Genomic DNA, 50817 nt, shown 5'->3' with positions numbered 1-50817 from the left:
GACATACTCGGCCGTAAGGCGTACAAGAGCGTGATGGATGTTCCGGGCGAGCCCGATGTGGCGGTCTTCGCAATCCCCGCCAAGTTCGTCGCGTCCGCGCTGGAGGAGGTCGGCCGCAAGGGCATTCCCAACGCGGTGCTGATCCCGTCCGGGTTCTCCGAGACCGGCGAGCACGAACTGCAGGCGGAGATCGTGGCGATCGCCGAGCGGTACGGGGTGCGGCTGCTGGGGCCGAACATCTACGGCTACTACTCCACCTGGCAGGACCTGTGCGCCACCTTCTGCACGCCGTACGACGTCAAGGGCGGGGTGGCGCTCACCTCGCAGTCCGGCGGCATCGGCATGGCGATTCTCGGCTTCGCACGGACCACGCGCACGGGAGTGTCCGCGATCGTCGGGCTCGGCAACAAGTCGGACCTGGACGAGGACGATCTGCTGACCTGGTTCGGCGAGGATCCCAACACCGACTGCATCGCGATGCACTTGGAGGACCTGAAGGACGGGCGGGCCTTCGTCGAGGCGGCGCGTGCGACGGTGCCCAGGAAGCCGGTGGTGGTACTCAAGGCCGGGCGTACGGCGGCGGGCGCGAAGGCGGCCGGTTCGCACACGGGCGCACTGGCCGGCGACGACGCCGTGTACGACGACGTGCTGCGGCAGGCGGGGGTGATCCGCGCGCCGGGGCTGAACGAGATGCTGGAGTACGCACGGGCCCTGCCCGTGCTGCCGGCTCCCCGGGGCGACAACGTTGTGATCATCACGGGTGCGGGCGGCTCGGGTGTGCTGCTGTCGGACGCGATCGTTGACAACGGCCTGTCCCTGATGGAGATCCCGCCGGATCTGGACACGGCGTTCAAGGCGTTCATCCCGCCGTTCGGAGCGGCCGGGAACCCCATCGACATCACCGGCGGTGAGCCGCCCTCGACCTATGAGGCAACCATCCGGCTGGGCCTGGAGGATCCGCGGATCCATGCGCTGGTGCTGGGCTACTGGCACACGATCGTCACGCCGCCGATGGTGTTCGCGGAGCTGACGGCGCGGGTGGTGGAGGAGTTCCGGGCGCGCGGCATCGAGAAGCCGGTCGTGGCGTCGCTCGCCGGCGACGTGGAGGTCGAGGAGGCGTGCCAGTACCTCTTCGAGCGCGGCGTGGTGGCGTACCCGTACACGACGGAGAAGCCGGTCGCGGTCCTCGGCGCCAAGTACGCCTGGGCACGCGCGGCGGGGCTGCTGTGACGCGCCGGCACCGGGGTGTGGGGAGGCGGTCGATGACCTGAGCGACGGCTCGAACCACGGGGTCCGCGGTGACCGCTCGCCGCGGACCCCGGTGCGAAGAGATGCGGACAGGGGGCGCTGGCCAGACTTCTTCCACGCGAGGGGTTCGATCACGATGACGACTACCGAAATCCCCACGTCCGTCCCCTACAGGGAGGTGACGGACGCCAACGGGCGCATGTACCGGATCGGCGAGACCGATATCGACATCATGGGCCGCAAGCGCAAGTGGATGGTCATCCTGCCGTGGGTGGGCATGATGGGCATCAGCTCGGCGGAGTACGCCTTCGCGTCCGCCGAGGAGACTCTGCACACGGCGCACAGCTGGAGCAGCGCGCACATCTTCTGGATGCTCGGTGTGTGGGTGTTCTTCCAGGCCGCTGTCGCCTTCCCCGCCGGAAAGCTCCGTGAGAGCGGAAAGCTGCCGGCCCGGTGGGCGATGATGCTCGGCGCCCTGGGCACCCTGCTGGGCTATCTGTCGCTGGCGTTCGCGCCGCATGTGGTGGTCGCCTACATCGGCTTCGGCATGTTCAGCGGCATGGGCGCGGGCATGGTCTACGCGACCTGCGTCAACATGGTCGGCAAGTGGTACCCGGAGCGGAAGGGCGGCAAGACGGGCTTCGTCAACGGCGGTTTCGCCTACGGTTCGGTGCCGTTCGTCTTCATCTTCACCGGCTACATGGACCTGACGAACTTCCGCTGGGTGCTGGTCTGCGTCGGTCTGTTCCTGGCCGCCACCGTGGCCGTCGCGGGCTACTTCTTCCAGGACCCGCCGAAGAACTGGTGGCCCGCGGAGGTCGACCCGCTGCGCAAGCCCGACGACCGGCGGACGCGGCGCGCCTTGGAGAAGAACCCGCCGGCGGTGAAGCAGTACACGCCGAGGGAGGCCTGGCAGACGGGTCGTGTGGCGCTGATGTGGTTCTGTCTGCTCTGCACGTCCGGGGTGAACATCTTCGGTATCGCCTTCCAGGTGCCGTTCGGTGACGAGGCGGGCTTCGCGGGCGGCATCGTCGCGACGGCGATGTCCCTCAAGGCGATCGTGAACGGCACCGGGCGCGGCGTGATCGGCTGGCTCTCGGACCGTTACGGCCGCAAGCAGTGCCTGATCTTCGTCTGCATCGTGCTCGGTCTGTCGCAGTACGGCATCCTGTGGTCGGGCAACATTCACAACCTGCCGCTGTTCCTGCTGTTCTCCAGCATTTCCGGTTTCGGCGGCGGCGCCATCTTCCCGATGTTCGCAGCGATGACGGCGGACTACTTCGGCGAGAACAACAACGCCTCCAACTACGGCCTCGTCTACAGCTCGAAGCTGGTGTCGGGTCTGCTGGGCTCGGGCATGGGCGCCGTGGTGGTGGGCGCCTGGGACTACGCGGGCGCGTTCATCCTGGCCGGTTCGATCTCGCTGTTCGCCGGCTTCGTGGCCACGTTCCTGCATCCGCCGGGCCGGCCGAAGAAGGGACGGATCACCGCCAATCCGCAGCCGATCAGCCGGGACGTCGGCTGAGGCGGCAACCGGGTACGGCCACGGGTGGCCGCGGCGGCCGGGAGACCGGTCACCGCGGCCGCCCGGCCGTCGTACGGGAGTCGGCGAGACCTACGACAGCTGACCGTCGTAGTCGGGAAGCTTGAAGGTCCGCTCCGCGTGCCCGCCGACGAGGTCGGTGGTGTTGTTGCCGATGTTGGCGATGATCGTGTAGCCCTTGGCCTCGATCTCGGCGCGCTTCTCCGTCTTGTAGGCGCTGACCTCGTGGAACAGGTCGGGCAGGTCCCGGACGTAGAGCCCGTCGACCGGGTACCCGGTCTTCTTCAGGTTCCAGTCGGTGAGGGAGTGGATGATGCCGGGGCGAGCGGTCACGAAGAAGACGGCGACACCACGGGAGTCGGCGTAGCGGGCGAGCTCACGCATCTCCTGGATGGCGGGGGTGGGCAGCTTCCAGAACGGATGGAAGTGCGTCTCCAGCGAGGTGTTGTCGATGTCGAGGACGATGGCCTGCTTCTCGCCGAAGGCGTCGGCCGTGCGCTGTTCGATGTAGGGGCGGGCCACGGCGACGACGGCGGCGACGTCACGGACCCAGGCGTTGTAGTCGACGCTCCGGGTCTGTGCAGCGGTGGTCGTCCGCGTGGTCTCCGCGTGGGCGGATCCGACGGGGAGGGCGGCGACGAACGTCAGCGTGACCGCGGTCGCCGAGGCGCGGACCGTCCAAGTGCGTGCATGCATGGGGGGTTCTCCTGGGTGTGGAGGCAGCTCAGGGAGCCCGTTCGGCCGGGGTCGGACGAACGAGTTGACATGCTCGCGCTTAATAATGGACGGAAGGCGACGTTCTTACTACTGGTCGGTAGCGTCTTTGTTCTGGAGCATGCCGGGGCGGCCCGCCCGGTGACCGCGTTCCACCGGTCGGGCCGCCACGGATCAGCGGTGAGCGATCAGTGCCGGGCGCGCAGAGCCGCGAGATTGTCGTAGCTCTTACGAGCCACCTCGAGGGACTGCCCCGGGACCGTGGAGCTGGGCGCGCCGTCGTGCTCGATCATCGGGTTGTGGTAGTTCTTCGCCCCCACCCGCCTGAAGAACGTCCGGTAGTCGATGTCGCCCTCGCCGAACGTCACCATGTCGTAGCCCTGTCCGTTCTGGGTGTTGACCGTGCCGTCCTTGGCGTGGAACAACGGGTAGCGCACGTTGTGACGGGCCACCAGACCCGCCGGGTCGAAGACCTTCTCCCGCTGCGATCCGTCGTGGGCGGTGTAGGTGTGGAACTTGTACTGGGCCACGTGCGCCCAGTAGATGTCCATCTCCAGCCAGACGTCACGCGGGTCGGTCTTCTTCAGGAAGTACTCGAGCTTGCGAATGCCGGAGCTGCGGGTCGGGCGGTTCTGGTCGTCGAGCGGACCGCCGTCGAGCAGGAAGCCGTACGCCGCATCGTGGTTGTGGGTGTAGAGCTTGATGCCCTCCCGGCGGGCGATCGCCCCGAGGGCGTTCCACTTGTCCGCCGCCACGTCCCAGTCGGCCCGGTAGGAACTGCCCGTCGGGTCGCCGCCGGTGCCCATGTGAGGCATGCCGAGGATGTTGGCGATCTCCAGGTGCCGCTTGAAGGTGTCGAGGTCGGCGGGTGTGAGCGGCCAGGAGCCCGGAATGAAGCCGTGGTTGCCCTGTGCCCGCAGCCCGTATTCGTCCAGCCACGAACGCAGCAGCTTCGCGCCCTCGACGGTCTCGAGGTTCGCGCCGCCGGGGGCGTTCGCGTGCTGGCGGTAGCCGGCGAACTCCACCTGCCGGTAGCCGTAGCGGGACAGTTGCTTGAAGACCTCGCGGAAGCCCGACGGCAGATCCGTGGACAGCGGGTCGCGGCCCGTCGCGTCGCGGACGGTGTAGAGGATGATGCCGCGCTTGTGGGGCGGGACCAGGGCGGAACGCCCGCGGTCGTCGCCTCTCTCCCGGTCTTCCCCGCGTCCCTGGGCCAGCGCCGGCGAGGCGCCGAGGACCGGAGCGGCGATCGCCGCGGCAGCGGCGGCGGTGCAGGTGCTGAGGAACCGGCGACGGCTGACGCCGAGCGTGCGGCGCAGGGACTCGTCGGTGGTGGTCTCTTCGTTGAACGCGGTCACGGTGATTCTCACTCTCACTTCATTCGGACACGGATACCGGGCGCTCTGCGTCTTCCTCGAGGCCGGCCAGTCGGAGCAGCAGTGACTTCACATCGGTGGCCGCGACGCGGCCTGAAACGGTGCGGGGGGTGGAGCACAGGAGGAGCGGACCTTCTTCGTCGCTCGCGGGGAGGCGGCCGTGGCTGCCTCGGATCGGTGACGGATCGAGGGGCACGACCGCGAGGCGGTAGCGCATGCCGAGCTTCTTGCGCGCCACTGCCTTGGCCGCCTTGAGGCGGACGTAGGGGTCGAGCGGGTCCATGAACAGCTCGACGGGGTCGTAGCCCGGCTTGCGGTGGATCTCGACGAGCTGCGCGAAATCGGGCGCGCGGGCGTCGTCGAGCCAGTAGTAGTACGTGAACCACGCGTCGGGTTCGGCGACGGCGACCAGCTCTCCGGAGCGGGGGTGGTCCAGCCCGTGGGCCTTCTTGCCCTCGTCGTCGAGGAGTTCGTCGATGCCGGGCAGTTCGGCCAGCGCTTCCCGGGTGGCCTCGAGGTCCTCGGGACGGCGGACATAGACGTGGGCGAGCTGGTGGTCGGCGACGGCGAAGGCGCGGGAGGTCATGGGGTCCAGGTACTCCATGCCGTCCTGGGTGTGGACCTCGAGGAGTCCGGCGCGGCGCAGGGCGCGGTTGATGTCGACCGGTCGGCTGACGCGGGTGATGCCGTACTCGGAGAGGGCGACGACGGTGCGGCCCTCGGTGCGGGCGTCGTCGAGCAGTGGGCCGATGACCGCGTCGAGGTCCGCCGCGGCCCGGTGGGAGCGGGGGTCGTCGGGGCCGTAGCGCTGCAGGTCGTAGTCGAGGTGCGGCAGATAGCACAGGGTGAGGTCGGGGTGACGGGTGCGCATGATGTGGCGGGTCGCGTCGGCGATCCACCGGCTGGAGACGATGTCGGCGCCCGGGCCCCAGAAGTGGAAGAGGGGGAACGTGCCGAATTTCTCCGTCAGTTCGTCATGCAGCGCCGGCGGGCGGGTGTAGCAGTCGGGTTCCTTGCGGCCGTCCGCGTAGTAGACCGGGCGCGGGGTGACGGTGATGTCGGTGTCGGCGCCCATCGCGTACCACCAGCAGATGTTGGCGACGGTGTAGCCGGGGTGGGCGCGGCGGGCGGCGTCCCAGAGCTTGTCGCCGGCGACGAGGCCGTTGTGCTGGCGCCACAGCAGGACGTCGCCGAGCTCGCGGAAGTACCAGCCATTGGCGACGATGCCGTGCTCCGCGGGGAGCGCTCCGGTGAGGAAGGTGGACTGGGCGGCACAGGTGACGGCCGGCAGCACGGTCGACAGGGCAGCCTGGGAACCGGCGGCGGCGAGGGCCCGCAGGCGGGGCATGTGGTCGAGGAGCCGGGGAGTGAGGCCGACCACGTCCAGGACCAGCAGGGGGGTGGGGCGTGTCTCGCTCATGGCAGTTCCTTGAGGCCGAGGTCGGTGAGCAGGTCGCGGGCCAGGGTGAGTTCGGCGGCGATGCCGTCGGCGAGCTGGGTGCGGGTGCGGGGACGCAGCTCTGGCGGCAGGGCCTGCCAGGTGTAGGTCTCGACCTCGAGGTGACGGGTGCGGGGCTCCGGGACTCCCACGAGCCGGGTCAGGGTGTCCTGCAGCACCGGCAGGGTGGAGGTGAGCGGCGGGGCGGGCGGGGCGTGCAGGGGGACGTGGAAGTGCGCGCGCCAGGGTGCGCCGTCGGGGATGGCGTCGCCGGCCAGGGCCTCGTCGAGGTCGTCGGTGCCGCGCAGTCCCGCCGCCGTACGGGTGCGGGTCTGGTGCAGGAAGCGGGGTTCCGCGAAGGCGGCGAGCGCCTCGCGCACCTCCGGAAGATGGGGGTGCTCGGCGTGCAGCGCGGCGGAAAGCTGTGCCTTCGGGACGGCGATGTCCGCCGCGGCGAGGGCGGCGAGGGCGGTACGGGGCTCCTCGAAGGACGTGGCGAGATGGCAGGTGTCGATGCAGATGCCGACCCGGTCCCCCGCGACGGCGCCGAGGGGGCCGATCGCGTCGGCGGTGGTCTCCACGGTGCAGCCCGGCTCGGGTTCGAGAGCGATCCGGACGGACTTGCCGGTGAGCTCCTCGAGTGCGTCGAGCCGTTCGGCGAGGGTGACGAGCGCGGCGTGTGCGGTGGCGGCGGCCCGCTCGTCGAAGCCGGTGCGCCAGGCGAGCGGGAGGGTGGAGATGGTGCCCTCGGTGACGTCGTCGGGCAGCAGTGCGGCGAGCAGACGGGCGAGGTCGGTGGTGTGCCCGAGTCGTTCGGGATCGGTCCAGTCGGGTTTGTAGACCCGGTACTTGACCTCCTCCGCGCCGAAGCCCTCGTAGGGGAAGCCGTTGAGTGTGACGACCTCCAGACCGCGGCGATCCAGCTCGGCGCGCAGTCCGCGAAGTGCGGCCGGGTCGGTGATCAGTGCCTGGGCGGCATCCTTGGCGAGCCACAGGCCGATGCCGAGCCGGTCACGGCCGAGTCGCTTGCGTACCGGCTCGCAGTGGTCGCGCAGTTGTGCCAGGACGCCGTCGAGGGTCTCCGCAGGGTGGACGTTGGTGCAGTACGACAGGTGGACGGTGGAGCCGTCGGGGTGGCGGAAGCGCATCCGTCGCTCCTCTCATTCCCCGCCGCGGAGAATGGAGTTGCCCTCGTGGAGTGTGTCCGGCTCCGGGACGTCCAGCTGGAGCCGCCCGCTGAGACCGTAGAAGGCCACCGGGTTGCGCCACAGCACCTGGTCGACGTCGTCCTCGGTGAAGCCGGCCTCGAGCATGGCGTCGCCGACCCGTCGGGTCTTGAGCGGGTCGCTCTTGCCCCAGTCGGCGGCCGAGTTGACGAGGACCTTCTCGGTTCCGTACGTCTTCAGGACGGTGACCATGCGGTCCTCGTCCATCTTGGTGTCCGGGTAGATGGAGAAGCCGAGCCAGCAGCCGCTGTCGATCGCGTGCTTGCCGGTGGTCTCGTTGAGGTGGTCGAGCAGGACGCGGTCGGTGGGCAGGTTCGACTCACGGACGACGTCCACGGTGCGGTGCAGACCGGCGAGCTTGTCGCGGTGCGGCGTGTGGACGAGCGCGGGCAGGCCGTGGTCGGCGGCGAGTTGCAGCTGGGCGGCGAGCGCCGTGTCCTCCGCCGGGGTCATGGAGTCGTAGCCGATCTCGCCGACGGCGACGACCGAGTCCTTGACGAGATAGCGGGGCAACGCGTCGAGGACGGGGGTGCAGCGGGGGTCGTTCGCCTCCTTCGGGTTGAGCGCGATGGTGCAGTGGTGGGCTATGCCGTACTGGGCGGCGCGGAAGGGTTCCCAGCCGAGGAGGGCGTCGAAGTAGTCGAAGAAGGCGGCCGGGGAAGTGCGGGGCTGTCCCAGCCAGAAGGACGGTTCGACGACGGCACGCACACCGGCGGCGTACATCGCCTCGTAGTCGTCGGTGGTGCGTGAGGTCATGTGGATGTGGGGGTCGAAGATACGCATCAGGACTCCTCGGCTTGCGGGAACGCCGTGCCGGTCAGGGCCAGCACGCGGTCCAGGTCGTGGGGGACGTCTCGGCCGGCGGCGGTCCGCTCCGCCGCGAAGTCGGTGAGCATGCGGGCGAGTTCGCCGTCGCCGCGGGCGCGCTGTTCGACACCGGTGACGGTGTCCAGGGGGACGCCGGTGAACAGGCACTTGAGGATCGCGTGCCGCCAGGCGTGCGGTTCGAGATGGGTGGCGGCGTACGGGCCGACGGCGGCGGCCACGAGCCGGGTGTCGTTGGTGCGCAGCGCGTCGTCGACCAGATGCACGGCATGGGGGCCGTCGACGAGTGAGGGCAGGGCCTGGAGCACGGCGCGGCGCTCGGCGGCGCTGCCCTGCCGGTAGAGGCGGGTCAGGGTCTCCACATCGGCGCGGGCCTCGACCAGCAGGAGGGTACGGACACCGTCCGCGTTGTCCCGGCCGCAGTGGCGGCCCGCGGCGGCGAAGCGCAGCTCCCAGGTGTCCGCGGTGTACGGGGAGGGTCCGGCCCAGGGTGCCTGGGCGGCGCGGGCGGCCTCGGCGAGGGCGTCGTCGAACCAGGCGCGGGCGGTGTCGTCGGCGAGCCCGGCTTCGACGTCCTCGCGTGTCCAGGAAGGTGTCTGTTTCACGATGCCGTCTCTCCCTTCGTGCGCGCGGTGTTGAGGAACTCGATGGACGTGCGGGCCAGTTCGGGCCCGGCATGGGAGTGCCGGGGCAGTTCGACGACGGTGAGGCCCTGGTAGCCGGTGGCCGCGAGGGCGTCGAGGACCGGGGGGAAGTCGATCTCGCCCTCGCCGAAGGGCAGGTGCTCGTGGACGCCGCGGCGCATGTCCTCGATCTGCACATGCCGCAGCCAGGGGCCGGCGTCCCGGACACATTCGGCCGGGGGGACGGGCTCCAGACACTGGCAGTGGCCGATGTCGAGGGTGAGTCCGAGGGGGGCCGGATTGCCGAGGGAGGTGCGCAGGTGATGGAAGTCGGCGAGGTTCCCGAGCAGATGCCCCGGCTCGGGCTCGATCGCGATCGGCACGCCCGCGAAGGCGGCGGCGTCGAGAACGGGCAGCAGCGCGTCCTCCAGTCGTTTCCACGCGGTGTCGGCGTCCGTGTTGGACGGGGTGATGCCGCTGAAGCAGTGCACGGCGTGCGCCCCGAGGTCCGCGGCGACCTTCACTGCCGTGATCAGCAGCTCGGTGCGGGCGGCGCGTGCGTCCGGGTCCGGGTCGAGGAGGGAGGGGCCGTGCTTGCGGCGCGGGTCGAGGACATAGCGCGCGCCGGTCTCGACGGTTGCGGTGAGCTCCAGTTCGCCGAGCCTGCGGGCGACAGCGGCGGTGCGGGTCGCGAGGTCGGGGGCGAGGGGGTCGAGGTGCATGTGGTCGAGCGTGAGCCCGACGCCGTCGTAGCCGAGGTCGGCGAGCAGGCCGAGGGCTTCGTCGAGGCGCAGATCGGTGAGGCCGTTGGTGCCGTAGCCGAAACGCAGGGGTGCAGGCTGGGGGCTCATGTGACGCTCACCTTCCGTGCGAGTGTGCGGGCGAGCGGTACGAGCCCCATCACGGCGAGCCCGATGCCGCCCGCCCCGGAGCGGGCGGCGAGGGCCGCCTGGAACGGGATCATGGCGCGGATGCCGCCGCCGACGGCGCGTTGTGTGAGAGGCGGGGACGGGTTGAGTGCGGCGTGGAGGTAGCCGGTGGCGGCGGTACGCAGGTACGCGGCGGCGAGCAGGGCCGACACGGTGGCCGCCGCCCGGCCGCGTGGCCGTGCGGCGAGGACGCCCAGCACGGCGGTGCCGGCCAGCGCGGCGACAGGCGTCAGGGTCGAGCCGCCCTGTGCCTCGTGCCGGGACACGGAGGTGACGGCGTAGGTGTGCGCGGCGAGCATCGCGGCGGCGGGAGCGGCGGCGCGCAGGGCGGTCCGGGCCGGGATGGAGGATCCCCCGCCCCACCCCTCCCCGGGACCCCGCCGGGACACGGAGAACTCAGCTAGCGCCCCCTGACGGGTCGCCGCCACACGGACGGCCTCGGCAGTCGGGGCCGTGCCCCGGCCCCTGGCTCCGCGGGTGAACGCACCCGACGGGACGGCGCCGGTCTCGGCGGACGACCAAGCGGGCCGCGCCCCGGCACCCCCGACGACAGCTCCACGCCGGACGCGGCGGGCGAATCCCGCAGCCGGCACCGCGCCGGCACCGCGCCGCGGCGGGCCCGCGGGCGCCCCCTCGAGCGCGGCAGCAGCCCCGAACGGCAACGCACCCCCCGCGCGCCACGCGACAGCTCCACGCCGGACAGGCCGGACGAGCGCCGCAGCCGGCACGGGGCCGGGGGCGGACGGCACCGGAGACCGGTCGGGTCCGCGCCGAAGCCCGCGCCCGCTGGGCCACGGGGGGACGCCGTGCGTCGCGGACATCGTTGCCGTCGCGCCCAGGAGTACGTCGAGGCCGCGGGCCGCGGCCATCGCGGACGGGCCTGCCTTCGTGTGCTTGAGGCGCAGGTCGTACGCCCAGACCGTCGCCGACAGCACCGTTGCCACGGCGAGGGCGGGGCGGCCCGCGCGGGCCGCGAGGGTCAGGCCGGCCGCCGTGAGCACCCCCGCCGCGCCCAGCGCGGCCCGGGGCGAGATGCGCCCCGAGGGAATCGGCCGGTGCGGCCGGTCGACGGCGTCCTCGGCGGTGTCCGCCCAGTCGTTGAGCGCCATGCCCGCCTCGTACAGGCACAGCGAAGCGCCCATGGCGAGCGCCGTGCCGCGATTGGGCCGCATTCCGACCGCGGCCGCGCCGGCCAGGGCGTCGCCGGGGACGGTGAACAGGGCGGACACGCGAAGCAGTTCGGCCCAGTCCCGGAGCCTGGCGCGGCGTCGTGGGGTGTCGGCGGACGGTCGGGCCGCAGCAAGCCCCGTGGCCGGGGCGCTTTGGGGCGAGACGGGGATGGCATCCGTTCGCGCCGGAGCCAGGCGGGCCAGCAGTGAGCTGATCAACGGGTCTCCCGCAGCCGGTCGGCGAAGGACAGCAGCGCGGTGAACTGTTCGGAGAGGCCCGCCGGGCCGCCGTCCGGGTCCTTGAAGTAGAAGCCGAGCTCGGGAAGCGGGCCGGAGAGGCCCGCCTCGTGGGCGCGGGCCACCAGCCGTGCCAGGTCCAGGACGAGCGGCGCGGCGAGCGCCGAGTCGCAGCCCTGCCAGATGGTCTGAAGGATCATCCGCGAGCCCAGGAAGCCCTCGAAGGCGATGTGGTCCCACGCCGTCTTCCAGTCGCCGAGCGCGGGCACGTCGTCGATGTGGACCTCACCTTCCGGCGTGTGACCGAGGGTGTCGGCGAGGACGCGCTCCTTGCCGGCGTTCTTGGCGGCAGCGGCCGCCGGGTCGGCCAGCGCGGCCCCGTCGCCGCCGCCCAGCAGGTTGGTGCCGGACCAGGCGCGTACGGACAGGGCCCGTTGTACGAACATCGGGGCCAGTACGGCCCGTAGCAGTGTCTGCCCGGTCTTGCCGTCGCGGCCCGCGTGGGGAAGTCCACTGGCCGCGACGGCGTCGGTGAGGGCCATGGTGCGCAGCCCGGTGGAGGGGGTGAAGTTGACGTAGGGGCAGCCGGCGCGCACGGCGGCTGCGGCGTAGAGGGAGCTCGGTGGCAGCCGTACGGCGCCTGGCTCGGGGAGCGGTTCGGTCGAGGAGACGTTGACGACGACGACCCGTTCCAGGGCGTGACGCGAGCGGAAGGACTCCATGTCGGCCGCGAAGGCGGTGATGAGCTCCTCGTCGGACCGGGTGTCGCCGGCGCCGGGACCCCCGGGTCGTATCTCCGCGTCGGCCGCGGCCAGTTCGGCGCGCACGGCGGAGGTGAGCCCGTGCGGCAGGACGCCCGCCTCCGTGAGGTGCTCCGCGCGCTTGGGCAGTGGGCAGTGGGCGGTGTCGTGCCCGCCGAAGAGGAGCGAGGGCAGGGGTGGCAGTCCGGTGCCGGTGAAGGCCTGGGTCTCGGTGACCATGCCGGTCGGCGGGTGCAGTCCCGCCGTGACCGCCGCGCATCCGGCGACGGCCGTGGTGGCCACTGAGCCGCGGGCTCCGACGAACCAGACTCCGGTGCGTGCATTCCCGTCTTTCACGGGCTGCCTCCCTGCCATGTCGATGTTCCGATGTGGTGGAGGACGGCGGGCGGGGAGTACGGCGCCTCCCCGCCCGCCGCCGGCTCATGGGCGGCCCGGTGGGCTACGAGGGCAGCTGCTTCACCTGGATGTCCCGGAAGGACACCTGGTCGTCGGCCCCGTGGTTCTGGATGCCGATGTAACCGTCCTTGAGGCTGCGGGCCGGGTCCCGGTTGGTGAAGTCGTTGATCTTCACTCCGTTGAGGAAGACCTGCAGACGCTCACCCTGGACGCGGATCTCGTAGCTGTTCCACTGGCCGGGCGGCCTCAGTACCTGGTCGCGGGCCTTGATGTTCGCGGACTTGAAGCCGTAGACGGCGCCGGTGGTGCGGTCGGCGGCGTCGGTGGCGTCGATCTGGATCTCGTATCCGTTGTTCACCGCGGACCATGGGTCGTCGGAGGCGGGGAAGCCCACGAAGACACCGGAGTTGTCGTCGCCGTCCATCTTCCAGTCGAGCTTCAGCGAGTACGAGCCGAGCTCCTTGGCCTGGTACCACAGCATGCCCATGCCGCCCTCGGTGCGCAGTTCGCCGTCGGCGACGGTGAACCTGCCCGGTCCGGCCTGCTTCCAGCCTTCGAGGGTCTCGCCGTTGAAGATGGTCCGGTAGCCGGTGCGGGGCTTGCAGTCTGCCTTCACCTGGCCGGTGGCGTAGCGGAGGCCGCCGAGCAGATGCTGACGGAAGGCCGGCTCCGCGTAGGACTCCTTGGTGTGGCCGCCTCCGGTGTAGAAGGCGCGGCCCCCCTCGTAGGTCTGGCACCAGGCGATCGGGTGGTCGCCCTTCATCGTGCCGCCCTCGTAGGTGGTCTCGTCGAGGGTGGCGAGGACACGGGCCTGCTCACGGGGGTTGGTGCGGTAGTTGTACCACTCGTCGGTGCGGTCCCACGGGCCGTCGATGTGCGCGGTGGCCGGGTGGTCGTGGTCCTCGACACGGACGGTGGCGGGCTGGATGTGCGGGTGGGACTGGAAGTGGGCGCCGACGAGCCCGCCGTAGAACTCCCAGTCGTACTCGGTGTCGGCCGCGGCGTGGACGCCCATGTAGCCGCCGCCATTGGCGACATAGTTCTCGAACGCCTTCTGCTGATCGGCGTTCAGCACGTCACCGGTGGTGGAGAGGAACACGACGGAGTCGTAGCGGGCGAGGTTGTTGGTGGTGAACTGGCCCGCCGCCTCGGTGGCGTCGACCGTGATGTTGCTGGTCTTCCCGAGCTCCTTGAGAGCCGCGACGCCGCTCTCGATGGAGTCGTGGCGGAAGCCGGCGGTCTTGGAGAAGACGAGGACACGCTTGGCGGTGCGGTCGACGGGGGTGTTGGAGAACTCGAAGTCGTCGACGTCGTAGAGCGCGCCGGCGCCGCCCTTGAAGACCAGGAACAGTTCGGTGGTCTTCTTGGTCACGCCCCGCAGGGGTACGTCTATGTCCTGGAACGTCTCCCAGCTGCCGGTGACCGGGACGGGAGCCGAGCCGAGGATCGGGCCGTTCGCGGAGCCGGTGCGCACCTCGAGGAAGCCGCCGGCGCCGCCGGAGGAGATCCGGGCGGTGAGCTTGGTCGATCCGGCGAGGTTGTACGTCTCGAAGGAGATCCAGTCGCCGTTGTCGATGTCGCCGACGGTCTTGCCGCCGTTGGCGGCCGCCTTGTCGTAGGTCTTGATGCCGGACTGGTTGTCGAAGTGCTCCGCCTGCCGGTGGCGGGGCTGCAGCTGGGCCTGGTCGTGGCTGGTCAGCGCGGCCTGGCCGCCGCCTCCGCCGTCGGTGTACTCGGCGTCGAGGACTCCGAAGATGTTGGCGTTGGGGTCGTGGCCGCCGTCGGCGGAGGTCTTGATGGTGCCGGAGCAGCCGGTGGCCGAGGTGATGGGGTGGCCGTGGCTGTCGTGGCCGAGGATGTAGTTCACCTTGACCTTGGCACAGTCGATCGCGCCGTCCTCGGGATCCGTGACCGTCACCTTGAACGGGATTTCGTCACCGAAACTGAACAGCGTTCCCTCTGCAGGGAGTTCGAGGGTCACCTTGGGCGCGGTGTTGCCCACCACGACATGGACGCTGGCGGAGCCTGTGCGGCCCGTCGGGTCCTTGGCGGTGACCGTCGCCGTGTAGGTGCCGTTCTTGGTGTAGCGGTGGACGGGGTTGGCCTCCGTGGAGGTGGTGCCGTCGCCGAAGTCCCAGGCGTAGGTGAGGGTGTCGCCGTCGGCGTCCGTCGTGCCGGCCGAGGAGAAGGAGACACGCATCGGCGCCTGGCCGGAGGTCTTGTTGGCGGAGGCCTCGGCGACCGGTGAGCGTCCGCCGGTGGCGTTCTCTATCCGGTACAGGCCGGCGTTCTCGTCGCCGCCGAACCAGGCGGTGCCGTAGTCGAGGACGTACAGCGCGCCGTCGGGCCCGAAGGCCATGTCCATGATCTGGGTACCGGTCCAGGGCACGGGGTTGATGGACTGGACGGTGCCGTCCTCACCCTGCTCGATCCGCTTGATCCAGCGCCGGCCGAACTCGCCGGCGAAGAAGTCGCCGTCGTACTCCGCGGGGAATGCCACCGGGGAGTCGGAGTCCGGGTTGTGCCGGTAGACGGGACCGCCCATCGGGGACTCGGAGCCGCTGCCGAACTCGGGTACGGAGCCGCCGTCGTACGGGATCCAGGCCGGCTGCGCGGGCGGCAGGTCGACGAGGCCGGTGTTGTGCGGCGAGGTGTTCTTCAGGTTCGCGCAGTCGAAGGTGGCGCCCGAGGTCTTGGTGGCGAAGTCGTACTCGACGAAGGGGTCGTTGTCGCCGGTGCAGAACGGCCAGCCGAAGTTGCCGGGGCCGGTGACGCGGGCGAACTCGACCTGGCCGGCCGGGCCCCGCTTGGGGTCGGCGGTGCCGGCGTCGGGCCCGTAGTCGCCGACGTAGAGGATGCCGGTCTTCTTGTCGACGCTGAAGCGGAAGGGGTTGCGGAAGCCCATGGCGTAGATCTCGGGCCGGGTCTTGTCCGTGCCGGGGGCGAAGAGGTTGCCCTCGGGTACGGAGTAGGAGCCGTCCTCGTTCACCTTGATGCGCAGGATCTTGCCGCGCAGGTCGTTGGTGTTGCCGGAGGTGCGGCGGGCGTCGTACGCCGGGTTGCGGCCGGGGCGGTCGTCGATGGGCGTGAAGCCGTCGGAGGCGAAGGGGTTGGAGTCGTCGCCGGTCGACAGGTACAGGTTGCCCTCGGCGTCGAAGTCGATGTCGCCGCCGACGTGGCAGCAGATGCCGCGGGTCGCCGGGATGTCGATGATCTTCTTCTCGCTGGCGTTGTCCAGCGTGCCGTCCTCGTTGAGGACGAAACGCGAGAGCCGGTTGACGCCGTCGAACTTCGCGAAGTCCGCCGCGGTGCCCTCGTTGGGGGCGTCGCCCGCAGGGGTGTCCATCGGGGGTGCGTAGTAGAGATAGATGAACCGGTTCTGCGCGAAGCCCGGGTCCAGGCCCACGCCTTGGAGACCCTCTTCGTCGTGCGAGTACACCGGGATGGTGCCGACGACCCGGGTGTTGCCGGCGGCGTCGGTCATGCGCAGCTCGCCGCTGCGGGAGGTGTGGAGCACACTCCGGTCGGGCAGGACGGCCAGCGACATGGGCTCGCCGGTCTCCTCACCGCCCTTGGCGAGGGTCACCTGCTGGAATTCCTCGGCGGCCGCGGAGCGGGCCGCCTCGGGGTCTGCGGCGGACGCCACTGTCGGCGCGGTGAGGGCGAGCGAGCCTGCGGCGAGGAGCCCGCCGGTGAGGAGCGCGAGTGCCTTGCGGCCTCTGAGCCTTGTTCTGTGCACGAATGTCCTCCGGTATGCCGGTCGAACGGGCGGTGTGCCGTGGAACCGGAATGCGCCGTCACTCCTGAACCACCTATGTCGTGTACACGAGATGGGACCGTAGCCGGGTTCGTCCTGGGCCGAAAGCCCTTGCGCAGCAGAGAAGTTGAACTTTTTCCCCGAACAGGACAAAGATGCACCCGGGCAGCCCGGACCGGTCCGGCGGCCTTGCCGGCCGCCGGGCCCGGACCTGGTGTTACTAGTTCTCGCCGCCCCCGAATGCCGCGTCGAAGGACGCGGCGGGCGGGTCGAAGTCGAAGCGCTTCAGGGCGGCAAGCGCTTGTGGAGCACCGGTCAGCCGGTCCATGCCGGCGTCCTCCCACTCCACGGAGATGGGGCCGTCGTAGCCGATCGAGCGCAGCATCCGGAACACGTCCTCCCAGGGCACGTCGCCGTGCCCGGCGGAGACGAAGTCCCAGCCGCGCCGGGGGTCGCCCCACGGGAGATGGGAGCCGAGCCGCCCGTTGCGCCCGTCGAGGCGCTTGCGGGCCTCCTTGCAGTCGACGTGGTAGATCCGGTCCCGGAAGTCGTACAGGAAGCCGACGGGGTCGAGGTCCTGCCAGACGAAGTGACTCGGGTCGAAGTTCAGTCCGAAGGCCGGGCGGTTGCCGACCGCCTCCAGGGCCCGTTTGGTGGTCCAGTAGTCGTAGGCGATCTCGCTGGGGTGGACCTCGTGGGCGAAGCGCACGCCCTCGGTGTCGAAGACGTCGAGGATCGGGTTCCAGCGCTCCGCGAAGTCCTCGTAGCCGCGCTCGATCATCCGCTCGGGCACGGGCGGGAACATCGCGACGAGGTGCCAGATCGACGAACCGGTGAAGCCGATGACGGTGTCCACGCCGAAGGCGGCCGCGGCGCGCGCGGTGTCCCGCAGCTCGGCAGCGGCCCGCTGCCGCACGCCCTCGGGCTCGCCGTCTCCCCAGATCCTGGCGGGCAGGATGCCCTGGTGGCGCTCGTCGATGGGGTTGTCGCAGACGGCCTGGCCGACCAGGTGGTTGGAGATGGCCCAGCACTTGAGGCCGTACTTCTCCAGCAGCGCATGCCGCCCGTCCAGGTAGGACGGGTCGGCGAGTGCCTTGTCGACCTCGAAGTGGTCGCCCCAGCAGGCGAGTTCCAGACCGTCGTAGCCGAAGTCACGGGCCAGGGAGCAGACCTCCTCGAGCGGCAGATCGGCCCACTGGCCGGTGAACAGTGTGAACGGGCGTGGCATGGCGCCTCCAAACCGGATCCCTGCCGGATCTCTCTACCGGACCTGTGCCTGTACTGCCTGTACGGGGGTGTGGACGGCGTTCTTCTGGGCGCTCTCCTCCACCGCCGCGAGCACCCGCTGCACCTGAAGGCCGTCGGCGAACGACGGCACCGGGTCGGTGCCCGTGGCGATGGCCTCGACCAGGTCGCGCGCCTGGTGCGCGAAGGTGTGCTCGTATCCGAGCGCGTGACCCGGCGGCCACCAGGCCTCCAGGTACGGATGCTCGGCCTCGGTGACGAGGATCCGCCGGAAACCGGCCGTGGCGGCGGGCTCGTGATGGTCGTGGAACGACAGCTCGTTGAGCCGCTCGAGGTCGAAGGCGAGCGATCCGTGCTCGCCGTTGATCTCCAGCCGGAGCGCGTTCTTGCGGCCCGTCGCCATCCGGGTCGCCTCGAACGTGGCGAGCGCACCGGAGGCGAGCCGGCCGGTGAAGACGGCCGCGTCGTCGACGGTGACCGCCCCGCGCTCCGTGCCGCCCGATGCGGTAAGTCCCGCGGAGGCACCTTGGAGCAGGGGCCGTTCCTTCACGAAGGTCTCCATCTGGGCGGAGACCCCGACCAGCAGCTCCCCCGCCAGATACTGCGCGAGGTCGACGATGTGCGCGCCGAGATCGCCGAGCGCGCCGGAGCCCGCGTGCTCGCGCTGGAGCCGCCAGGTCAGCGGGAAGTCCGGGTCCACCAGCCAGTCCTGCAGGTAGGTGACCCGTACGTGCCGCAGGGCGCCGAGCCGGCCCTCGGCGATCAGCCGGCGAGCGTACGCGAGGGCGGGGACCCGCCGGTAGTTGAACCCGACCATGGCCAACTGGCCGCGTTCCCTGGCACGTTCCGCCGCCGCGACCATGGCTTCCGCCTCCGCGACCGAGTTGGCCAGCGGCTTCTCGCACAGGACGTGCTTGCCTGCCTCCAGCGCCGCGATGGCGATCTCCGCATGGCTGTCGCCCGGCGTGCAGACGTCGACGAGGTGCACGTCGTCGCGGGCCACGAGGGCGCGCCAGTCGGTCTCCGCCGCGGCCCAGCCGTGTTTGTCCGCCGCGGCACGCACCGCGGCGGCGTCACGGCCACCGATCGCGGCGAGGACCGGCCGCAGCGGCAGGTCGAAGACGCGCCCTGCGGTGCGCCACCCCTGGGAGTGGGCGGCGCCCATGAACGCGTAGCCGACCATGCCGACGCCGAGTGTCGGCGGTGCGGCGCCACTGTCCCTCAGTTCCATGCGGAATCCTCCTGTCGGAGTCACGATCTCGTCGGTGTGCTCGGTGGGGGCCCGAGAGGATCGCCCGGGCGCGCCGGTCAGTTGAAACCGGTGGGCAGGTACTCGTCGACGTTGTCCTTGGTGACGACGGCCGAGTAGAGGGTCAGGGAGGCCGGGATCTCGAGTTCGGCCATCCCGCTGACGCCCTTGCCCTGCCCGAGCGCGCGGGCGAGGTCGATGGCGGAGGCGGCCATCGTCGGCGGGTAAAGGACGGTGGCCTTGAGCACGCTGTCGTCGGCCTTGATGGCGTCCATGGCGGACTTGGCGCCGGCGCCGCCGACCATCAGGAAGTCCTTGCGCCCGGCCTGGGCGATGGCGCGCAGGGCGCCCACGCCCTGGTCGTCGTCGTGGTTCCACAGGGCGTCGAACTGCGACTGGGCCTGCAGCAGCTGCGCCATCTTGGCCTGGCCGGACTCGACCGTGAAGTCGGCGGCCTGCCGGGCGACCTTCTTGATGTTGGGGTAGTTCTTCAGGGCATCGTCGAAGCCCTGGGTGCGCTGCTTGGTGAGTTCGAGGTTGTCCAGCCCGGCGAGCTCGATGACCTTGGCGTTGGGCTTGTCCTTGAGCTGCTCGCCGATGTAGTTGCCGGCGTTGAGGCCCATGCCGTAGTTGTCGCCGCCGATCCAGCAGCGGTACGCCTGGGGTGAGGCGAAGATCCGGTCCAGGTTGACGACGGGGATGCCCGCCTTCATGGCCTGGAGGCCGATCTGGGTGAGCGCCTTGCCGTCGGCGGGCAGGATCACCAGGACGTCGACCTTCTTGTTGATCAGGGTCTGGACCTGGCCGATCTGGGCGGCCGTGTCGTTGGAGCCCTCGGTGATCTCCAGGGTGACGTCGGAGTACTTCTCCGCGCGGGACTTGGCGTTCTGGTTGATGGCGTTCAGCCAGCCGTGGTCGGCCTGCGGGCCGGCGAAGCCGATGGTGACGGCCTTACCGGGCTTGTCGTCGGCGACCGGGGCGTTCTCGGCGGCCGTCTCCTCGGTCTTGGGCTCGTTGCTGGTGCAGGCGGTGAGCAGCGCGCCGGCGGAGATCGCGGCGGTGCCGAAGAGCAGTCCTCTGCGGCTGGTGGCTGGGATTTCTGGCATGGCGGGTCAGCCCCTTCAACTATGTGGTGTGGGCGGTACGAGAAGGCGTGCGAGAGAAGAGGGAGGCGCGGGACGGCGGTGTCAGGCGTCGCCGCCCCGCAGTGTCCGGTGCTGGACCAGTACGGCGGCGACGATGATGGCGCCCTTGGCGATCTGCTGGACCGCGCTCTCGAGGTTGTTGAGGGCGAAGATGTTGGTGATCGTGGTGAAGACGAGGACGCCGAGGACGGAGCCGACGATGGTGCCGCGACCGCCGCTGAGCAGCGTGCCGCCGATGATCGCGGCGGCGATGGCGTCGAGTTCGTAGAGATTGCCGTTGGTGTTCTGGCCGGAGCCCGCCAGCACGATGAGCATGAAGGCGGCGATGCCGCAGCACAGACCGGACAGCAGGTACAGGTAGAGGCGCTGCCGGCGCACGTCGATGCCGGCGAGCCGCGCCGCCTCCGCGTTGCCGCCGACGGCGACGGTGCGGCGGCCGAAGGTGGTGCGGTTGAGCAGGAGCCAGCCGACGGCGGTGACCGCGGCGAAGACCAGTACCAGCGGTGGGATGCCGAGGATGTAGGCGTCCCTGATGCCGAGGTCGAGCACCGAGTCGACGGTGACGATCTGGGTCTTGCCGTCCGTGATCTGCAGGGCGAGTCCGCGGGCGGAGGCCAGCATGGCGAGAGTGGCGATGAACGGCACCATCCTGCCGTACGCGATGAGCAGGCCGTTCACGAGGCCGCAGCCCACGCCGACGACGACGGCCGTGAACAGGATGCCGGCGAAACCGTACTCCTGTGTGGCGACGGTCGTCGCCCAGACGGAGGCGAGCGCCACGATCGCGCCGACGGACAGGTCTATGCCGCCGCTGGTGATGACGAACGTCATACCGACCGTGACGACGCCGATGACGGAGGCCTGGGTGAGGACGAGCTGCAGGTTGCTGGTGGCGAGGAACTCGTCGGGCTTGGTGATGCCGCCGACCGCGACGAGGACGGCGAGGACGCCGAGCAGCGACAGGTTGCGGACATCGAGGCGCAGTCCGAGCGGACGGCGCGAAACCCCCTTGTCCGGGGTGGTCTTGGGGCTGAGCGTCGGCGCGTTCTGCTGCGTCGGAGTGGCCGGCTGCGTCATGCCGTCGGGCTCCCTTCCATCACGAGGTCGAGTACGCGGTGCTCGTCGAGCTCCCGGGCATCCGCCGTGTGGACGACGTTGCCCTCCCGGAGCACCAGCACCCGGTCCGCGAGGCCGAGGACTTCGGGCACCTCGCTGGATACGAGAAGTACGGCGAGGCCTTCGTCGGCCAGCCGGCGGATCACTGCGTAGAGCTCGGCCCTGGCGCCGACGTCGACGCCGCGGGTCGGTTCGTCCAGCAGCAGCACTTTGCAGCCGCGCAGCAGCCAGCGGGCCAGGACGGCCTTCTGCTGATTGCCGCCGGACAGGGTGCGGATGCGGGCGTCGGGGTTGTCGGGCCGCAGGGAGAGTTCCCTGGTGGCCTGCTGGGCGGCCGCCCGTTCCGCACGCTGGTCGAGCCAGCCCGCGCGGGCGAAGCGGGAGAGGGTGGACACGGAGACGTTGCGGGTGACGGACTCGAGCATCAGCAGGCCCTGCGCCTTGCGCTCCTCCGGGGCGAGCCCGATCCCCGCGCGGACGGCGGCGCGGACGCTGCCGGGGCGCAGTACGGTGCCGTCGACGAGGACACGCCCGGCGTCGGCCTTGCGGGCGCCGTAGATCGTCTCCAGGATCTCGCTGCGTCCCGATCCGACGAGCCCGGCGAGGCCCACGATCTCGCCGGGCCGCAGTTCCAGGTCGACCGGGGCGAACTCGCCCTTCCTGGTGAGACCTTCGACGCGCAGTACGGGCTCCTTGGCGGCGGCGGCATCGCTCGCCGGGCGCTCGGGGAAGACGTACTCGACGTTGCGTCCCGTCATCAGGGCAACGATGTCACGGGTCGGGGTCGACTTGGCGGGCAGGCCGACGGCCACCGCCCGGCCGTCCTTGAGCACGGTGACCCGGTCGCCGATGCGCCGGATCTCCTCGAGGCGGTGGGAGATGTAGACGACGGCGACACCGTCGGCGGTCAGGTCGCCGACGATCCGGAAAAGGTTGTCGACCTCGTCGGGGTCGAGGGCGGCCGACGGCTCGTCCATTACGATCAACCGCACCTCGTGGGAGAGCGCGCGTGCCATGGAGACGATCTGCTGCTGTGCCGCGGAGAGTTCGCCCACGAGGCACGCTGGGTCGATCTCCGGGTGGCCGAGCCGCTCGAGCAGTCGCGTGGTCGCGGTACGGGCCGTACCGCCCCGGACGACGAATCCGGCGGAGGTGGGCTCGTGCCCGAGGAAGACGTTCTCCGCGACGGACAGCCCTTCCACCAGGTCGAGTTCCTGGTAGATCGTGGCGATGCCGAGGCGCATGGCGGCGATGGGCGACTTGAGGGCCACGGCCTCCGCGCGCCAGGTGATCTCCCCGCCGTCGGGCTGATGGGCGCCGGCCAGCACCTTGATCAGGGTGGACTTGCCGGCGCCGTTCTGGCCGAGGAGACAGTGGACTTCGCCGGCCAGGACCTCGAGGTCCACGCCGTCCAGGGCACGGACGCCCGGGAAGGACTTGGTGATGCCGGACATGGTGAGCAGCGGTGGTTCTGAGGCCATGACAAATCCCCTCGGCGGGTGCGGCCGGTGAGCGGGCAGGGTGGAACCAGGTGCGTGTGCTTTTTTGCTGAGCCGTGTGCGATGCCGGCCTGAAGGTCAGGCCGGCGAGAACAGGTGGTCGCTGATGAGCCGGGCCGCGCCGATGACTCCGGCGGTCGGGCCCAACTCGCCCAGCACGATGGGAAGATTGCCGGTGGCCAGCGGTAGGGACTGCCGGTAGACCTGGGTGCGTACGCTGGCGAGCAGGGTGTGGCCGAGGCCGGTCACACCGCCGCCGATGACCACGAGACCCGGGTTGAAGAAGCTGACGAGTCCCGCGATGACCTGACCGAGGCGGTTGCCTCCCTCTCGGATGAGCTCGATGGCCGTGGCGTCCCCCGCGGCCGCGGCGGCGGACACGTCCGCGGCCGTGAGGTGCCCGGCCGCCTCCAGCCGGGCGGCGAGCTCGGCCGACCGGCCGGCGCGGGCCGCGTCCTCGGCGTCACGGGCGAGCGCGGCGCCACTGAAGTGCGCCTCCAGACAGCCCCTGTTGCCGCAGGCGCAGGCGCGGCCGTCCGGTGCGACCTGGATGTGGCCGATGTCGCCGGCGCTGCCGGTCGTACCGCGGTAGACCTCTCCGCCGACGACGATGCCGCAGCCGATGCCTGTGCCGATCTTGATGCACAGGAAGTCGCCCACGGAACGCGCGACGCCGGCGTGCTGCTCCCCCATGGCCATCAGGTTCACGTCGTTGTCGACCATCACCGGGCAGCCCAGGTCCTGGCTGAGCGCCTCCCGCACGGGGAAGCCGTCCCAGCCCGGCATGATCGGCGGCGCGACGGGCACGCCCTCGGGGTAGCGGACGGGGCCGGGCACGCCGATGCCTGCCCCGTCGAAACCCTCCGCCAGTCCGGAGGCCTTGAGTTTCGCCGCCATCGCCAGCACCTGCTCGAAGACGGCGACGGGACCCTCGCGGACGTCCATGGGCTGGTTGAGGTGCCCCAGGACCTCCAGCTCCGCGTTGGTGACGGCGACGTCGATCGAGGTGGCGCCGATGTCGACGCCCAGGAAGCGCAGCGCCGGCGCGAGCCGGATGTTGTGGGAGCGACGCCCGCCGCGGGAGGCGGCGAGTCCGTCGGCGACCACGAGTCCGGTCTCCAGCAGCCGGTCGACCTCGACGGCGAGCTTGGAACGGGACAGGTCCACCTCGTCGCCCAGCTGTGCACGGGAGTTGGGGCCACCGTCACGCAGCAGCCGAAGCAGTCGCGCCTGGTGCGCGTTCGCGGGTCGAGCTGTCATCCGTCTCACGTGCCCCTCCCCTCCCCTGGCCTTCGGCTGGGGACCCAGTCGGCTGTCTCCGTCGGGCTTTCGAGGGGAACGTAGCAGCGCTTTACCGAACTGGGAAGAACTTGCGCGCAGTTCCGGCACAACTTTCTCCACACCCGGGACAAAGGTCCGCGCGCCACGCGCTTGAGCGCGCGGCAACTGGGCCGCGCCACCGGGCGGGGCCCGGCTGTTCCTGGCCGGCGTCCCTCGGGTGGGCCCGGTCCGGGTGTTCGGCGTCCGGGTGCCGCTCCGGCCGGGAAAGCACGCACCGGCCGTGGAGACCGGCCACCGCCCGTGCAGTCCCTGCACCGGCAGGAGGGGGTGGGGTCGTAGGAGGGGGGTGAGCGGACGTAAAGCGTCGTGAGTCTTGAGTGGCGCAAGTACGGGAAAGCAGTCCGCGATCCCCCCTCCGGAGGCCCCGCCCCCGCACCACCCACCAGCAGGGGCACATCGGGGCGGCCGCGCCCCCCGACAGGACCCCGCACAGGGCCACCCCCGAGCGCCGGGTCCAGCCCGGCAGCGTCATACCCCCGGGAAGAACGCCCTCAGTGCCGTGCGGATCGCCCGTTCCGGACGGAACGCCCTGTCCGGGAGCGTGACCTGATGGAACATCATGCCCTCGAGCAGGTCGAACAGCACTCTGCAGTGGCCCTCCGGGTCCGGCGAACCCGACGCGGCAAGCCACTCCGCGCCCCAGCCCACCAGCGACTCCCGCCCCCGCACGAGCGGCTCCCGCACCGAGGGGCGGGCGATGCCCTCGAGCAGCAGGGCGTACCGGGCGCTCGTGCGGTCGCGGGCCGGGCCGACCAGGTGCTCCACCATCCGGGCCAGGGCGGCAGCCAGTTCGTCGATCCCGTGGGGGGCGGCACGCCCGGCGAAGGACTCCCAGTCACGCCGGTCCAGCTCCTCCAGGTGCGCGACCACCCCGTCGACCAGGACGTCCCGGTTGCGGAAGTGATTGGACGTGGTGCCGGCCGGGACGCCGGCTGCTCCGTCCACCGCCTGGTACGTCAGCCGGCGCAGTCCACCCGCGGCCAGCACCGCGATCGCCGCATTGAGGACCTCGTCACGCCTGCCCGCCATGGGGTTCCAGCCACCTTCCCGATGAAACCGCGTCCGATCACTACAAACATAGTACCGTGAACGCATGGCCAGAACAGCGATCATCATCGGAGCCGGTATCGGCGGTCTCGCCACCGCTGTCCATCTGCGCGCGAACGGCTGGGACGTGGACGTGCGGGAGCGCGCGGCGGGCCTGCCGGAGACCGGCACGGCACTCGGCATGTGGCCCAGCGCCCTGCAGGCCCTGGACGCCCTCGGGCTCGGCGACACCGCGCGGTCGCTCGCTCGCCCGCAGACCGGCGGCGGGTTCGTACGGGCGGACGGCGCCCGCATCGCGGATGTCGACGTGGCAGCGCTGCGGCGCCGCACGGGCGACCCGGTGTACCTGATCTCCCGGGTCCCGCTGCTGCGCACGCTCGCCGGCCCGCTCGACGACGGCGTCATCCGTTTCGGCGAGAGCGTCGACGATGTCCGCGAACTGTCGGGCTACGACGTGGTCGTCGCCGCCGACGGCATCAACAGCCGTGCACGCAAAGCCTTGTTCGGCAATGCTTACGGCACCCGCTACACCGGCGTGACGTCCTGGCGCGGGATCGTCGACGGCGACATGGACACCGTCGTCGAGACGTGGGGCTCGGGTGCCCGCTTCGGCGTCACCCCGCACACGGAAGGCCGCACCAACTGGTTCGCGTGCGTGCGCGCCCCGGAGCTGGCCAAGGCACCAAGAGGCGAACTCGCCGCGCTGGAAGAGTGCTTCGGCGACTGGCACCCCGGCGTGCGGCGCGTCCTGGACCGGGTGCGCGAGAACGACGGTGAGGGCGTGCTGCGCCTCGACCTCCACGACCTCGCGCGGCCGTTGCCCCGTTACGTCAGCGGGCGCACGGCTCTGATCGGGGACGCGGCCCATGCCATGACGCCCGACCTGGGCCGCGGAGCCTGCGAGGCGCTGATCGACGGCGTGACGCTCGCCCGCGAGCTGTGCACCCACCACAGGGTGGAGGACGCCCTCGCCGCGTACGACGCGCTCCGGCGCGTTCCGACGCAGCGGCTGGCCCGGGCCGCGCGCCTGATGAACAAGATGGTGCACACGCCCGGTGTCGCGCCGGTCCGCAACACGGCGATGCGGCTGATGCTCGCCGTCGGCAGGCCGCCCGCCTGAGGGCGCCGGGGCCGGGCCGGTCAGGCCTGTTCGCGCTGGTGGTAGGTCGTGCGGGTGTGCTCGGTGTGCGCGCGCATGACCTCGGTGGCCCGCTTCTCGTCGCGGACGGAGATCGCGGCGATCAGCTCTCGGTGCTCGATCCACGACTGGCGGCCCCGCTGCCGGGCGACCGGGGTGTAGTACCAGCGGACCCGGCGGTCCACCTGGGCCGCCAGCTCCGCCAGGACCAGGTTGCCGGCGAGTTCCATCACCTTGGCGTGGAAGGCGGCGTTGGTGGCCACGGCCAGGTCGACGTCGTCGTCGGCGACCGCCTGCTCGCCCTTGGCGCACAGCGATTCGAGGGCCTCGATGCCCGCCGTGCCCGAGTTCGCCGCGGCGAGCCGGGCGGCCTCCGCCTCCAACAGCGTTCGTACGGAAAGGAGTTGGTCGGCCTCCGCCTCGGTGGGCTCGTGGACGAATGCGCCCTGAGCGGGGCGCAGATCCACCCAGCCCTCCGTGTTGAGGCGTTGCAACGCCTCGCGCACGGGCTGGCGGGAGACGCCGAGGTGCCCGGCGAGCTCGCTCTCGACCAGATGCTGCCCCGGCCTCAGCGCACGGGTGGTGATCAGCTCCAGCAGCGCCTCGTACACACGCTCACGCAGTGGACCGGGGCGTTCCAGCTTGGGCACGGTTCCTTGCGGCAGTCCTGCTGACAACATCGGCGGTCCCCTCCGGCCAACGAGCGGCGAACGACAACGGCGATCGAGCGATTGGCTATCGTCTACAGTCTACCGAGCGCAATCATCGGCCACACCGAGACGCCGGTCACGTCACAGAAGCGGAAGAAGCCGGTCCAGAAAAACCCGTTGGCCGGTCACCAGCTTCGGCCGCGCCTCTTCCACACCGACCCACTCGGCACGGTCGATCTCGGGGAACTCCTGTGTCACGCCCGATCCCCTCGGCCACTCCATGGTGAAGGTGCCCGGCACGACGAGCGCGGTGTCGAGATCGCCCTCCATCGCCCACACCGTCACGAGCTTGCCGTTCGACTGGCGCGTCTCGCCGAGCGGATGCCAGTCGCCGTCCGGCGCCTGGAGCCCCAGCTCCTCCTCGAACTCACGCCGCGCGGCCGCCATCGGCTCCTCGTCGGGGGCGTACTCGCCTTTGGGGATCGACCAGGCTCCCTCGTTCCGTGCCGACCAGAACGGGCCGCCCATGTGTCCGATGAGGACCTCGACCCCCGCCTCCCGGCGCCGCCACAGCAGCAGCCCGGCACTTCGCTTCGTCACCATGCGGCCAGTCTGCCCGTGAACGTCACGGACAGCGGATCACCTGCCCGGCGTACGACAGGTTTCCGCCGAACCCGAACAGCAGGACGGGGTCGCCGGACTGGATCTCGCCACGTTCGACCAGCTTCGACAGGGCCATCGGGATCGACGCGGCGGAGGTGTTGCCCGAGTCGACGACATCGCGGGCGATGACGGCGTTGACCGCGCCGATCTTCCGTGCGACCGGCTCGATGATCCGCAGATTGGCCTGGTGCAGCACGACTGCCGCCAGATCCTCGGGTGCGACGCCCGCCCGTTCGCAGACCTTGCGTGCGATCGGCGGCAGCTGGGTCGTGGCCCAGCGGTAGACGGCCTGACCCTCCTGCGCGAAGCGCGCCGGGGTTCCCTCGATCCGCACGGCGTGCCCCATCTCGGGCACCGACCCCCACAGCACCGGGCCGATGCCGGGCTCCTGCCCGTCCGGGACGGCCTCGACCACGGCCGCGCCGGCGCCGTCGCCCACGAGGACGCACGTCGTGCGGTCGGTCCAGTCGACGATGTCGGCCATCTTGTCCGCCCCGATGACGAGGGCGCGGGTCGCCGCTCCCGCCCGCAGGGTGTGGTCGGCGGTGGCGAGCGCGTGGGTGAAGCCGGCGCAGACGACGTTGAGGTCCATCACCGCGGGCGAGGCCATACCCAGCCGCGCCGCCACCCTGGCCGCGGTGTTGGGCGACCGGTCGACCGCGGTGGAGGTGGCGACCAGCACCAGGTCCACGTCGGCGGGCATCAGCCCGGCCGACGCCAGGGCCTTGGCCGCGGCGTGCGCGGCGAGCTCGTCGACGGGCTCGTCGGGGCCGGCCACATGACGGGTGTGGATCCCGACGCGACTGCGGATCCACTCGTCACTCGTGTCGACCATGAGGGCCAGGTCGTCGTTGGTGAGCACCTTGGCGGGCTGATAGTGCCCGAGGGCGACGACACGAGAGCCTGTCATGGGCGGCGTTCTCCTCGATCGGATGTCAGGAACAACCCAGTCTTGGCTGCTACCGACCGGTACGACGGCAGGTGATCCCACAGCTTCCGGCGCCGGACTTTGGAGCTTTTCGAGAGTCCGGGCCCCGCGGTCACGCGTCGCGGCACGAGTCTTGACCCCCCGTGAAGGCATACTGTAGACAATATTCTGTCGACTCAACCCTCGTCACAGTTCGCCCTCGCTCGGTCGTCAACCGAACGGAGAGCCCCGTGAAAGTCGCAGTTGTCGGCGCCGGTGCGATCGGCGCATATGTCGGGGCCGCGCTCCACCGCGCCGGCGCCGAGGTCCATCTCATCGCTCGCGGCGCCCATCTCACAGCCATGCGCCGCGACGGCGTCCGCGTACTGAGCCCCCGCGGTGACTTCACCGCACGTCCCGCCGCGACGGACGACCCGTCCGCCGTAGGGCCCGTCGATTATGTGTTCCTCGGCCTCAAGGCCAACTCCTATGCGGAGTCGGGCCCGTTGGTGCATCCTCTGCTGCACCGGAACACCGCCGTCGTCGCCGCCCAGAACGGCATTCCGTGGTGGTACTTCCACGGCCTGCCCGGCCCGTACACCGGCCGACGGATCGAGGCCGTCGACCCCGGCGGCGCGGTCAGCGCCACCCTGCCGCCCGAGCGCGCCATCGGCTGCGTCGTCTACGCCGCGACCGAGCTCGAGGCCCCCGGCGTCGTACGGCACCTGGAGGGCACCCGGTTCTCCATCGGCGAGCCCGACCGGACCGTGTCACGGCGCTGCGCCGACTTCAGCGACGCGATGATCGCCGGCGGGCTCAAGTGCCCCGTCGAGCCGGATCTGCGCAACGACATCTGGATCAAGCTGCTCGGCAACATCTCCTTCAATCCGATCAGCGCTCTGTCCCGGGCCACGATGGCCCAGATCTGCCGCCACCGGGACACCAAGGCGCTGGTCGAGACGATGATGCACGAGACGCTCGAGGTCGCGGCCGCCGTCGGCTGCCACCCCAGGATCTCCGTCGAGCGGCGTCTCGCCGGAGCGGAGCGCGTCGGTGACCACAAGACCTCCACCCTCCAGGACCTGGAGAAGGGCAAGCCGCTCGAACTGGACGTGCTGCTCGCGGCCGTCGTCGAACTGGCCGCTCTGACGAGGACCCCCGTACCGAAGCTGTGCGCCGTGCACGCACTCGCCGACCTTCTCGCATCGACCTCGACCCCTTCCACAGGGAGCGCAGCATGAAGAAGAAGCCGCAGAAGCGGTATCCGAGGCTCACCCATCCGCTGGTCCGCGGCGACGACGGACAGCTGCGCCGGGCGAGCTGGGACGAGGCGCTGGAGCGGGCCGCGGCCGGGTTCCGCCGGACCCGCGACGCGTTCGGCCCCGACGCCTTCGCGATGCTCTCCTGCGCCCGCGCCACCAACGAAATGAACTATGTGGCGCAGAAGTTCACCCGCGTCGTGATGGGCACCAACAACGTCGACTCGTGCAACCGCACCTGCCACGCGCCCAGCGTTGCCGGCCTGTCGGCAGTCTTCGGCTCCGGCGGCGGCACCTCCTCGTACGAGGAGGTCGACCACACCGATCTGATCGTGATGTGGGGGTCCAATGCCCGCTTCGCGCACCCGATCTTCTTCCAGCACGTTCTGAAGGGGATCAGGAACGGGGCACGGATGTACGCCGTCGACCCGCGCCGCACCTCGACCGCCGAGTGGGCGGAGAGCTGGCTCGGCCTCAACGTGGGCACCGACATACCCCTCGCCCACGCGGTGGGCCGCGAGATCATCCACGCCGGGCTCGTCAACCGCGCCTTCGTGGACCGCGCGACGACCGGCTTCGAGGAGTACGCGCGGCTCGTCGAGCCGTGGACGCCGACCGCCGCCGAGAAGGTGACCGGCGTACCGGCCGAGGCGATCCGCGAACTGGCGCACGCCTACGCGACCGCGGAACGCGCCCAGCTGTGCTGGACCCTCGGCATCACCGAGCACCACAACGGCACCGACAACGTCCGCGCCCTGATCAATCTCGCCCTGCTCACCGGCCATGTCGGCCGGTACGGCGCCGGGGTCCAGCCGCTGCGCGGCCAGAACAACGTCCAGGGCGGCGGCGACATGGGCGCCATCCCCAACCGGCTGCCCGGCTTCCAGGACATCCTCCACCCGGACACCCGGGAGAAGTTCGAACGGGCGTGGGGCGCCACCATCCAGCCGCGCTACGGCAAGACCCTGACCGAGATGTTCGAGGCGATGGAGAGCGGCGAGCTGCGTGCGGTCTACTGCATCGGCGAGAACCCGGCACAGTCGGAGGCCGACAGCGGTCAGGCCGTACGGCGGCTCGAGGCCCTCGACCACCTCGTGGTGCAGGACATCTTCCTGACACGGACCGCGGAGCTGGCGGACGTGGTGCTGCCCGCGACGGCCGCCTGGGCGGAGACGGACGGCACGACGACCAACAGCGAACGCCGGGTGCAGCGGGTTCGGGCCGCGCTGGTTCCGCCGGGCGAGGCCCGCGAGGACATCGCCATCATCTGCGACCTCGCCGGACGGCTCGGTCACGACTGGAAGTTCGCCGACTCGCAGGCTGTCTGGAACGAGCTGCGCTCGCTGTCACCGGACCACTTCGGGATGACGTACGAACGGCTGGACGAGCACCAGGGCCTGCAATGGCCGTGCCCGGACGTCGACGAACTGCCGTCGAGCTTCCTCCACGGCAGGCTCTGGGAGAAGGACCCCGCCGCGCGGGGCATGCCGGCGGCGTTCGGGCTGGTCGAGCACGACCCGCCGGTCGACCTCACCGACGAGGACTACCCGCTGCGGCTGACGACGGGGCGCCGGCTCGACTCGTACAACACCGGTGTGCAGAGCGGGGGTTTCGCCTCCCCCCTGCGGCGCGGCGAGTACATCGAGCTGTGCCCCGAGGACGCCGCGGCGTACGGGGTGCAGGTCGAGGAGGAGGTCCGTGTCTCCTCCAGGCGCGGCTCGGTGACGGCGCCGGTGTGGATCGATCCCGGGCTGCGGCCCGGGCTCGCGTTCATGACGATGCACTTCCCGGACGAGGTGGACACCAACTCCCTGACGATCGAGGCGAACTGTCCGATCGCGGGCACCGCCGAATTCAAGGCGTCGGCGGTACGGATCGAGAAGCTGGAGCCCGCATGGACCTGAAGTTCACGGACGCGGCGAAGTCGACGGACGAGGAACGGGAGGCGGTCGACGCGCTGTTGGGCCCGCCGGAGAGCGGCTGGGAAGGCGGGTCGGCCCGCTCGTCGGACGAGTTGCGCTGGGCGAAGGGCGGGGCGGCGGCCCGGGACCGCAGGGACCTGCTGCTGCCTGCGCTGCACGCCGTGAACGACCGGGTGGGGTGGCTGAGCGAAGGGGCGCTGGACTACATCTGCCGACGGCTGACGGTGCCGCCGGCGGAGGCGTACGGGGTGGCGACCTTCTACTCGATGTTCTCGGTGAAACCGCGTGCCGCGAAGGTGCTGCATGTGTGCACGGACATCGCGTGCGCGGCGCGGGGTGGTTCGCTGTCCGAGGCCGACGGGCTCGGCCCGGACGTCACGGTCCAGCCGAGCCCGTGCCTCGGCCTGTGCGAACGCGCCCCGGCGGCGCTGCTGATCCGCGCGGGCCGGCTCCCGGCCCGGCCGGCGTTCGAGGACACCGCCGAAGGCGCTCCCGGGCCCGGGACCGAGCCTCCGGTTCGGGATGGGGGCACCTCCCACGGCCGCCAGGCCGTAGGGGGAGGGCGCGGCGGGGAAGGCACCACCGCCGTTGTCGCCCCCGCCACCGCCGACGCCCTCGTCGCCGCCGCCCGCTCCCCCGAGCGCGCCCCCGACGAGGCACCCGCGAGCGCCGCCGTGCCGCAGGCCGGTTCCGAAGGGCTCGTGCTCCTGCGGCGCGTCGGCGTCGTCGACCCGTACAGCCTGGACGACTACCGTGCGCACGGCGGCTACGCCGCCCTTCGCCGCGCCTTCACCCTCGGCCCGGCCGGCGTCATACGGGAGGTCACCGACGCGAACCTCGTCGGCCGCGGCGGGGCGGCGTTCCCCACGGGGCGCAAGTGGCAGGCCACCGCGTCGCAGCCCGACCGTCCCCACTACCTCGTGTGCAACGCCGACGAGAGCGAGCCCGGCACCTTCAAGGACCGGGTCCTGATGGAGGGCGACCCGTACGCGCTGATCGAGGCTATGACCGTCGCGGGGTACGCCATCGGCGCCCACAAGGGCTTCCTGTACCTCCGCGGCGAGTACCCGAGGGCTCTGCGCCTCCTGCAGAACGCCATCGACTCGGCCCGTGCCCGTGGCCTCCTCGGTGACGACGTCCTCGGCCAGGGTTACGCGTTCGACATCGAGATCCGCCGCGGCGCGGGCGCCTACATCTGCGGCGAGGAGACCGCGATCTTCAACTCCATCGAGGGCTACCGCGGCGAGCCCCGCACCAAGCCGCCGTTCCCCGTGGAGAAGGGCCTCTTCGGCAAGCCGACCGCCGTCAACAACGTCGAGACGCTCGTCAACGTCCTGCCGATCCTCACCGGCAGGACCGAGGAGACCAAGCTGTTCTGCCTCGCCGGCCACGTGGCCCGCCCCGGGGTCTACGAGCTGCCGTTCGGCGTCACGCTGCGTGAACTGATCGAGCTCGCGGGACCGCCCGAACGCATCCGCGCGGTGCTCCTCGGCGGCGCGGCCGGCAGCTTCGTACGCCGCGACGAGCTGGACATCCCGCTCACCTTCGAGGGCACCAGGGCGGCCGGTACCACCCTCGGCTCCGGCGTGGTGCTCGTGTTCGACGACACCGTCGAACTCCCCCGTGTCCTGCTGCGCATCGCCGAGTTCTTCCGTGACGAGTCCTGCGGGCAGTGCGTGCCCTGCCGGGTCGGCACGGTCCGGCAGGAAGAGGCGCTGCACCGCATCAAGGACCGCACCGGCGCCGACGCCGACGACATCGCCCTGCTGCGCGAGGTGGGGCGGGCCATGCGGGACGCCTCGATCTGCGGGCTCGGCCAGACCGCCTGGAACGCAGTGGAATCCGCCATCGACCGGCTGGGAGCCTACGAATGACCGCGATACCTCTCCACATGCCGCGCAGGCTCGTCGACTTCACCCTCGACGGCGAGGACGTACGGGTCCCGGAGGGCGACACGATCCTCGACGCGTGCCGGGCCGCGGGCAAGGACATACCGACGCTCTGCCAGGGCGACACGCTCACGCCGAAGAACGCCTGCCGGGTGTGCGTCGTCGAGGTCGAGGGCTCCCGGACCCTCGCGCCCGCCTGCTCCCGGCGGGCGGAGCCGGGTATGAGCGTGCGGACCGACACCGAGCGCGCCCGGCACAGCCGCAAGGTCGTGCTGGAGCTGCTGGCCTCCTCGACCGACCTCTCCACGACGCCCCGCGCCGCCGAGTGGATCAAGGAGTACGAGGCGAAGCCGGACCGCTTCGGCAGGGACGCCGCCCGTGTCGACGAAGAGCCGAAGATCGACAACGACCTGTACGTCCGCGACTACGACAAGTGCATCCTCTGCTACAAGTGTGTGGACGCCTGCGGCGACCAGTGGCAGAACACCTTCGCCATCGCCGTCGCGGGCCGCGGCTTCGACTCCCGCATCTCCACCGAGCACGACGCGCCCCTGACCGACTCGGCGTGCGTCTACTGCGGCAACTGCATCGAGGTGTGCCCCACGGGGGCGCTCTCCTTCAAGTCGGAGTTCGACATGCGCGAGGCCGGAACCTGGGACGAGTCGGCCCAGACGCAGACGACGACGGTGTGCGCGTACTGCGGCGTCGGCTGCAACCTGACCCTGCACGTGCAGGAGAATGAAATCGTCAAGGTCACCTCGCCGCACGACAACCCGGTGACCCACGGCAACCTCTGCATCAAGGGCCGCTTCGGCTACCAACACGTACAGAATCGGAACTGATCGCCATGGGACGGGTCACCGCGCGCCGCCGAACCATCCGTATCCGGGACGGGGTGGTCTCGTCCCGTCCCGACACCCTGGTCGCGGAGGAACCCCTGGAGATCCGGCTGAACGGCAAGCCGCTCGCGATCACCATGCGCACCCCGGGCGACGACTTCGCGCTCGCGGCCGGCTTCCTGGTCAGCGAGGGCGTGATCCACTCCGGTTCGCAGGTGCGGTCGATCGTGTACTGCGCGGGCGCGACGGAGGACGGCTCCAACACCTACAACGTGGTCGACGTGGCGCTTGCGCCCGGTGTTCCGGCGCCGGACATCACGCTGGAGCGCAATGTCTACACGACGTCGTCCTGCGGACTGTGCGGCAAGGCCAGCCTCGACGCCGTACGCACCACGACGCGGCATCCGATCGCCGACACTCCCCCGGTCCGTGTCGAGCCGGCTCTGCTCGCCGGCCTCCCCGACCGGCTGCGGGCGGCGCAGCGGGTCTTCGACCGGACCGGGGGCCTGCACGCAGCGGCGCTGTTCTCGCCGGAGGGCGAACTGCTCGACATCCGCGAGGACGTCGGCCGGCACAACGCGGTCGACAAGCTCGTCGGGCGTGCGCTGCAGGACGACCGGCTGCCGCTGTCACAGTCGATCCTGCTCGTCTCGGGGAGGGCGTCGTTCGAGCTGGCGCAGAAGGCGGTGATGGCCGGCATACCGGTGCTCGCGGCCGTCTCCGCGCCGTCGTCGCTCGCGGTGGACCTGGCCGCGGAGACCGGTCTGACGCTGGTCGGTTTCCTGCGCGGCCCCAACATGAACGTGTACGCGGGCGACGAGCGCATCGCCCTCAGCACTGGGGTGTGAGGCGCCCCGCTGCACGGGATACGGCCCGGCCGGCGGGGAGCGCCCCCTGCGCCGGCCGGGTCCTTCCGTCCACCGAGCCCGGTCCGCGGGTGCGGAGGCGGCCACATCTTCCGGAATGACCGATTCCCGCCCCGCCCGACCCGGTCCGGCCCGGTGGCTGACAAGATCGGCGGGTGACGATCCACGCCATACGCCCCTTCGGCGCCCGTCCCTGCACGCTCGTCGTCTGCCGCGGTTGCTGCTGCGGCGATGCCCGCAAGCAGCCCGGCACCGACCACGTCGGTCAACTGGCCAGGCTGCGCGAGGCGGCCGCCGCCTCCGGGGGGCGGCTCGCCGTCCGCACGAGTGACTGCCTCGGCCCCTGCGGTCAGGCGAACGTCATCGTGGTCCAGCCCTCCACGGAGGGACGACGCCGCGGAGCGCGTGCCGCGTGGATCGGCTGGGCGCTCGACGACGACGCCACGGAAGACGTCCTGTCCTGGGCCGAGGCCGGCGGACCCGGCATCGCGGAACCCCCGCCCACGCTCACGCTGCAGATGATCCCGCCGCCGTCGGACGCCCGGCGCCGGATCCGCCGCTGAGCCCCGGTCGGCTGCCCGCGGCTCAGCGGGGCCGCGCCACCGCGGGCGTGCGTCGCCCAGGGGCCTTGGGGGCAGGTGTGTCCGGCACATCGCGTTCCGCGTGGTATGCCCGGCGCCTCGCGATGACCGCACACACCATCAGCTGCATCTGGTGGAAGAGCATCAACGGCAGCACCGCCAGGCTCGCCTGGGCCCCGAACAGCACGGCCGCCATCGGCAGCCCCGCCGCGAGGCTCTTCTTCGAGCCGGCGAACTGGATCGCGACCCGGTCCGCCCTGCCGAAGCCGAGGCGCTTCGCGCCGAACCAGGTGAGCGTCAGCATCGCCGCCAGCAGCACCGCCTCGACCACGAGCAGCGCGCCCAGCCGGACGGGCGTGACCTGGTGCCACACCCCGGCGTTCATGCCTTCGCTGAAGGCCGTGTAGACGACGAGCAGGATCGAGCCCCGGTCGACGTACCCGAGCACCTTCTTGTTCCGGACGAGGAACCCGGAGACAAAGCGGCGCAGCAGCTGCCCCGCCAGGAACGGCACGAGGAGCTGGAGGACGATCCGCAGCAGCGAGCCGGCCGAGAAGCCGCCCGCCGCGCCGCCGAGCAGCAGGGCCGCGAGCAGTGGGGTGAGCACGATGCCGGCCAGGCTGGAGAACGAGCCGGCGCAGATCGCGGCGGGCACGTTGCCGCGCGCCATGGACGTGAACGCGATCGACGACTGGATGGTCGAGGGCACCAGGCACAGGAAGAGGAGTCCGCTGTAGAGGGCGGGCGTCAGCACGGCCGGTTCGAGCACCCGCCCGGCAAGTCCCAGCAGCGGAAAGACCACGAAGGTCGCGGCCAGCACCGTCAGGTGCAGCCGCCAGTGCCGCAGCCCGTCGAGCGCCTCTCGGGTGGAGAGCCGAGCGCCGTAGAGGAAGAACAGCAGGGCCACCGCGCCGGTCGACGCGCCGCCGGCCACTTCGGCCGCCGCTCCCGACGCGGGCAGCAGGGCCGCGAGGCCCACGGTCCCCAGCAACGCCAGTATGTACGGGTCGATCGGCAGCCAGGACGGCAGGCGCGGGGCGCGGGGGCGGCTCATGTGCTCCACTTGCTCTCGGTTCAGGGTCGTGCCCTCCCCATGGTCCTCCGTCACCCGTTGATCGGGAATCCCGTACACCGCACTGATTGCCATCACGATTCATGATGGCCGCCGGGGGACGGGTAGGCACCGGCGTTCGCCGAGCGCGCCGCGACGCGTTCGGTGACCGCCGGCAGGCGGCCGCGGCTCCTATGGTCGCCCTATGCCTCGCAACCGATCTTCGAACGGCCGGCGCCCCCTGCTGCTGCGTCAGGGGTGGGTCTGGTGGCTGCCGCTCGCCGCCGTGCCGGCCGACCTCGTCGCCGAGCTGACCCTGAACGGGCGCGAGCCGGTGAGCTTCCTGCTCATCGGTGTCCCCCCGCTTGCCGCCGCGACGCGCGGCCCCCTGGGCACAGCACTGTCGACCCTCGTCTGCCTGGGGCTGCAGATGCTCTTCGCCGCCCGCCGCCTCGGTCACTTCGACGAGCAGCACCATGTGGCGCTCTACGTGGCCACGCTGATCATCGGCATCGTCAGCACGGCCCTGTCCTGGCAGCGGGTGCGGACGAGAGCGCACCTGATCAGGGCGAACTCGGTTGCCGAGGCGATGCAGCGGGCCCTGCTCCGGCCCGTTCCGCACACGCTCGGACCGGTGCGGGCAGCGGCCTTCTACTCGGCGGGCGAGGGCGGCACGCTCGTCGGCGGCGACCTCTACGACATCTGCGCGACCCCCTTCGGAGTGCGGGCGATCATCGGCGACGTCCGCGGCAAGGGGCTCGGCGCGGTGCAGACGGTGGCGGCGGTGCTCGGCAGCTTCCGGGTCAGCGCGCACGAGTGGCAGGACCTGGCCGGTCTGGCGGAGCGGCTGGAACTCAGCATCGCCCGCAACGATCCCGTCGGCGACACGGACGATCCCGAACTGTTCGTCACCGCGCTGGTACTGGAGTTCCCGCTCTCGGGAGGAGAGGTGCGGATCGTCGACCGCGGCCACCCGCCCCCCATCGTCGTCGGCCCGGACGGTGCCCGGCGTCTGGCCACCGCGCCGGCGCTGCCGCTGGGGCTCGGCGCGCTGTCGCCCGGCGGCTCCGCGGAGACGACCGTGCACACGGTGCGTCCCGGAGAGGTGGTCGTCGTCCACACCGACGGGGTGAGCGAAGCACGCGACGGCACCGGAGCGTTCTACCCGGTACTCGAACGCCTCGCGACGCGGTTCGGGGACGGCCGGGCACCGGACCCGGCGGACGTCGTGTCGTTCGTACACGCCGACACGGCACGCTGGGCGAAGGACTGCGACGACGACCAGGCCGTCCTCGCCCTCACGCTGACGGACCGTTCCCCCAGCCGACCCGCCCCGCGCACCTAGGATCGACGGCGTGTACGAGCCCACGCAGCTTCGGACGTTTCTCGCGGTCGCACAGACCCTGAGCTTCACCCAGGCCGCCCGCCGGCTCGGGCTGCGGCAGTCGACGGTGAGTCAGCATGTGCGCCGGCTCGAGGAGGCGACCGGGCGGCCGCTGTTCAGCCGCGACACGCACAGCGTGGAGCTGACGGAGGACGGCGAGGCGATGCTCGGCTTCGCCCGCACCATCCTGCAGGCGCACGAGCGGGCCTCCGCCTACTTCACGGGGACGCGACTGCGCGGACGGCTGCGGTTCGGCGCGTCGGAGGACTTCGTGCTGACGCGGCTGCCGGAGATCCTGGAGACGTTCCGCCGCGACCACCCCGAGGTGGATCTGGAGCTCACGGTGGAGCTGTCGGGCACCCTGCACAAGCGGCTGGAGGCGGGCCGACTGGATCTGGTGCTCGCCAAGCGGGGGCCGGGGGCGACGCACGGTGAACTGGTGTGGCGGGACCGGATGGTGTGGATCTCCGCGGAGGGCCTGCGGGTCGATCCGGAGCGCCCACTGCCGCTGATCCTGTTCCCGCCGCCGGCCGTCACCCGGGCCCGGGCGCTGGACGTACTGGAGCAGGCGGGCCGCGCCTGGCGCATCACGTGCACGAGCGGCAGCCTCAGCGGCCTGGTAGCCGCTGCCCGGGCGGGGCTGGGCGTCATGGCGCACACCCGCGGGCTGATCCCGCCGGGGCTCGTGACGGTGCCGGACCGGGTGGGCCTGCCGGAGCTCGGCACGGTCGACTTCGTCCTGCTGCACGGCCGGCGCAGGGAGGCGGCCAAGGAGGCGGCCGACGCACTGGCCGGCGCTCTGCTCGCGGCGGGCGACCGGCTGCAGGGGCCGACGACGCGTTGACCGCGGAACCGGACGCCACCTCATGGCGATGGCGCGCCCCGCATCGCCTCAGGTACGGACCAATGCCGACGCACAGGTAGAGCGGCGGTGATCGCCGCGGGCAGATTCGGTGGAGATTCCGCCGCGGCGTACTTACTCACCAGTCAGTGGATCGCCCGGCGGGTCCGCTCCGACGGCACGTAACGGGCGCTGACCTGTGTCTACGCCATTCGTACACAGTTGACGAGAGCCCTCCCGCCCGGCGAAATCGTGGGGTACGGTCACGGCGCTGTGCGGAGCGCCACAAGGAGCAGCCATTGCGCGAGTTCACTGTCCCACCCATGGCCGCGGCGCCTCAGGTCGGCGGACTTGCGGACGCGGTCTTCGACCATGCCGTGGACGACCCCGACCGCGTCGCGCTGGGCCGCAAGGACGCGGAGGGCGTCTGGCAGGAGGTGACGTCGGCCCAGTTCCGCGACGAGGTACTGGCAGTGGCCAAGGGGCTGCTCGCGCAGGGCGTCCGGTTCGGCGACCGTGTCGCCCTGATGTGCCGTACCCGTTACGAGTGGACGCTGTTCGACTTCGCGCTCTGGACGGTCGGGGCCCAGTCCGTACCGCTGTATCCCACGTCGTCGGCGGAGCAGGTCTTCTGGATGCTGCACGACTCGGAGGTCACCGCGTGCATGGTGGAGCACGAGGACCATGCCATGACGATCGGTTCCGTGATCGACCGGCTGCCGCTGATGAAACGGCTGTGGCAGCTGGACGCCGGCGCGGTGGACCAGTTGGTCGAGGCGGGGGCGCAGATCGACGACGAGGTCGTGCACCGGCACCGGCGGGCGGTGACACCCGACTCGGTGGCCACGATCATCTACACGTCGGGCACCACGGGTCGCCCCAAGGGCTGCGTGCTCACGCACTCCAACTTCATGTTCGAGACGGACACGATGCTCAGCCGGTGGGAGCCGGTGTTCACCTCCAAGCCGGGTGACGAGGCGTCGACGCTGCTCTTCCTGCCCCTGTCGCACGTCTTCGGCCGGATGGTCGAGGTGTCGGCGATCCGGGGGCGCGTCAAGATCGGTCACCAGCCGGTCCTCCAGGCGAGCGCGCTGCTGCCCGATCTCGCCTCGTTCCGGCCCACGTTCATCCTGGCTGTGCCGTACATCTTCGAAAAGGTCTTCAACGCCGCCCGCCGCAAGGCGGAGAGCGCCGGCAAGCTGGGCCCCTTCGACAAGGCCGTCGAGGTGGCCGTGAGATACGCGGAGGCCATGGAGCACCGGGCCTTCGGCCTCGGGCCCGGTCCCTCCGCCGGTCTGCGTGTGCAGCACCAGCTCTTCGACAAGCTGGTGTACGGAAAGGTCCGCGACGCGATGGGCGGCCGGGTGCGGCACGCGATGTCGGGGGGCTCCGCCATGGACCGCCGGCTCGGTCTGTTCTTCGAGGGCGCGGGCGTCACCATCTACGAGGGCTACGGCCTGACCGAGTCGAGCGCGGCGGCCACCGCGAACCCTCCCGAGCGCACTCGCTACGGCACCGTCGGCCTGCCGATCCCGGGGACCACCGTGCACATCGCGGAGGACGGCGAGGTGTGGCTGCACGGCGGGCACATCTTCCAGGGCTACCTGGGAGACCCGAAGGCCACGGACGCCGTGCTCCATGACGGCTGGTTGGCCACCGGAGACCTGGGCGCGCTCGACGAGGACGGCTATCTCACGATCACCGGGCGGAAGAAGGAGATCCTGGTGACCTCGGGCGGCAAGAGCGTCTCGCCCGTAGGCCTGGAGGAGCGGGTGCGCTCGCACCCGCTCATCGCGCAGTGCATCGTCGTCGGCAACGACCGGCCCTACATCGCGGCACTCGTCACTCTCGACCAGGAGGCGGTCGATCACTGGCTGTCCATCCAGGGGAGGCCGAATCTGCCGGCGGCGGACATGGTCCGCGACCCGGACCTGGAGATGGAGATCCGCCGAGCGGTGGTGTCCGCGAACACTCTGGTGTCCAAGGCGGAGTCGATCCGGACGTTCCGGATACTGGCGCATCCGTTCAGCGAGGAACACGGGCTGCTGACACCGTCCCTGAAGCTGAAGCGGAAGGCGATCGAGAACGCGTACGCGGCCGAAGTGCAGGCCCTCTACCGGTGAGCCGGCAGGCCTTCGCTCCGGCCCGGATCACGGCGGCGGGAATGCGATCAGGTTGCTGATCGTTGACCATGGGAGCCCCAACCGACGACGTAAGGATCGACCGCTCGTGAGCAAGGTCCCCTTCATCACTCTCAACAACGGCGCCGCGATGCCGCAGCTCGGCTTCGGCGTCTGGCAGGTGCCCGACGGCGAGGCGGAGCAGACGGTGAGCGCGGCCCTGGAGGCCGGCTACCGCAGCATCGACACCGCGGCCGTCTACGGCAACGAAGCGGGCACCGGCAAGGCCCTCACCAGCTCCGGGATCGCCCGCGACGAGCTGTTCGTCACCACCAAGCTGTGGAACTCCGACCAGGGTTACGACAGCACGCTGCACGCCTTCGACGCGTCCCTCGCGAAGCTGGGCCTCGACTACGTCGACCTGTATCTGATCCACTGGCCGATGCCGGCGCGCGACACCTACGTGGACACCTACAAGGCCCTGGAGAAGATCCTCTCGGACGGCCGGGCCAAGGCCATCGGCGTGTCGAACTTCCTGCCGGAGCACCTCGAACGCCTCTTCGACGAGACCGCGGTGGTCCCGGCGGTGAACCAGATCGAGCTGCATCCGCAGCTCCAGCAGTCCGCGGCACGCGACTTCCACACGAAGCACGGCATCGCCACCGAGGCCTGGTCCCCGCTCGGCCAGGGCAAGGAGCTGCTGCAGGCTCCGGCCGTGGTCGCGGTGGCCCGCAAGCACGACCGTACCCCTGCCCAGGTGGTGCTGCGCTGGCACCTCCAGGTGGGCAACGTGGTGATCCCCAAGTCCGTCACGCCGTCGCGGATCCAGGAGAACATCGACGTCTTCGACTTCGAGTTGGACGCCGACGACCTGGCCGCCTTCGCGGCTCTGGACGAGGGCAGGCGGCTCGGCCCGGACCCGGCCGACATCAACTCCTGACCGGACGAGCCCTGCCGCGAGGACGGAACGGCGCGGTCGCGAGTGTGCGGCTGCGCCGTTCGCCGTTCCTCGTCATCCGTCGGTGTCGGTGTCGGTAAAGACCGTTGTCGGTGGAGGCCGTTGTCGGTGGAGGCTGAGACGATGATCCCGGTCGTCGATCAGCGGCCGGGCACGAGGGGGAACGGTGGACGGACCACTTGAGGCAGGGCTCTATCGGGTGCGAAACGTCAACAGCGGGCTGCTGCTGGAGGTGTACGGCGGCGGCAAGGGCAGCGGCGTCAACGTCCAGCAGGGCAAAGACGCCGGCACCCCCGCCCAGCAGTGGCGCATCGCCCCCGTACCGAACGGGAACGGGCTGTACCACTTCGTCAACGCGGCCAGTGGCAAGCGGCTCGACGTGGCGAACGCCTCGACGGAGAACGGCGCCAACGTCCAGCAGTGGAAGGCGAACAACTTCGGCGCCCAGGAATGGATCGTCGAACGCCACCTCGACTCGCCGGGCACGGTGACCGTCGTCAGCTTCGTCAGCGGGCTGCTGCTCGAGGTGGCCGACGGCGCGACCGACGACGGGGCGAACGTGCAGCAGTGGGAGGACACCGACTCGCCCGGCCAGTGGTGGCAGTTGGAGCCGGTGACCCCTGACGGCCCGGACCGCTGAACACCGGCCCCGCGGTTCAGTCCCTGCGGGGCCGGTTCAGTCCCCGCAGTTCCTGCGGGCCCGGTTCAGCCCCTGCGGGCCGTGAAGACGGTGCGGGCGGTCAGCAGGTGCGCGTCGGCACGCCGCAGCAGCCCCTCGGCGTCCTCGGGGTCCAGCAGCCGGTCGAGGACGGCGATGTCGTCGTCCGGCAGCAGTCCCTCCACCAGCCTCCGCTGCCAGGCGAAGGCCGACACCAGCTGCTCGCGCACGGACATGGGGACGGGCGCCGGGACGTCGAGCAGGAAGGAGCGGGTGCCGCTCGGGGTGAGCCCGGATGCGGCGAGCAGTGCCCGCCAGTCCTCGACCTCGTCCTTGGCTCCGGGCAGCTCGGCCCGCATCCGGGCGAACCAGTCCTCCACGGCCGCGCCGACCCTGCTCTCCAGGCCCGGCCTGCCGATCCCGATGTCGCGCGGGAGGTGGCGGGCTGGCAGTCCGCCCTCGAGGACGGCGATCAGCCCGCCGGGCCGCAGCAGCCGGCCGAGGGTGCCGAGTGCCGCACGCTGGTCGCCCAGGTGGTGCACGAAGCCGCCGGCCCAGATGAGGTCCGCCTCACCCAAGTCCGCCATGTCGTCGGGCAGTTCGGCCGTGCGTGTACGGACGCGGTCGCCCTGGCCGGCCCTGGCCGCGCGTGCGGCGGCCCGTTCCAGCAGCGGCTCGGTGCCGTCCACGGCGACGACCTCGGCGTACGGGAACGCCTCGGCGAGCAGCCCGGTGATCACGCCGGGCCCGCTGCCGATGTCGAGGATCCGCCGGACGCCTCCGGCGGGTACCAGCTCCCGCAGCCAGTCGGTCGCCTGCCGGTACAGGGGGCTCTGCACCTCCGCGCCGCGCTCCAGCAGCGGCCCGAGTTCGTCCCAGTCGATGTGGGTGGAGTCGTGGTGGTTGCTCATGCGCCCAGGGTGACCCGCCCGCACTCCTACGGCAAGCTTCGTTGCCGGTCCGGCAAAACACCACCCGTGCGGTGCTCCTGCGGGCTGATGCCCCGCACCCGCTTGAAGGCCGCGCTGAGCGCGAACGAGCCGCTGTAGCCGACCTTCCGCGCCACCGCCTCGACCGTCGTGTCGCTCTCGCGCAGCAGGTCCGCGGCGAGCGCGAGCCGCCAGCCGGTGAGGTATGCCATGGGCGGCTCGCCGACCAGCTCGTTGAAGCGCCGGGCGAGCGCGGCCCTCGACACGCCGCACTCCGCGGCGAGCGAGGCGACGGTCCAAGGGCGGGCCGGGCCGTCCTGGATCAGCCGCAGCGCCTGCCCCACCACCGGATCGCCCATGGCCCGGTACCAGGCGGGCGCCTCGGCGTCGGGCCGGGAGAACCAGGTGCGCAGCACGGCGATCAGCAGCAGGTCGAGCACCCGGTCGAGCACCACGCTCTGACCCGGGTCGTCACGGGCGATCTCCTCGTCGAGGACGGCCATGAGGGGGTGGTTCCACACCTGCGCCGACAGGTGCAGCAGCGGCGGCAGCGCGTCCAGCAGCCGGCCGCTGACCTCGCCCTTCATCTGGTACGTCCCGATGAGCATGGAGGTCGAGCCGTCAGGCGCGTTTCCCCAGGTCCGCACGCCCAGCCTCATGGACTGGTTGAGCGGTTCGCCCTGAAGGGTGTGGCAGGTGCCGCCGGGACCGATCCGGGCGTGCGGCTCGGCACCGGGCGTATGGGAGACGGTGTACGGCTCGGGGCCGCGCGCGACGGCCACGTCACCGGGCCGCAGCAGCACCGGCTTCCCAGAGGCGGGGGCGATCCAGGCCTCGCCGTGGGTGACGCACATCAGACAGAGCGGGGCCTCGTCGTCGATGTGCACGGACCACGGCGGCTCCATCACCATGCGCAGCAGAAAAGCCCCCCTGGCCCGCGGCCCGTCCAGAAGTCCGGCGAGAGCGTCCATGACCACCAGCGTAGACGGACGCGTATGACGGCGCGGCCGCGCACCTCCAGGAGTCACACCTCCGGGCGAGCTCCGCCCGTTACCGTGCGCCCTCGGCCGGGCCGGCGTCCTTGCGGAAGGCGTGCAGTACGTACGAGGGGTCCGGACGGCGGGTGTCCTGGCCGGGCAACAAGGCCAGCCGGTCCGCGAGTTCACGGGCCGTCGCGCTGTCGCCGCCGTCGGGGAACCAGGAACGGAAGCGCCCCGCGAGCAGCGCCTCTGCCGTGGCCCGAGGGGTGCGGCCCTGGCCGTGGCCGGCGAACCGGGCACGGCCGACGGGTCGCATGCCACCGGCGGCCGCGTGCGCCTCGATCGCATCCGCGCGATCACGGGCGGCGGCGAACGAGCGGTGCGGGCGCAGGATCGTGTCGATGTCGCTGTCCACGTCGTGCCCGGCGTCCTTGTCGACGGTGGCGACGAACACACCGCCGGGCCGCAGTACCCGTGCGGCCTCCGCGACCACCGCTGCCGAGTCGGGCACCAGGTGGAGCAGCCATACGGCGCTGACCGCGTCGAAGGCTCCGTCCCGCAGGGGCAGCCGCCGCACGTCGCCGAGCACGACGGGGGCGCCGATGCGGTCGGCCGCCTTGTGCGCCATGCCGTACGAGCGGTCGCAGCCCATCACGCGCAGACGGGGACGGCGCAGACGTGTCGTCACCAGTCCGGTGCCGCAGCCGATGTCGAGAAGTGTGCGTGCTTGTGCCGGTATCAGGCCGAGCACCGCCGCGGCGGCGGCCTCGGCCCTGGGCACGCCGCCACGCGTCGCGTCGTAGGCAGCTGCCTCGCGGTCGTAATCGAGCATGTCTGGAGCATGCCAGAACCATCAGGAGGCGAAACGGGCACTCTCCGTCAGCTGTACGCGAGGCGCTAGTTGGCCCCGTGGCCCGTCGCGATCTCCTCCACCCGCTCGGCCAGCCGGAAGTCCCGCTCGGTGATCGCGTTCGCGTCGTGGGACTGGACGGTCAGCGCGACCGAGTTGTAGCCGAGCGTCAGCTCCGAGTGATGGTTCAGCTCCTCCTGGATCTGTGCGATGTGCACGACCATGGCGGTCGCCGCGAAGTGCGAGTCGAGACGGTAGGAGCGGGCGATCCTCGCCCCCTCGAGGGACCAACCGGGGAGCTCACGCAGCCGGTCCTCGATCTCCTTCTGCGACAGCGGCTCTGTGGGCATGACCAGGATCCTTCCGGGAGGGGGCGGCGGACGGGGACACCATAGATCGGATGCCCGATAATTCGGATGCCTGCACCAGGCCACGCTGTGTACGTTCCACCGAGTGGAACCATTGACCGACAAACAGATCCGAACGTCCTTCGTGAACTGCACGAAAGGGGAGGCCGGCCGGATGCGGCTGCCGGCCGACTTCGCCGAACTTCCCTGGGAGGACCTGGACTTTCTCGGCTGGGTGGATCCGGGCGCGCCACTGAGGGCGCATATCGTCCTGCCCCGGGAGGACCGGCCTGTCGGCATCACCCTGCGCATCCCGTCCACCGGGCGGACCAGCGTTCTCAAGTCCAGCATGTGCCAGGCGTGTCTCACCGCGCACGCGTCCTCGGGGGTGACCCTGTTCGCCGCGCCGCTGGCCGGCGCGGCGGGCCGGGAGGGTAACACGGTGGGCACCTACCTGTGCGCGGATCTGGCCTGCTCGTTGTACGTGCGCGGCAAGAAGCAGCCGAAGCTGCGACACGGCCGGTACGAGGAGAGCCTCACGCTCGAGGAGCAGATCGCCCGGACCACGGAGAACCTGTCCGCGTTCGCGGACAAGGTGCTGGGTCTGCGCTGACGAGCCGCTCGCCGGCCGGGGCCGACGAGCCGTCGTCCGGTCCCGGGCCTGAGAGCCCCTCCGGTCCCGGTCCGACGAGCCTGTCCGGGCTCCGGCCCGCCCTTCGTTCGGTCAGGCCCGCGCCGCCAGGACCTGGTCGATGGTGTCCGCCTCGGCCGCGGGCTTGTCGGGCCGGTGGCGCAGGACCCGGGCGAAGCGCAGGGCGACGCCCGCCGGATAGCGGGGGGAGCGCTGCAGCCCGTCGTAGGCGATCTCCACGACCAGTTCGGGGCGGACCCGTACCGTGAAACCGTCGTCGTCCACGGCGAGTTCGTGGAGCCGTTCGGTCTGCCAGCGGAGCATCTCGTCGGTGAGCCCTTTGAAGGTCTTGCCGAGCATCACGAACCCGCCGTCCTCCGCACGGGCGCCCAGGTGGAGGTTGGACAGCAGGCCGGTACGCCGGCCGTGGCCCCGTTCGGCGGCCAGGACCACCAGGTCGAGCGTGTGGACGGGCTTGACCTTGAGCCACGAGCGACCGCGGCGGCCTGCGCTGTACGGCGCGTCCAGGGCCTTGACCAGGACTCCCTCGTGGCCGCGCCGCAGTGTCGCGGCGAAGAACTCCTCCGCGGAGCGGACCTGGCCGGCGGCTTCCGGGTCGTCGACGACAACGCGCCTGACCCGGGTCGGTTCGGGAACGAGCCGGGCGAGGATCTCGTGCCGCTCGGCCCCCGACCGGTCGAGCACCGACTCGCCGTCGGCGGCCAGGACGTCGAAGTAGACCGGGTACAGCGGCAGTGCGGCGCGGGCCGTCTCGACGTCGAGACGGGATCCCACACGTGAGGCGATGTCCTGGAAGGGGACGGGCCGCCCGTCGGCGGCCAGCGCGATGACCTCGCCGTCGAGGATGAACCCGTCGCCGGTCGTCTCGAGGGCCTGGTGGGCCACTTCGGGGAGCCGGTCGGTGATGTCGTCGAGGGACCTGGTGTAGATCCGGACATCGCCGCCGGAACGGTGGACCTGGACGCGGATGCCGTCGAGCTTCTCCTCGACCACACAGGCGACACCCAGCGTCCGGACCGCTTCGGTGACGGATTTGGCGGTGTGCGCGAGCATCGGCTGCACGGGGCTGCCGACGCGCAGCCGGAACTGTTCCAGCGCCGCCGGGCCCTCCGCGAGCAGCGCACGTGCCACCCGGGGCAGCGAGCCCTCCAGCATCACGGCGCGGCGCACATCCGCCGCCGGCGCACCGGCGGCCCGGGCGACGGCCTCGAGCGCGACGGCGTCCAGTGCCCCCTGACGCACCTCGCCGGTGAGCAGGCGCACCAGGAACTGCTGCTCGTCCTCGGTGGCCGCGGCCATCAGCCGCCGCACCCGGTCGCGGCGCTCCGCCTGGGAACCGGGACCCGACACGCGGGCGAGGGCGGTGAACGCGGCGTCCGCCTCGCCGACGGTGAGAGCCGGGACGGCGGCCGGCGGCACCGGCTCCTTCAGGATGCTCCAGCCGATGCCGATACGACCCTGGGGCAGCTGCCCGGCCAGGTAGGAGATGACGAGGGCGACGTCCTCCGGCCAGGCCTCCGAGAACAGGTCCGCCAACGCGGCGATCTTGCGCGAACGGGCCGAGGTGGCGGCGACCTCGCGGGAGACGTCGGCTACGCGGGCGAGCAGCATGCGGCCATCGTGCCCCCACCGGACGGCTCCCGCACTCCCCCGGCGCGCCGCACCCGGCGGTGGCGCGGGGCGCGCGGATCCGGGGCCGGAGCTGTCGCGGGCCAGTCGCGCCACGGGGTAACGGCGAGTAACACTCATCACAGCAGACCATGGGGATGCCATGGAACAGCCAAGGATGGTTTATCGTTCATCTACGCGTGGGTGCGGATGGGACAGTGTCCCCGGGCCTCACCTTTTGCCCGCGGGGACGATCGTTCGGCTGAAGCCCCGTGGAGCGTTTCGCCGAGAGGCGACCGCCATGCGCGCCCACACCCTGTGACCGCCCCGGCCGGAAACCCCCGTCCGGCCGGGGCTCCTTTTCTCCGGCCTCCGCGCCGGTTCGGGTTGTCGATTCCGCGCCGGTTCCACCGTCGATTCCGCCCCGGCGACCGCCCTGCGCGGGCCCGGCACGGGTCGGGCCCGGACCCCCCAGGGGCCCTCCGCCCGGATACTCATCCGTAACCAGACCCTGCCCCATTTGTAGGGATATGTGATGGCGCAAAACTCTAGCCATCCTGGCCGAATCGCTTCAGGCTAGGTGATGCAGGTCACACACGCCACTGGTGTCGCTCGCGCGAGCGTGAGCCCTGCCCGTGACGCCGTACGTGCACGCGGAGCGGAACAGCAGCAGAGGAGCGAGCGATGTCGTCGACCATCGAGCAATCCGTCCGGGCCCGCCTCATCAGCGATGCGCCCCACTCCCTGGCCGTTCCGGTGATCCTGCGCTACAGCGACAGCGACCCCTTCGCCGTCCGTATGGTCTTCCCGCCGGAGGCCTGTCTGAACGACACCGGCGTCACCTGGACCTTCGCCCGCAGTCTGCTCGACGCGGGTCTGCGTGCCCCCTCCGGCGACGGCGACGTGCACATATGGCCCTGCGGGCGGGTGCAGACCATGGTGGAGCTTCGCTCACCTGAAGGCGTTGCGCTGCTCCAGATGGACACCGCGAGCCTGCGCCGGTTCCTCGTGCGCTCGTACGCAACCGTCCCGGCCGGCAACGAGGCGGGCGCCATGGACATCGAGCGGGCGCTCGCCGCGCTCCTGGGCAACGCACGGGGGCTGAAGGAGTAGGAAGCCGCCGCTCCGTACTACGGTCTGGCCATGACGACTGCCCTTTCCGGTACGGGAGTAGGACCGCTGCTGCGCGGCTGGCGCGAGCGACGGCGGATCAGCCAGCTCGAACTCGCGCTGCGCGCAGGGTCGTCCGCCCGCCACATCAGCTTCATCGAGACGGGCCGCTCCCGCCCCAGCGAGGAGATGGTCCTGCGCCTCGCGGAGCACCTCGACGTTCCCGTACGGGAGCGCAACGCCCTCCTGCTGGCCGCCGGTTACGCACCCCGGTACGCCGAGACGCCACTGGGCGACCCGGCGATGGAGGCGCTGCGCGAGGGCATGGAACGGCTGCTCCAGGGCTACGAGCCGTACCCGGCGCTCGTCGTCGACGGCACCTACCACGTGCTCGCCGCCAACCGGGGCATCGCGATGCTGCTCGACGGGCTGCCGGAGCATCTGCTCTCCCCGCCGCTCAACGCCATGCGGATCACGCTCCACCCCGAGGGCCTGGCCCCGCGTATCCGCAATCTGCCGGAGTGGCGCGGCCATCTCCTGCACCAGATGGAACGGCAGATGGCACTGGTCCGTTCCGACGCGCTGCGCAGCCTGTACGACGAGGTCGCCGCCTTTCCAGTGCCCCGGAACGGCGCCTGCGACGTGAGTGAGGCGATGGACCCGGGTTCAGCGCCGTACCCGTACTTCGCGCTCCCACTCCGGATCGAACACGAGGGGCGGGTGCTCTCCTTCGTGTCCTCGATCTCCACCTTCAACACGCCGCTGGACGTGACCGTCGCCGAGCTGGCCATCGAGACGTTCCTCCCGGCCGACCCGGCGACGGTGAAGTACCTGCAGTCGCTCACGCCGTAGCGGTGGCCCGCAGAGCGGACCACTGCAGCACAGCGAAGCCGGCAACGGTCAGCGCCTGCAGCACGGTCCAGGCGGCGCCCACAGCGGTCGGCTCGAGCCACAGCGCGAGAGCGACGACGCTGAGGACCGACCACACGATGTTGATGTCGACGACGAGCGTGACGGCAAGCTGCGGCGGCCGACGCCGTACGGCGAGCAGGCCGACGCCCGCGGCGTAGGCGGCCAGGAACAGGCCGAGGACGAGCAGCAGCGTGCCGTCGACACCGAGCAGCCGCCCGAGCGGGCCCGAAGCCGCGGCGTACGCAAGGCCGTTGGCGCCGGTGACCAGCGCGTCGGCGGCGAGGAAGCGGCGCAGCATGGACTGCGGTTCGGTGGTGCGGGAGATTCCGGCGAGCAGCGTGGCGGACATGGCGGATCAGCCTCCGTCGAGGGTGCGCGGGACGTGGTGGGCCCGGGCCCCGGACGGAGTGCGCCGCCCGGGACCCGGTGCTCACAGACTGCCGCGCTGCCCTTCGGGCGTCGATTACGCGCCAGGTAATGAGGCAGGGGACGGGACGACCTTCAGCGGGAGCCGACCCAGGTGTCTACGACCAACAATCGTCCGTGGGAGTCCCTGGGAGTCCGCCGAGTGTCGTGGTGTGTGGCTCCCTTCGTGGCTCCCCGGAGGCTCCCCACTGCAGCTCTCTTCCTATGGCCCAGGAGCCGCTGTACGGCCGCCGTGATGCAGGACAAGCGGCACGCGGGGGCGCTGCCGACACCTGCCTTGTAAGTTCGATCAGGGGCGCTGTGCCAAAGGCACGCCGGGGCGTCCGGCCGCCGTGCTGGGTCGCTCGCGGATGCGGCTGTGCGCCCTCGTTGATGTCAGTCGTAGATGTCAGG

The 50817-nt window shown here is 71.1% G+C and carries 44 protein-coding genes; 17 read left to right on the top strand and 27 right to left on the bottom strand.

The features are described from left to right. Both ABZ070_RS08210 and ABZ070_RS08205 read left to right on the top strand, forming a co-directional pair. Nucleotides 1–1230: CoA-binding protein (locus tag ABZ070_RS08210; RefSeq protein WP_356631234.1), on the top strand; the 1230-nt coding region annotated here is incomplete at its 5' end. Between the two features lie 154 nt (nt 1231–1384). Beyond that, a complete protein-coding gene (locus tag ABZ070_RS08205; RefSeq protein WP_356631232.1) occupies nt 1385–2773 on the top strand; it encodes an OFA family MFS transporter in 1389 nt (462 codons plus the stop codon). Nucleotides 2774–2863: 90 nt separating this feature from the next. Here the strand turns inward: ABZ070_RS08205 and ABZ070_RS08200 are convergent, their stop codons facing one another. The 17 genes from ABZ070_RS08200 to ABZ070_RS08120 all read right to left on the bottom strand — a co-directional run bounded on the left by ABZ070_RS08200 (nt 2864) and on the right by ABZ070_RS08120 (nt 24866). Further along, nucleotides 2864–3487 (bottom strand): HAD family acid phosphatase, encoded by a 624-nt coding sequence (locus tag ABZ070_RS08200; RefSeq protein WP_356631231.1) that lies wholly within the window; start codon nt 3485–3487, stop codon nt 2864–2866. A 206-nt stretch (nt 3488–3693) separates the two neighbouring features. Next, nucleotides 3694–4863 carry a sugar phosphate isomerase/epimerase family protein gene (locus tag ABZ070_RS08195; RefSeq protein WP_356631238.1) on the bottom strand — a complete coding sequence of 390 codons (1170 nt, stop codon included), beginning with the start codon at nt 4861–4863 and terminating at the stop codon, nt 3694–3696. A gap of 19 nt (nt 4864–4882) precedes the next feature. Continuing rightward, a complete protein-coding gene (locus tag ABZ070_RS08190) occupies nt 4883–6301 on the bottom strand; it encodes a nucleotide pyrophosphatase/phosphodiesterase family protein (protein ID WP_356631229.1) in 1419 nt (472 codons plus the stop codon). Next, nucleotides 6298–7467 carry a metabolite traffic protein EboE gene (gene eboE / locus ABZ070_RS08185; RefSeq protein WP_356631227.1) on the bottom strand — a complete coding sequence of 390 codons (1170 nt, stop codon included), beginning with the start codon at nt 7465–7467 and terminating at the stop codon, nt 6298–6300. Before eboE ends, ABZ070_RS08190 begins: the two co-directional genes overlap by 4 nt. A gap of 12 nt (nt 7468–7479) precedes the next feature. Beyond that, nucleotides 7480–8328 carry a TatD family hydrolase gene (locus ABZ070_RS08180; RefSeq protein ID WP_356631225.1) on the bottom strand — a complete coding sequence of 283 codons (849 nt, stop codon included), beginning with the start codon at nt 8326–8328 and terminating at the stop codon, nt 7480–7482. Further along, nucleotides 8328–8975: an EboA domain-containing protein gene (locus ABZ070_RS08175; protein ID WP_356631223.1), complete on the bottom strand. Its 648-nt coding sequence runs from the start codon at nt 8973–8975 to the stop codon at nt 8328–8330. Before ABZ070_RS08175 ends, ABZ070_RS08180 begins: the two co-directional genes overlap by 1 nt. Then, nucleotides 8972–9844 (bottom strand): sugar phosphate isomerase/epimerase family protein, encoded by an 873-nt coding sequence (locus tag ABZ070_RS08170; RefSeq protein WP_356631221.1) that lies wholly within the window; start codon nt 9842–9844, stop codon nt 8972–8974. The genes ABZ070_RS08175 and ABZ070_RS08170 overlap by 4 nt, the downstream gene beginning before the upstream one ends. Beyond that, complete coding sequence (locus ABZ070_RS08165) at nt 9841–11151, bottom strand: UbiA family prenyltransferase (RefSeq protein WP_356631219.1); 1311 nt, start codon at nt 11149–11151, stop codon at nt 9841–9843. Before ABZ070_RS08165 ends, ABZ070_RS08170 begins: the two co-directional genes overlap by 4 nt. Before the next feature lie 155 nt (nt 11152–11306). Next, the gene (locus ABZ070_RS08160) at nt 11307–12425 is read right to left on the bottom strand and encodes an inositol-3-phosphate synthase (RefSeq protein ID WP_356631215.1); all 1119 of its coding nucleotides are present in this window, start codon (nt 12423–12425) and stop codon (nt 11307–11309) included. 103 nt (nt 12426–12528) lie between these two features. After that, complete coding sequence (locus ABZ070_RS08155) at nt 12529–16224, bottom strand: ThuA domain-containing protein (RefSeq protein WP_356631213.1); 3696 nt, start codon at nt 16222–16224, stop codon at nt 12529–12531. 238 nt (nt 16225–16462) lie between these two features. After that, the gene (locus tag ABZ070_RS08150; RefSeq protein WP_356631211.1) at nt 16463–17470 is read right to left on the bottom strand and encodes a sugar phosphate isomerase/epimerase family protein; all 1008 of its coding nucleotides are present in this window, start codon (nt 17468–17470) and stop codon (nt 16463–16465) included. Nucleotides 17471–17503: 33 nt separating this feature from the next. Continuing rightward, a complete protein-coding gene (locus tag ABZ070_RS08145) occupies nt 17504–18718 on the bottom strand; it encodes a Gfo/Idh/MocA family oxidoreductase (RefSeq protein WP_356631209.1) in 1215 nt (404 codons plus the stop codon). 77 nt (nt 18719–18795) lie between these two features. Beyond that, on the bottom strand, nt 18796–19842 hold the full coding sequence (locus ABZ070_RS08140) for a substrate-binding domain-containing protein (protein WP_356631207.1): 1047 nt from the start codon (nt 19840–19842) through the stop codon (nt 18796–18798). Nucleotides 19843–19923: 81 nt separating this feature from the next. Beyond that, entirely contained in the window at nt 19924–20958 is a 1035-nt protein-coding gene (locus ABZ070_RS08135; RefSeq protein ID WP_356631205.1) for an ABC transporter permease, read from the bottom strand. Further along, complete coding sequence (locus ABZ070_RS08130) at nt 20955–22478, bottom strand: sugar ABC transporter ATP-binding protein (protein WP_356631203.1); 1524 nt, start codon at nt 22476–22478, stop codon at nt 20955–20957. The genes ABZ070_RS08135 and ABZ070_RS08130 overlap by 4 nt, the downstream gene beginning before the upstream one ends. Before the next feature lie 96 nt (nt 22479–22574). Next, entirely contained in the window at nt 22575–23756 is a 1182-nt protein-coding gene (locus tag ABZ070_RS08125; RefSeq protein ID WP_356631201.1) for an ROK family transcriptional regulator, read from the bottom strand. A gap of 549 nt (nt 23757–24305) precedes the next feature. After that, on the bottom strand, nt 24306–24866 hold the full coding sequence (locus tag ABZ070_RS08120; RefSeq protein WP_356631199.1) for a TetR/AcrR family transcriptional regulator: 561 nt from the start codon (nt 24864–24866) through the stop codon (nt 24306–24308). A gap of 64 nt (nt 24867–24930) precedes the next feature. Between ABZ070_RS08120 and ABZ070_RS08115 the strand changes: the two genes are divergently transcribed. Next, nucleotides 24931–26004, top strand: a complete 1074-nt coding sequence (locus tag ABZ070_RS08115; RefSeq protein ID WP_356631197.1) for an FAD-dependent monooxygenase — start codon at nt 24931–24933, stop codon at nt 26002–26004. Between the two features lie 20 nt (nt 26005–26024). On the opposite strand, the gene ABZ070_RS08110 is transcribed toward ABZ070_RS08115, so the two are convergent. The 3 genes from ABZ070_RS08110 to ABZ070_RS08100 form a co-directional block, all read right to left on the bottom strand. Then, nucleotides 26025–26702: a GntR family transcriptional regulator gene (locus ABZ070_RS08110; RefSeq protein ID WP_356631195.1), complete on the bottom strand. Its 678-nt coding sequence runs from the start codon at nt 26700–26702 to the stop codon at nt 26025–26027. 111 nt (nt 26703–26813) lie between these two features. After that, nucleotides 26814–27275, bottom strand: coding sequence for an NUDIX domain-containing protein (locus ABZ070_RS08105; protein WP_356631193.1), 462 nt, complete (start codon nt 27273–27275; stop codon nt 26814–26816). 22 nt (nt 27276–27297) lie between these two features. After that, nucleotides 27298–28245 carry a beta-ketoacyl-ACP synthase III gene (locus tag ABZ070_RS08100; RefSeq protein ID WP_356631191.1) on the bottom strand — a complete coding sequence of 316 codons (948 nt, stop codon included), beginning with the start codon at nt 28243–28245 and terminating at the stop codon, nt 27298–27300. Between the two features lie 248 nt (nt 28246–28493). On the opposite strand from ABZ070_RS08100, the gene ABZ070_RS08095 reads away from it, so the two are divergent. The 6 genes from ABZ070_RS08095 to ABZ070_RS08070 all read left to right on the top strand — a co-directional run bounded on the left by ABZ070_RS08095 (nt 28494) and on the right by ABZ070_RS08070 (nt 35580). Next, a complete protein-coding gene (locus tag ABZ070_RS08095) occupies nt 28494–29483 on the top strand; it encodes a 2-dehydropantoate 2-reductase (RefSeq protein WP_356631189.1) in 990 nt (329 codons plus the stop codon). Next, on the top strand, nt 29480–31405 hold the full coding sequence (locus ABZ070_RS08090) for a molybdopterin-dependent oxidoreductase (protein ID WP_356631187.1): 1926 nt from the start codon (nt 29480–29482) through the stop codon (nt 31403–31405). The genes ABZ070_RS08095 and ABZ070_RS08090 overlap by 4 nt, the downstream gene beginning before the upstream one ends. Next, nucleotides 31396–33297 carry an NADH-ubiquinone oxidoreductase-F iron-sulfur binding region domain-containing protein gene (locus ABZ070_RS08085; RefSeq protein WP_356631185.1) on the top strand — a complete coding sequence of 634 codons (1902 nt, stop codon included), beginning with the start codon at nt 31396–31398 and terminating at the stop codon, nt 33295–33297. Before ABZ070_RS08090 ends, ABZ070_RS08085 begins: the two co-directional genes overlap by 10 nt. Beyond that, a complete protein-coding gene (locus ABZ070_RS08080) occupies nt 33294–34154 on the top strand; it encodes a 2Fe-2S iron-sulfur cluster-binding protein (protein WP_356631183.1) in 861 nt (286 codons plus the stop codon). Before ABZ070_RS08085 ends, ABZ070_RS08080 begins: the two co-directional genes overlap by 4 nt. A 5-nt stretch (nt 34155–34159) precedes the next feature. Beyond that, nucleotides 34160–34999, top strand: coding sequence for a formate dehydrogenase accessory sulfurtransferase FdhD (gene fdhD, locus ABZ070_RS08075; protein ID WP_356631181.1), 840 nt, complete (start codon nt 34160–34162; stop codon nt 34997–34999). Nucleotides 35000–35172: 173 nt separating this feature from the next. Then, nucleotides 35173–35580 carry a (2Fe-2S) ferredoxin domain-containing protein gene (locus ABZ070_RS08070; protein WP_356631179.1) on the top strand — a complete coding sequence of 136 codons (408 nt, stop codon included), beginning with the start codon at nt 35173–35175 and terminating at the stop codon, nt 35578–35580. 22 nt (nt 35581–35602) lie between these two features. On the opposite strand, the gene ABZ070_RS08065 is transcribed toward ABZ070_RS08070, so the two are convergent. Next, on the bottom strand, nt 35603–36652 hold the full coding sequence (locus ABZ070_RS08065) for a bile acid:sodium symporter family protein (protein WP_356631177.1): 1050 nt from the start codon (nt 36650–36652) through the stop codon (nt 35603–35605). Between the two features lie 202 nt (nt 36653–36854). Here ABZ070_RS08065 and ABZ070_RS08060 point away from each other — a divergent pair, with 202 nt between their 5' ends. The 5 genes from ABZ070_RS08060 to ABZ070_RS08040 all read left to right on the top strand — a co-directional run bounded on the left by ABZ070_RS08060 (nt 36855) and on the right by ABZ070_RS08040 (nt 42592). Then, nucleotides 36855–37994 carry a PP2C family protein-serine/threonine phosphatase gene (locus tag ABZ070_RS08060; RefSeq protein WP_356631175.1) on the top strand — a complete coding sequence of 380 codons (1140 nt, stop codon included), beginning with the start codon at nt 36855–36857 and terminating at the stop codon, nt 37992–37994. Between the two features lies 1 nt (nt 37995). Further along, complete coding sequence (locus ABZ070_RS08055; RefSeq protein WP_356631236.1) at nt 37996–38877, top strand: LysR substrate-binding domain-containing protein; 882 nt, start codon at nt 37996–37998, stop codon at nt 38875–38877. Nucleotides 38878–39197: 320 nt separating this feature from the next. Then, nucleotides 39198–40997 (top strand): long-chain fatty acid--CoA ligase, encoded by a 1800-nt coding sequence (locus tag ABZ070_RS08050; RefSeq protein WP_356631173.1) that lies wholly within the window; start codon nt 39198–39200, stop codon nt 40995–40997. A gap of 106 nt (nt 40998–41103) precedes the next feature. Then, complete coding sequence (locus tag ABZ070_RS08045; protein WP_356631171.1) at nt 41104–41934, top strand: aldo/keto reductase; 831 nt, start codon at nt 41104–41106, stop codon at nt 41932–41934. A gap of 184 nt (nt 41935–42118) precedes the next feature. Beyond that, on the top strand, nt 42119–42592 hold the full coding sequence (locus ABZ070_RS08040; RefSeq protein WP_356631169.1) for an RICIN domain-containing protein: 474 nt from the start codon (nt 42119–42121) through the stop codon (nt 42590–42592). A 65-nt stretch (nt 42593–42657) separates the two neighbouring features. On the opposite strand, the gene ABZ070_RS08035 is transcribed toward ABZ070_RS08040, so the two are convergent. The 4 genes from ABZ070_RS08035 to ABZ070_RS08020 all read right to left on the bottom strand — a co-directional run bounded on the left by ABZ070_RS08035 (nt 42658) and on the right by ABZ070_RS08020 (nt 45719). Beyond that, entirely contained in the window at nt 42658–43521 is an 864-nt protein-coding gene (locus tag ABZ070_RS08035) for a class I SAM-dependent methyltransferase (RefSeq protein ID WP_356631167.1), read from the bottom strand. A 26-nt stretch (nt 43522–43547) separates the two neighbouring features. Further along, nucleotides 43548–44510, bottom strand: a complete 963-nt coding sequence (locus tag ABZ070_RS08030; RefSeq protein WP_356631165.1) for an AraC family transcriptional regulator — start codon at nt 44508–44510, stop codon at nt 43548–43550. A 79-nt stretch (nt 44511–44589) separates the two neighbouring features. Beyond that, a complete protein-coding gene (locus ABZ070_RS08025) occupies nt 44590–45351 on the bottom strand; it encodes a class I SAM-dependent methyltransferase (RefSeq protein ID WP_356631163.1) in 762 nt (253 codons plus the stop codon). A 65-nt stretch (nt 45352–45416) separates the two neighbouring features. Next, the gene (locus ABZ070_RS08020) at nt 45417–45719 is read right to left on the bottom strand and encodes a 4a-hydroxytetrahydrobiopterin dehydratase (RefSeq protein ID WP_356631161.1); all 303 of its coding nucleotides are present in this window, start codon (nt 45717–45719) and stop codon (nt 45417–45419) included. Between the two features lie 103 nt (nt 45720–45822). On the opposite strand from ABZ070_RS08020, the gene ABZ070_RS08015 reads away from it, so the two are divergent. Then, a complete protein-coding gene (locus ABZ070_RS08015; protein ID WP_356631159.1) occupies nt 45823–46329 on the top strand; it encodes an FBP domain-containing protein in 507 nt (168 codons plus the stop codon). 111 nt (nt 46330–46440) lie between these two features. Here the strand turns inward: ABZ070_RS08015 and ABZ070_RS08010 are convergent, their stop codons facing one another. Continuing rightward, nucleotides 46441–47979: an ATP-dependent DNA ligase gene (locus tag ABZ070_RS08010; RefSeq protein ID WP_356631157.1), complete on the bottom strand. Its 1539-nt coding sequence runs from the start codon at nt 47977–47979 to the stop codon at nt 46441–46443. Between the two features lie 681 nt (nt 47980–48660). Here ABZ070_RS08010 and ABZ070_RS08005 point away from each other — a divergent pair. Together ABZ070_RS08005 and ABZ070_RS08000 are read left to right on the top strand one after the other, a co-directional pair. Then, entirely contained in the window at nt 48661–49089 is a 429-nt protein-coding gene (locus tag ABZ070_RS08005) for an SsgA family sporulation/cell division regulator (protein ID WP_356631155.1), read from the top strand. 30 nt (nt 49090–49119) lie between these two features. Further along, nucleotides 49120–49938 carry a helix-turn-helix transcriptional regulator gene (locus tag ABZ070_RS08000; protein ID WP_356631153.1) on the top strand — a complete coding sequence of 273 codons (819 nt, stop codon included), beginning with the start codon at nt 49120–49122 and terminating at the stop codon, nt 49936–49938. On the opposite strand, the gene ABZ070_RS07995 is transcribed toward ABZ070_RS08000, so the two are convergent. Beyond that, a complete protein-coding gene (locus ABZ070_RS07995; RefSeq protein WP_356631151.1) occupies nt 49928–50347 on the bottom strand; it encodes a hypothetical protein in 420 nt (139 codons plus the stop codon). The genes ABZ070_RS08000 and ABZ070_RS07995 overlap by 11 nt on opposite strands. Nucleotides 50348–50817 lie beyond the last annotated feature (470 nt).

It is taken from the genome of Streptomyces sp. NPDC006283 (assembly GCF_040613325.1).
Taxonomy (GTDB): Bacteria; Actinomycetota; Actinomycetes; order Streptomycetales; family Streptomycetaceae; genus Streptomyces.
This window is presented reverse-complemented; position numbering and strand designations above follow the sequence as displayed.

Bases quoted from the DNA above. Each gene is read 5' to 3' on its own strand.
- ABZ070_RS08085 (WP_356631185.1), top strand. From the start codon at position 31,396: ATGGACCTGAAGTTCACGGACGCGGCGAAGTCGACGGACGAGGAACGG.
- ABZ070_RS08180 (WP_356631225.1), bottom strand. From the start codon at position 8,328: ATGCGTATCTTCGACCCCCACATCCACATGACCTCACGCACCACCGAC.
- ABZ070_RS08135 (WP_356631205.1), bottom strand. From the start codon at position 20,958: ATGACGCAGCCGGCCACTCCGACGCAGCAGAACGCGCCGACGCTCAGC.
- ABZ070_RS08035 (WP_356631167.1), bottom strand. From the start codon at position 43,521: ATGAGCAACCACCACGACTCCACCCACATCGACTGGGACGAACTCGGG.
- ABZ070_RS08190 (WP_356631229.1), bottom strand. From the start codon at position 6,301: ATGAGCGAGACACGCCCCACCCCCCTGCTGGTCCTGGACGTGGTCGGC.
- eboE (WP_356631227.1), bottom strand. From the start codon at position 7,467: ATGCGCTTCCGCCACCCCGACGGCTCCACCGTCCACCTGTCGTACTGC.
- ABZ070_RS08115 (WP_356631197.1), top strand. From the start codon at position 24,931: ATGGCCAGAACAGCGATCATCATCGGAGCCGGTATCGGCGGTCTCGCC.
- ABZ070_RS08105 (WP_356631193.1), bottom strand. From the start codon at position 27,275: ATGGTGACGAAGCGAAGTGCCGGGCTGCTGCTGTGGCGGCGCCGGGAG.
- ABZ070_RS08000 (WP_356631153.1), top strand. From the start codon at position 49,120: ATGACGACTGCCCTTTCCGGTACGGGAGTAGGACCGCTGCTGCGCGGC.
- ABZ070_RS08005 (WP_356631155.1), top strand. From the start codon at position 48,661: ATGTCGTCGACCATCGAGCAATCCGTCCGGGCCCGCCTCATCAGCGAT.
- ABZ070_RS08120 (WP_356631199.1), bottom strand. From the start codon at position 24,866: ATGGCGGGCAGGCGTGACGAGGTCCTCAATGCGGCGATCGCGGTGCTG.
- fdhD (WP_356631181.1), top strand. From the start codon at position 34,160: ATGGGACGGGTCACCGCGCGCCGCCGAACCATCCGTATCCGGGACGGG.
- ABZ070_RS08140 (WP_356631207.1), bottom strand. From the start codon at position 19,842: ATGCCAGAAATCCCAGCCACCAGCCGCAGAGGACTGCTCTTCGGCACC.
- ABZ070_RS07995 (WP_356631151.1), bottom strand. From the start codon at position 50,347: ATGTCCGCCACGCTGCTCGCCGGAATCTCCCGCACCACCGAACCGCAG.
- ABZ070_RS08100 (WP_356631191.1), bottom strand. From the start codon at position 28,245: ATGACAGGCTCTCGTGTCGTCGCCCTCGGGCACTATCAGCCCGCCAAG.
- ABZ070_RS08090 (WP_356631187.1), top strand. From the start codon at position 29,480: ATGAAGAAGAAGCCGCAGAAGCGGTATCCGAGGCTCACCCATCCGCTG.
- ABZ070_RS08010 (WP_356631157.1), bottom strand. From the start codon at position 47,979: ATGCTGCTCGCCCGCGTAGCCGACGTCTCCCGCGAGGTCGCCGCCACC.
- ABZ070_RS08145 (WP_356631209.1), bottom strand. From the start codon at position 18,718: ATGGAACTGAGGGACAGTGGCGCCGCACCGCCGACACTCGGCGTCGGC.
- ABZ070_RS08170 (WP_356631221.1), bottom strand. From the start codon at position 9,844: ATGAGCCCCCAGCCTGCACCCCTGCGTTTCGGCTACGGCACCAACGGC.
- ABZ070_RS08130 (WP_356631203.1), bottom strand. From the start codon at position 22,478: ATGGCCTCAGAACCACCGCTGCTCACCATGTCCGGCATCACCAAGTCC.
- ABZ070_RS08020 (WP_356631161.1), bottom strand. From the start codon at position 45,719: ATGCCCACAGAGCCGCTGTCGCAGAAGGAGATCGAGGACCGGCTGCGT.
- ABZ070_RS08065 (WP_356631177.1), bottom strand. From the start codon at position 36,652: ATGAGCCGCCCCCGCGCCCCGCGCCTGCCGTCCTGGCTGCCGATCGAC.
- ABZ070_RS08030 (WP_356631165.1), bottom strand. From the start codon at position 44,510: ATGGACGCTCTCGCCGGACTTCTGGACGGGCCGCGGGCCAGGGGGGCT.
- ABZ070_RS08200 (WP_356631231.1), bottom strand. From the start codon at position 3,487: ATGCATGCACGCACTTGGACGGTCCGCGCCTCGGCGACCGCGGTCACG.
- ABZ070_RS08150 (WP_356631211.1), bottom strand. From the start codon at position 17,470: ATGCCACGCCCGTTCACACTGTTCACCGGCCAGTGGGCCGATCTGCCG.
- ABZ070_RS08110 (WP_356631195.1), bottom strand. From the start codon at position 26,702: ATGTTGTCAGCAGGACTGCCGCAAGGAACCGTGCCCAAGCTGGAACGC.
- ABZ070_RS08080 (WP_356631183.1), top strand. From the start codon at position 33,294: ATGACCGCGATACCTCTCCACATGCCGCGCAGGCTCGTCGACTTCACC.
- ABZ070_RS08060 (WP_356631175.1), top strand. From the start codon at position 36,855: ATGCCTCGCAACCGATCTTCGAACGGCCGGCGCCCCCTGCTGCTGCGT.
- ABZ070_RS08125 (WP_356631201.1), bottom strand. From the start codon at position 23,756: ATGACAGCTCGACCCGCGAACGCGCACCAGGCGCGACTGCTTCGGCTG.
- ABZ070_RS08050 (WP_356631173.1), top strand. From the start codon at position 39,198: ATGGCCGCGGCGCCTCAGGTCGGCGGACTTGCGGACGCGGTCTTCGAC.
- ABZ070_RS08025 (WP_356631163.1), bottom strand. From the start codon at position 45,351: ATGCTCGATTACGACCGCGAGGCAGCTGCCTACGACGCGACGCGTGGC.
- ABZ070_RS08205 (WP_356631232.1), top strand. From the start codon at position 1,385: ATGACGACTACCGAAATCCCCACGTCCGTCCCCTACAGGGAGGTGACG.